Origin of the sequence: Citrobacter sp. Cpo065, from assembly GCF_030332805.1 — a bacterium.
Classification (GTDB): domain Bacteria; phylum Pseudomonadota; class Gammaproteobacteria; order Enterobacterales; family Enterobacteriaceae; genus Citrobacter; species Citrobacter portucalensis.
Genome location: NZ_JAOWHC010000031.1, coordinates 1,382 through 58,277, shown reverse-complemented (window position 1 = coordinate 58,277; position 56,896 = coordinate 1,382). Strand labels below are relative to the sequence as shown.

General features: G+C 51.8%; 59 protein-coding genes, 2 rRNA genes and 1 pseudogene (2 of these 62 cut by a window edge). 28 read left to right on the top strand and 34 right to left on the bottom strand.

Features of this window, described 5'->3' with window-relative positions; translation table 11 throughout:
- The 3 genes from OGY68_RS11420 to yiiM form a co-directional block, all read right to left on the bottom strand.
- On the bottom strand, positions 1-372 hold the 5' portion of the coding sequence (locus tag OGY68_RS11420; RefSeq protein WP_020996111.1) for a sugar phosphate isomerase/epimerase family protein. The gene continues 582 nt to the left of window position 1, outside the view; 372 of the gene's 954 nt are visible here — the first part of the coding sequence; it begins with the start codon at positions 370-372; the stop codon falls past the left edge of the window.
- A gap of 8 nt (positions 373-380) precedes the next feature.
- The gene (locus OGY68_RS11415; RefSeq protein WP_057066669.1) at positions 381-1,085 is read right to left on the bottom strand and encodes a GntR family transcriptional regulator; all 705 of its coding nucleotides are present in this window, start codon (positions 1,083-1,085) and stop codon (positions 381-383) included.
- Between the two features lie 227 nt (positions 1,086-1,312).
- Positions 1,313-1,987, bottom strand: a complete 675-nt coding sequence (yiiM, locus tag OGY68_RS11410; protein WP_057066667.1) for a 6-hydroxyaminopurine reductase — start codon at positions 1,985-1,987, stop codon at positions 1,313-1,315.
- A 152-nt stretch (positions 1,988-2,139) separates the two neighbouring features.
- Here yiiM and OGY68_RS11405 point away from each other — a divergent pair, with 152 nt between their 5' ends.
- A complete protein-coding gene (locus OGY68_RS11405) occupies positions 2,140-3,036 on the top strand; it encodes a dihydrodipicolinate synthase family protein (RefSeq protein ID WP_057066665.1) in 897 nt (298 codons plus the stop codon).
- A gap of 41 nt (positions 3,037-3,077) precedes the next feature.
- Here the strand turns inward: OGY68_RS11405 and kdgT are convergent, their stop codons facing one another.
- Together kdgT and sodA are read right to left on the bottom strand one after the other, a co-directional pair.
- On the bottom strand, positions 3,078-4,061 hold the full coding sequence (gene kdgT / locus OGY68_RS11400; protein ID WP_020996114.1) for a 2-keto-3-deoxygluconate transporter: 984 nt from the start codon (positions 4,059-4,061) through the stop codon (positions 3,078-3,080).
- A 233-nt stretch (positions 4,062-4,294) separates the two neighbouring features.
- Complete coding sequence (sodA, locus tag OGY68_RS11395) at positions 4,295-4,915, bottom strand: superoxide dismutase [Mn] (RefSeq protein ID WP_003825239.1); 621 nt, start codon at positions 4,913-4,915, stop codon at positions 4,295-4,297.
- Between the two features lie 289 nt (positions 4,916-5,204).
- Between sodA and rhaT the strand changes: the two genes are divergently transcribed.
- Positions 5,205-6,239: an L-rhamnose/proton symporter RhaT gene (gene rhaT, locus OGY68_RS11390; RefSeq protein WP_003825242.1), complete on the top strand. Its 1,035-nt coding sequence runs from the start codon at positions 5,205-5,207 to the stop codon at positions 6,237-6,239.
- Here the strand turns inward: rhaT and rhaR are convergent.
- Together rhaR and rhaS are read right to left on the bottom strand one after the other, a co-directional pair.
- The gene (rhaR, locus tag OGY68_RS11385; RefSeq protein WP_057066663.1) at positions 6,236-7,084 is read right to left on the bottom strand and encodes an HTH-type transcriptional activator RhaR; all 849 of its coding nucleotides are present in this window, start codon (positions 7,082-7,084) and stop codon (positions 6,236-6,238) included. The two genes, rhaT and rhaR, sit on opposite strands and share 4 nt — an antisense overlap.
- Before the next feature lie 147 nt (positions 7,085-7,231).
- A complete protein-coding gene (rhaS, locus tag OGY68_RS11380; protein WP_008787013.1) occupies positions 7,232-8,080 on the bottom strand; it encodes an HTH-type transcriptional activator RhaS in 849 nt (282 codons plus the stop codon).
- A 303-nt stretch (positions 8,081-8,383) separates the two neighbouring features.
- Between rhaS and rhaB the strand changes: the two genes are divergently transcribed.
- The 5 genes from rhaB (at position 8,384) to rhaM (ending at position 13,614) form a co-directional block, all read left to right on the top strand.
- Complete coding sequence (gene rhaB, locus OGY68_RS11375) at positions 8,384-9,853, top strand: rhamnulokinase (protein ID WP_048237087.1); 1,470 nt, start codon at positions 8,384-8,386, stop codon at positions 9,851-9,853.
- Positions 9,850-11,109, top strand: coding sequence for an L-rhamnose isomerase (rhaA, locus tag OGY68_RS11370; protein WP_048237088.1), 1,260 nt, complete (start codon positions 9,850-9,852; stop codon positions 11,107-11,109). The genes rhaB and rhaA overlap by 4 nt, the downstream gene beginning before the upstream one ends.
- Before the next feature lie 143 nt (positions 11,110-11,252).
- The gene (gene rhaD / locus OGY68_RS11365) at positions 11,253-12,080 is read left to right on the top strand and encodes a rhamnulose-1-phosphate aldolase (protein ID WP_057066661.1); all 828 of its coding nucleotides are present in this window, start codon (positions 11,253-11,255) and stop codon (positions 12,078-12,080) included.
- 74 nt (positions 12,081-12,154) lie between these two features.
- Positions 12,155-13,303 carry a lactaldehyde reductase gene (fucO, locus tag OGY68_RS11360; RefSeq protein WP_020996115.1) on the top strand — a complete coding sequence of 383 codons (1,149 nt, stop codon included), beginning with the start codon at positions 12,155-12,157 and terminating at the stop codon, positions 13,301-13,303.
- Complete coding sequence (gene rhaM, locus OGY68_RS11355; RefSeq protein WP_008787008.1) at positions 13,300-13,614, top strand: L-rhamnose mutarotase; 315 nt, start codon at positions 13,300-13,302, stop codon at positions 13,612-13,614. The genes fucO and rhaM overlap by 4 nt, the downstream gene beginning before the upstream one ends.
- A gap of 83 nt (positions 13,615-13,697) precedes the next feature.
- On the opposite strand, the gene OGY68_RS11350 is transcribed toward rhaM, so the two are convergent.
- Entirely contained in the window at positions 13,698-14,246 is a 549-nt protein-coding gene (locus OGY68_RS11350; protein WP_003825255.1) for a helix-turn-helix domain-containing protein, read from the bottom strand.
- 101 nt (positions 14,247-14,347) lie between these two features.
- Here OGY68_RS11350 and OGY68_RS11345 point away from each other — a divergent pair, with 101 nt between their 5' ends.
- Entirely contained in the window at positions 14,348-15,007 is a 660-nt protein-coding gene (locus OGY68_RS11345) for an AzlC family ABC transporter permease (RefSeq protein ID WP_003825259.1), read from the top strand.
- Positions 15,007-15,330, top strand: a complete 324-nt coding sequence (locus tag OGY68_RS11340; protein WP_003825260.1) for an AzlD domain-containing protein — start codon at positions 15,007-15,009, stop codon at positions 15,328-15,330. Before OGY68_RS11345 ends, OGY68_RS11340 begins: the two co-directional genes overlap by 1 nt.
- A gap of 42 nt (positions 15,331-15,372) precedes the next feature.
- On the opposite strand, the gene OGY68_RS11335 is transcribed toward OGY68_RS11340, so the two are convergent.
- On the bottom strand, positions 15,373-15,585 hold the full coding sequence (locus OGY68_RS11335; RefSeq protein ID WP_003825262.1) for a YdgH/BhsA/McbA family protein: 213 nt from the start codon (positions 15,583-15,585) through the stop codon (positions 15,373-15,375).
- A 129-nt stretch (positions 15,586-15,714) separates the two neighbouring features.
- On the opposite strand from OGY68_RS11335, the gene OGY68_RS11330 reads away from it, so the two are divergent.
- Positions 15,715-16,236 carry a Crp/Fnr family transcriptional regulator gene (locus OGY68_RS11330; RefSeq protein ID WP_057066659.1) on the top strand — a complete coding sequence of 174 codons (522 nt, stop codon included), beginning with the start codon at positions 15,715-15,717 and terminating at the stop codon, positions 16,234-16,236.
- A 58-nt stretch (positions 16,237-16,294) separates the two neighbouring features.
- Positions 16,295-16,801, top strand: coding sequence for a YgjV family protein (locus OGY68_RS11325; RefSeq protein ID WP_048237092.1), 507 nt, complete (start codon positions 16,295-16,297; stop codon positions 16,799-16,801).
- Here the strand turns inward: OGY68_RS11325 and fdhD are convergent.
- Positions 16,768-17,604, bottom strand: a complete 837-nt coding sequence (gene fdhD / locus OGY68_RS11320; protein WP_057066657.1) for a formate dehydrogenase accessory sulfurtransferase FdhD — start codon at positions 17,602-17,604, stop codon at positions 16,768-16,770. The genes OGY68_RS11325 and fdhD overlap by 34 nt on opposite strands.
- A 194-nt stretch (positions 17,605-17,798) precedes the next feature.
- On the opposite strand from fdhD, the gene fdnG reads away from it, so the two are divergent.
- Genes fdnG through fdhE form a run of 4 tightly spaced genes read left to right on the top strand, consistent with a single transcriptional unit; the run spans position 17,799 to position 23,322 of the window.
- Positions 17,799-20,849, top strand: coding sequence for a formate dehydrogenase-N subunit alpha (gene fdnG / locus OGY68_RS11315; RefSeq protein ID WP_100247862.1), 3,051 nt, complete (start codon positions 17,799-17,801; stop codon positions 20,847-20,849).
- A gap of 12 nt (positions 20,850-20,861) precedes the next feature.
- A complete protein-coding gene (gene fdoH, locus OGY68_RS11310) occupies positions 20,862-21,764 on the top strand; it encodes a formate dehydrogenase O subunit beta (RefSeq protein ID WP_003825273.1) in 903 nt (300 codons plus the stop codon).
- Positions 21,761-22,396 (top strand): formate dehydrogenase cytochrome b556 subunit, encoded by a 636-nt coding sequence (gene fdoI, locus OGY68_RS11305; RefSeq protein ID WP_003028686.1) that lies wholly within the window; start codon positions 21,761-21,763, stop codon positions 22,394-22,396. Before fdoH ends, fdoI begins: the two co-directional genes overlap by 4 nt.
- Positions 22,393-23,322 (top strand): formate dehydrogenase accessory protein FdhE, encoded by a 930-nt coding sequence (gene fdhE, locus OGY68_RS11300; RefSeq protein ID WP_003028685.1) that lies wholly within the window; start codon positions 22,393-22,395, stop codon positions 23,320-23,322. Before fdoI ends, fdhE begins: the two co-directional genes overlap by 4 nt.
- A 43-nt stretch (positions 23,323-23,365) precedes the next feature.
- Here fdhE and nadS read toward each other — a convergent pair whose 3' ends face one another.
- Both nadS and OGY68_RS11290 read right to left on the bottom strand, forming a co-directional pair.
- Positions 23,366-23,653, bottom strand: coding sequence for a NadS family protein (gene nadS / locus OGY68_RS11295; protein WP_038635893.1), 288 nt, complete (start codon positions 23,651-23,653; stop codon positions 23,366-23,368).
- On the bottom strand, positions 23,654-23,965 hold the full coding sequence (locus tag OGY68_RS11290) for a hypothetical protein (protein WP_057066653.1): 312 nt from the start codon (positions 23,963-23,965) through the stop codon (positions 23,654-23,656). It abuts the gene before it with no gap.
- Positions 23,966-24,185: 220 nt separating this feature from the next.
- Here OGY68_RS11290 and OGY68_RS11285 point away from each other — a divergent pair, with 220 nt between their 5' ends.
- The 3 genes from OGY68_RS11285 (at position 24,186) to OGY68_RS11275 (ending at position 25,954) form a co-directional block, all read left to right on the top strand.
- A complete protein-coding gene (locus OGY68_RS11285; protein WP_057066651.1) occupies positions 24,186-25,115 on the top strand; it encodes an alpha/beta hydrolase in 930 nt (309 codons plus the stop codon).
- 84 nt (positions 25,116-25,199) lie between these two features.
- The gene (locus OGY68_RS11280; protein WP_048215202.1) at positions 25,200-25,511 is read left to right on the top strand and encodes a type II toxin-antitoxin system HigB family toxin; all 312 of its coding nucleotides are present in this window, start codon (positions 25,200-25,202) and stop codon (positions 25,509-25,511) included.
- A complete protein-coding gene (locus OGY68_RS11275; RefSeq protein ID WP_235125977.1) occupies positions 25,508-25,954 on the top strand; it encodes a helix-turn-helix domain-containing protein in 447 nt (148 codons plus the stop codon). The genes OGY68_RS11280 and OGY68_RS11275 overlap by 4 nt, the downstream gene beginning before the upstream one ends.
- A gap of 17 nt (positions 25,955-25,971) precedes the next feature.
- Here OGY68_RS11275 and fabY read toward each other — a convergent pair whose 3' ends face one another.
- The 10 genes from fabY to yihU all read right to left on the bottom strand — a co-directional run bounded on the left by fabY (position 25,972) and on the right by yihU (position 35,647).
- Positions 25,972-26,913: a fatty acid biosynthesis protein FabY gene (gene fabY / locus OGY68_RS11270; protein WP_003825286.1), complete on the bottom strand. Its 942-nt coding sequence runs from the start codon at positions 26,911-26,913 to the stop codon at positions 25,972-25,974.
- A 44-nt stretch (positions 26,914-26,957) separates the two neighbouring features.
- A complete protein-coding gene (dtd, locus tag OGY68_RS11265) occupies positions 26,958-27,395 on the bottom strand; it encodes a D-aminoacyl-tRNA deacylase (RefSeq protein ID WP_003825289.1) in 438 nt (145 codons plus the stop codon).
- Positions 27,392-28,264: a virulence factor BrkB family protein gene (locus tag OGY68_RS11260; RefSeq protein ID WP_008786998.1), complete on the bottom strand. Its 873-nt coding sequence runs from the start codon at positions 28,262-28,264 to the stop codon at positions 27,392-27,394. Before OGY68_RS11260 ends, dtd begins: the two co-directional genes overlap by 4 nt.
- Positions 28,258-28,857, bottom strand: a complete 600-nt coding sequence (gene yihX / locus OGY68_RS11255; RefSeq protein ID WP_008786997.1) for a glucose-1-phosphatase — start codon at positions 28,855-28,857, stop codon at positions 28,258-28,260. The genes OGY68_RS11260 and yihX overlap by 7 nt, the downstream gene beginning before the upstream one ends.
- A 90-nt stretch (positions 28,858-28,947) precedes the next feature.
- Positions 28,948-29,838, bottom strand: coding sequence for an aldose epimerase family protein (locus OGY68_RS11250; protein WP_008786996.1), 891 nt, complete (start codon positions 29,836-29,838; stop codon positions 28,948-28,950).
- A 30-nt stretch (positions 29,839-29,868) separates the two neighbouring features.
- The gene (locus tag OGY68_RS11245) at positions 29,869-31,194 is read right to left on the bottom strand and encodes an MFS transporter (protein WP_020996120.1); all 1,326 of its coding nucleotides are present in this window, start codon (positions 31,192-31,194) and stop codon (positions 29,869-29,871) included.
- A gap of 104 nt (positions 31,195-31,298) precedes the next feature.
- Positions 31,299-32,732, bottom strand: coding sequence for an MFS transporter (locus OGY68_RS11240; RefSeq protein ID WP_008786994.1), 1,434 nt, complete (start codon positions 32,730-32,732; stop codon positions 31,299-31,301).
- 69 nt (positions 32,733-32,801) lie between these two features.
- Entirely contained in the window at positions 32,802-33,812 is a 1,011-nt protein-coding gene (locus OGY68_RS11235; RefSeq protein WP_008786993.1) for a zinc-dependent alcohol dehydrogenase, read from the bottom strand.
- 31 nt (positions 33,813-33,843) lie between these two features.
- Positions 33,844-34,731 carry an aldolase gene (locus OGY68_RS11230; RefSeq protein ID WP_008786992.1) on the bottom strand — a complete coding sequence of 296 codons (888 nt, stop codon included), beginning with the start codon at positions 34,729-34,731 and terminating at the stop codon, positions 33,844-33,846.
- A 25-nt stretch (positions 34,732-34,756) separates the two neighbouring features.
- On the bottom strand, positions 34,757-35,647 hold the full coding sequence (gene yihU, locus OGY68_RS11225) for a sulfolactaldehyde 3-reductase (RefSeq protein ID WP_008786991.1): 891 nt from the start codon (positions 35,645-35,647) through the stop codon (positions 34,757-34,759).
- 172 nt (positions 35,648-35,819) lie between these two features.
- Here yihU and OGY68_RS11220 point away from each other — a divergent pair, with 172 nt between their 5' ends.
- Positions 35,820-36,716: a sugar kinase gene (locus tag OGY68_RS11220; protein WP_008786990.1), complete on the top strand. Its 897-nt coding sequence runs from the start codon at positions 35,820-35,822 to the stop codon at positions 36,714-36,716.
- A gap of 39 nt (positions 36,717-36,755) precedes the next feature.
- Positions 36,756-37,544 (top strand): DeoR/GlpR family DNA-binding transcription regulator, encoded by a 789-nt coding sequence (locus OGY68_RS11215; RefSeq protein ID WP_008786989.1) that lies wholly within the window; start codon positions 36,756-36,758, stop codon positions 37,542-37,544.
- 67 nt (positions 37,545-37,611) lie between these two features.
- Here the strand turns inward: OGY68_RS11215 and typA are convergent, their stop codons facing one another.
- Positions 37,612-39,435 (bottom strand): ribosome-dependent GTPase TypA, encoded by a 1,824-nt coding sequence (typA, locus tag OGY68_RS11210; RefSeq protein ID WP_008786988.1) that lies wholly within the window; start codon positions 39,433-39,435, stop codon positions 37,612-37,614.
- A 379-nt stretch (positions 39,436-39,814) separates the two neighbouring features.
- Between typA and glnA the strand changes: the two genes are divergently transcribed.
- The 4 genes from glnA to OGY68_RS11190 all read left to right on the top strand — a co-directional run bounded on the left by glnA (position 39,815) and on the right by OGY68_RS11190 (position 44,199).
- A complete protein-coding gene (gene glnA / locus OGY68_RS11205) occupies positions 39,815-41,224 on the top strand; it encodes a glutamate--ammonia ligase (protein WP_008786987.1) in 1,410 nt (469 codons plus the stop codon).
- Between the two features lie 282 nt (positions 41,225-41,506).
- Entirely contained in the window at positions 41,507-42,556 is a 1,050-nt protein-coding gene (glnL, locus tag OGY68_RS11200; protein WP_008786986.1) for a nitrogen regulation protein NR(II), read from the top strand.
- 10 nt (positions 42,557-42,566) lie between these two features.
- Complete coding sequence (gene glnG, locus OGY68_RS11195) at positions 42,567-43,976, top strand: nitrogen regulation protein NR(I) (RefSeq protein ID WP_003825317.1); 1,410 nt, start codon at positions 42,567-42,569, stop codon at positions 43,974-43,976.
- A 112-nt stretch (positions 43,977-44,088) separates the two neighbouring features.
- Positions 44,089-44,199 carry a YshB family small membrane protein gene (locus OGY68_RS11190; RefSeq protein WP_020996121.1) on the top strand — a complete coding sequence of 37 codons (111 nt, stop codon included), beginning with the start codon at positions 44,089-44,091 and terminating at the stop codon, positions 44,197-44,199.
- Between the two features lie 87 nt (positions 44,200-44,286).
- Here the strand turns inward: OGY68_RS11190 and hemN are convergent, their stop codons facing one another.
- The 3 genes and pseudogenes from hemN to OGY68_RS11175 form a co-directional block, all read right to left on the bottom strand.
- Positions 44,287-45,660: an oxygen-independent coproporphyrinogen III oxidase gene (hemN, locus tag OGY68_RS11185; RefSeq protein ID WP_057066646.1), complete on the bottom strand. Its 1,374-nt coding sequence runs from the start codon at positions 45,658-45,660 to the stop codon at positions 44,287-44,289.
- Positions 45,661-45,848: 188 nt separating this feature from the next.
- The gene (gene yihI / locus OGY68_RS11180; RefSeq protein ID WP_003028627.1) at positions 45,849-46,358 is read right to left on the bottom strand and encodes a Der GTPase-activating protein YihI; all 510 of its coding nucleotides are present in this window, start codon (positions 46,356-46,358) and stop codon (positions 45,849-45,851) included.
- Between the two features lie 169 nt (positions 46,359-46,527).
- Positions 46,528-46,713 (bottom strand): annotated as a pseudogene (locus OGY68_RS11175) (hypothetical protein).
- A 209-nt stretch (positions 46,714-46,922) separates the two neighbouring features.
- On the opposite strand from OGY68_RS11175, the gene yihA reads away from it, so the two are divergent.
- A complete protein-coding gene (yihA, locus tag OGY68_RS11170; RefSeq protein WP_008786982.1) occupies positions 46,923-47,555 on the top strand; it encodes a ribosome biogenesis GTP-binding protein YihA/YsxC in 633 nt (210 codons plus the stop codon).
- A 119-nt stretch (positions 47,556-47,674) separates the two neighbouring features.
- Here the strand turns inward: yihA and spfP are convergent, their stop codons facing one another.
- The 3 genes from spfP to OGY68_RS11160 all read right to left on the bottom strand — a co-directional run bounded on the left by spfP (position 47,675) and on the right by OGY68_RS11160 (position 51,226).
- Positions 47,675-47,722 (bottom strand): small protein SpfP, encoded by a 48-nt coding sequence (gene spfP, locus OGY68_RS22955; protein ID WP_071892919.1) that lies wholly within the window; start codon positions 47,720-47,722, stop codon positions 47,675-47,677.
- A 166-nt stretch (positions 47,723-47,888) separates the two neighbouring features.
- Positions 47,889-50,675, bottom strand: a complete 2,787-nt coding sequence (gene polA, locus OGY68_RS11165; protein WP_057066644.1) for a DNA polymerase I — start codon at positions 50,673-50,675, stop codon at positions 47,889-47,891.
- A 215-nt stretch (positions 50,676-50,890) separates the two neighbouring features.
- Positions 50,891-51,226 (bottom strand): hypothetical protein, encoded by a 336-nt coding sequence (locus OGY68_RS11160; protein ID WP_231504644.1) that lies wholly within the window; start codon positions 51,224-51,226, stop codon positions 50,891-50,893.
- On the opposite strand from OGY68_RS11160, the gene yihG reads away from it, so the two are divergent.
- Positions 51,111-51,974, top strand: coding sequence for a 1-acylglycerol-3-phosphate O-acyltransferase, YihG family (gene yihG, locus OGY68_RS11155; RefSeq protein ID WP_225624899.1), 864 nt, complete (start codon positions 51,111-51,113; stop codon positions 51,972-51,974). The genes OGY68_RS11160 and yihG overlap by 116 nt on opposite strands.
- A gap of 13 nt (positions 51,975-51,987) precedes the next feature.
- Here yihG and dsbA read toward each other — a convergent pair whose 3' ends face one another.
- The 3 genes from dsbA to OGY68_RS11140 form a co-directional block, all read right to left on the bottom strand.
- Positions 51,988-52,611 carry a thiol:disulfide interchange protein DsbA gene (gene dsbA / locus OGY68_RS11150; protein ID WP_003028621.1) on the bottom strand — a complete coding sequence of 208 codons (624 nt, stop codon included), beginning with the start codon at positions 52,609-52,611 and terminating at the stop codon, positions 51,988-51,990.
- Positions 52,612-52,627: 16 nt separating this feature from the next.
- Positions 52,628-53,614, bottom strand: coding sequence for a serine/threonine protein kinase (locus tag OGY68_RS11145; RefSeq protein WP_057066642.1), 987 nt, complete (start codon positions 53,612-53,614; stop codon positions 52,628-52,630).
- Positions 53,615-53,690: 76 nt separating this feature from the next.
- Positions 53,691-53,960: a YihD family protein gene (locus OGY68_RS11140; protein WP_003028616.1), complete on the bottom strand. Its 270-nt coding sequence runs from the start codon at positions 53,958-53,960 to the stop codon at positions 53,691-53,693.
- Positions 53,961-54,029: 69 nt separating this feature from the next.
- Here OGY68_RS11140 and mobA point away from each other — a divergent pair, with 69 nt between their 5' ends.
- On the top strand, positions 54,030-54,614 hold the full coding sequence (gene mobA / locus OGY68_RS11135) for a molybdenum cofactor guanylyltransferase MobA (protein WP_003028614.1): 585 nt from the start codon (positions 54,030-54,032) through the stop codon (positions 54,612-54,614).
- Entirely contained in the window at positions 54,596-55,114 is a 519-nt protein-coding gene (gene mobB / locus OGY68_RS11130; RefSeq protein ID WP_100247285.1) for a molybdopterin-guanine dinucleotide biosynthesis protein MobB, read from the top strand. The genes mobA and mobB overlap by 19 nt, the downstream gene beginning before the upstream one ends.
- Before the next feature lie 171 nt (positions 55,115-55,285).
- Here the strand turns inward: mobB and rrf are convergent.
- Together rrf and OGY68_RS11120 are read right to left on the bottom strand one after the other, a co-directional pair.
- A 5S ribosomal RNA gene (gene rrf / locus OGY68_RS11125) occupies positions 55,286-55,401 on the bottom strand.
- Positions 55,402-55,495: 94 nt separating this feature from the next.
- Positions 55,496-56,896 (bottom strand): 23S ribosomal RNA (locus tag OGY68_RS11120); its annotated part runs 1,381 nt beyond the window's last position; the annotation flags it as partial.

Here is a 56,896-nt window from a genome sequence, read left to right as displayed (position 1 = left end):
ATCGTTGAGATGCCCTTCATAACGCGGGTAGAAACGCACTGAAGTTGCACCAGTAGCAACAGCAATACGGATGGCATCCGTCAATGTCGCCTTATCCGATGCGCTCGTTTCGATATGCACATCCAGATTATATTTTTTGGCCTTCTCTTTAAAATCGTGTAGCTGCTGATCGTTCAGTTTCTGCAGTGATTGGGACTCACCATCCTCAACATGTATTTTTACACCCTTCAATTTTTGCTGATGCGCAATATCCAGAAGATCCCCCGGCAGGACTCTCTCGTAGCGCATATTCAGATGAAAAGCATAAGCATGTAGGTACAGCGGTATATTTCTCGCGCGTTCCGCAAGAAGTTCTTGGTTACATTTTCCCATTATTTTTCTCATTCATCGCGAATAACAAGTTCCACTGATTCAAGTCTCCAGTATTCGAAATCAACCTGAACCACTTTTTTATCTCGGGTAGCCCGATGTTTTTCTACTAAAATTCCATACGTATTAGGCGCAACACCCAGCTCTTTGCAGGCCACTTCTGGCATATTGACCGGTTTAAAAACCATTTCTTTGATATTTAAAACATGGCCAAACGCATCTTCCCAGACGCTGGCAAAAGACTGATTGCCCAATTTATTAATGAATCCTGGCGCAACATCAGCATCAATATAGGATTCATGGTAAAACACTTTATGTGAATCAAGACCGCACCAGCCGGTAACTAAATAGCGGTCACCGGAGGAGAGAAAAACATCATCAACATGATGCGGAACTGTATCAATGGTTTCTTTGGTTAAATAATCCCAAAAAGGCTTACGTCCCTGAGCACAGGCTTCAGCATTGAAGCTGGAAAGTGATTTAGGGTTATAAATAAATCGCTTCGACGAAATAAACCAACCACTGCGGTTCTTACGGAAAATACGCGCATCGATCTCAAGCTCAATCAGAACCTGACGTAAGGTCATACGCTTTGCATCCAGCAGCTCACATAACTCCCTTTCCGAAGGCAATTTGGACCCCGCTGGTAAATTCTTCTCGTTTAACCAGCTTTCAAAGCGCTCCCTGAGCACATCAACATTGTTTTTCTTTTTCATTTCGCTCATCTGGTTTAAACCAATTTGAAGCTAAGATATTTGAGTGCAGGAAATACTCAAGTTTTTTTTCAACGCAGAGTTTCTTTTTGTGGACCAGGTATCAAGAATGGCTTTGAAGCAAACCGAGACCGTCAGGTTTTTGCCCGGTTTGGTACGCAGGGGATGAACCACGGGGGAGAGGTAAATCAGGTGTCGCCACCTGATTTAATTGCCAGATGAAGGTAGGTTTATTTTCCCCACAAACGGCGGGAATTGTCTTCGATCTTGCCGCTTAAACGGCGCTTTTGCATCGTTCTGGTCCAGCTTTTTGATAACCCGGCAGCCGACAGTAAACGATGATATTGCGAATCATCAAACGGCATATGCCAGGCGATAGCAATTGCCTCCTGTACGCTGACGTCGCTCACGCGTGACGCCAGGATCAACGGCGCGTCTGCTGACACCTGACCAGGCGCGATGACGCTGCACAGCCAGCCTGTCTTACCCGCATCCTGCATCTGGCTGGCCATATCGCTGATGCCAAAATGGAAATTCAGCTTAAAGCACGGCGAGCGCGGCTGCGTGACCTGAATCAGCGCCTCTCCCCACTGGAAAATGTCGCCAATATACACATTATCTTCAGTCAGCCCCTCAGTAGAGAGGTTCTCACCAAACGCGGGGGCGACAAATAGCTCCGCCTGCTCCGGAAACGCTTGTCTCCAGTGCTGATAGTGTTCACGCGGATAGTGACACAGCGCGCGATCCGGCCCGCCGTGAATTTTCGTTTCCGCCTGTTCATCCCCCGTCAGCCCCAGTTCGGTCAGCATCAGCTCACCGTCAATCTGGACTTTAGCAATCGCGCTAGGACGGCTTCCCGTGTAGTCCCGAACTTTGCCCGTAAAAACATCGACCGGATATCGCATCTGTTCCCTCTCCCGATAAATTTCCCCCATTACACCATATTTATTTTACCCCAGTCGCTCAAAATGAGAGCACGGTTCACATGAAACTTAGGGACACATGCTATCAATGTAATCTAGTTTTGAAACGTCATTTCAAATAAGGAGTCGACAACGTGACTGGTCAATCGCAATTTGCTGGCGTCTGGTGTCCTTCCATTACGCCAATGGACAATGATGGCAAGATCGATCTCAACGGTCTAAGCCTGCATCTCAAACGCCTTACCGAGGCCAAAATCGACGTGATTTTGCTGATGGGCAGCATCGGGGAATTTGCCTCCTTTACGCTCGAAGAAAGGCTGCTGCTGATCCGCGAGGCCCGCGCCATGAGCTCGCTAAAGATGGTCGCCAACGTCTCATCCACCTGCCAGAATGATGTTTTATTGATGGCGCAGGAAGCGTATCGCGCAGATTACGATGCCGTGATGATCCTGCCGCCCTACTACTACGGACAAACGGCGAAACAGCTGCTGAGCTACTTCCGTCAGTTGGGGCAGAAACTCAGCGGCAAATGGTTTGCTTATAACTTCCCGGCACGCACCGGCTGCGATTTAACCCCCGAACTGGTAGCCACCCTCGCCGCCGAGTTCCCGAATTTCGCTGGCATTAAAGACACCGTCGACTGCCAGTCCCATACCCGCAGTATGATTCAGACCACCCGCGCCGTGCGGGAGGATTTTGCCGTGCTGTCCGGCTATGACGAATACTACATTCCCAACCTGTTAGCAGGTGGCGCGGGGATAATTTCAGGGTTGAACAACGTCATGCCGGAACTGTTTGTCAGCGCGCGGGAAGCGTTTAAACAGGGCGACCTGGCAGCGCTTCGCGATATTCAGGACCAGATTGGCACCTACATGTCCATCTATGCTATCGGCGAAGATTTTGTCACCACCATCAAAACCGTGGTATCGCGTAAGTTTGGCTATTGTACCGGCGTGTCACGTAATGCCGGTGGAGAGTTGAACGAGAGTGAGTGTCGAACAATCGATGAGGTGTTTGTCGTCAAAGGGTAAATAATTAAGCCGGATGGTGCAGACCATCCGGCTTAAGAGACTTACTTCACGGTGCCACGAATATCAATTTCTGCCGCCCTTGCTTTGGCCCTTTTCGACCAGATAGACGTGATAATCGGCACCAGAATGGAGGTCACAATCACCGACGTGGCGACCAGGGAAGTTGCTGCCGGTGCCATCGGTTTAAATGCCGGAACCATTTCAGCAATCAGCACAGGCGTAGCAACCGCCGCCCCCGCAGAACTGGAAGCGGCAATCCCCGCCGTACCATCGCCACCACCAATCAGTTTATCGGCGATAATCAATGGAATACCAGTGATGATAATCACCGCCACGCCCAGCAGAATACCCAGCACGCCGGTCTGCGCAATCACGCTCAAATCAATGGTGTTACCTAATGCGAAGGCAAAGAACGGGATCAGCGTCTGCACCGCTTTGCTGAAGAACTCCCGCAGTTCAGGGTCCAGATTCCCCAGCGCAAAGCCAATCAGGAACGGCAATACCGCACCAACAAATACGTGTGGTTCAAACGACGCGATCCCGGCGGTTCCCAGAATCACCATGGTCATCAGCGGGCCAGACTCCAGCGACATCAGGACAAACGCCCCGGCCTCTTCTTTGGTGCCGTACTGCTGCATAATCGAGGCATACAGCCCGCCGTTGGTCATATCCATCGCGGCCACCAGCGCCAGCGTAGACAACCCAGCGAAGAATCCGACCTCTACACCATGTTCCGGCAGAATGCGTGAAGCAATCGCTGCAACCACCCACGCCACCAGAATCTTGGTGATGACTAACGTACCTGATTTACGCAGCACGGTGCCGGTGGCGCTTAGCTTGATCGACGCCCCCATGCAAAAGAACCAGACTGCCAGGATAGGCACCGTACCGGTGATCATACCGTTGGTAAAAGAGCCGAAATATTTGCCGGCGCCGGGGGAAAAGGTGTGACACAACGCGCCCAGGAAAAGCGGCACCAGCATCATACCGCCTGGGATTTTCTCTATCGTACGTTTGATCTGCATTTCCATCACCTGTAGACATAAAAATGGGGCAATTTTTATGGGCGATTGCATCTTGCTTTGAGATGCGCCCGTCTTGATGAAAAGAAGATAGACATTCATAGAGACTATAAAAGTGATCCCACTCGCATAATAAAACCTTGTTTCAATTTAAATGGATCATTGTTTTTATATTGAGTTTGATCACAAAAAAACCCCACAAGCATCGCTTGCAGGGCTTTGTTAAAGCGTAGAACTTATTTTTTTGCTGCGAAACGCGCGGCAGCTTCGTCCCAGTTCACGACGTTCCAGAACTCTTTGATGTAGTCCGGGCGACGGTTCTGGAATTTCAGGTAGTAAGCGTGTTCCCAAACGTCCAGGCCCACGATTGGGAAACCGGAAGCGCCAGAGATAGCTTCACCCATCAGCGGGGAATCCTGGTTGGCGGTGGAAACAACAGCCAGTTTGTCACCTTTCAGAACCAGCCACGCCCAGCCGGAGCCAAAGCGGGTTGCCGCTGCTTTTTCAAATTCAGCTTTGAAGTTGTCAACGGAGCCGAAGTCACGTTCGATAGCCGCTTTCAGGTCGCCCTGCAGCGTAGTACCGGTTTTCAGGCCTTTCCAGAACAGGCTGTGGTTAGCGTGACCGCCCGCGTTGTTACGCAGTACGGTTTTCTTGTCTGCTGGCAGTTGATCCAGTTTGGTGATCAACTCTTCAACGGACAGGCTGGCGAATTCAGGCAGGCTTTCCAGCGCAGCGTTGGCGTTATTTACGTAAGCCTGGTGGTGTTTGGTGTGGTGGATTTCCATCGTCTGCTTATCGAAGTGCGGTTCAAGGGCATCATAAGCGTACGGCAGGGATGGCAGTGTATAACTCATAATCATCTCCAGTATTGTCGGGCGGCCAGTGTTAACGCCGCGTAAGCAGTTGGGTCATTATAGTTAATTAAATGATATTGAAAATGATTATCAATGCCGTACTTTTTACAGGGTCTTAATGAATCAAACCCATTGTTAAAGATGTGAGCCGAATCACCCACTTAACGTGATGATTGCCAACATGCGCAAAAGGACGGCAATCGTTAAAAGGTTAACCACCTGCGTAATTTTTAAACTCGTTAGGTCGGAGGGGTCATTACCGACGATAAAAAATAACGAGGATTAAGTCATGAGTAACGCGATTACGATGGGTATCTTTTGGCATTTGATAGGGGCAGCCAGTGCCGCCTGTTTCTATGCCCCGTTCAAGCAAGTCAAACATTGGTCATGGGAAACGATGTGGTCGGTTGGCGGGATCGTCTCCTGGATAATCCTGCCGTGGACCATCAGCGCCATGTTACTTCCCGATTTCTGGGCCTACTTCAGCTCCTTCAGCCTCTCCACGCTGGCGCCGGTATTTCTGTTTGGTGCAATGTGGGGGATTGGCAATATCAACTATGGCCTGACCATGCGCTATCTCGGTATGTCGATGGGTATCGGGATTGCAATAGGTATTACGCTGATTGTCGGCACGCTGATGACCCCGATTATCAACGGCAATTTTGATGTACTGATCAATACCTCTGGTGGCCGCATGACGCTGCTTGGCGTACTGGTCGCGCTGATTGGAGTGGGCATTGTTACCCGTGCCGGTCAGTTAAAAGAACGAAAAATGGGCATCAAAGCGGAAGATTTCAACCTGAAAAAAGGTCTGGTTCTGGCCGTCATGTGCGGTATTTTCTCCGCCGGGATGTCCTTTGCGATGAACGCGGCGAAACCGATGCACGATGCCGCCGCCGCGTTGGGCGTCGATCCGCTGTATGTCGCCCTGCCTAGCTATGTGGTCATTATGGGCGGTGGCGCGCTTGTTAACCTGGGCTTCTGCTTCATTCGTCTGGCAAAAGTGAAGAACTTGTCGATAAAAGCCGACTTCTCGTTAGCCAAACCGCTGATTATCACCAACGTGCTGCTCTCTGCGCTTGGTGGCTTGATGTGGTATCTACAATTCTTCTTCTACGCCTGGGGCCACGCACGTATTCCGGCGCAGTATGACTATGTAAGCTGGATGCTGCACATGAGCTTCTATGTTTTGTGCGGCGGGATTGTCGGTCTGGTATTGAAAGAGTGGAAAAACGCGGGTCGTCGTCCGGTCAGCGTGTTAAGCCTCGGCTGCGTAGTGATCATTGTCGCGGCAAACATTGTCGGTCTGGGAATGGCCAGCTAAGCATGCTGAGTACTGAGATGACGCCACTGGCTCGGCGTCATCCCGGTTTCCCGCATAAATACCACCGAAAAGTAGTTACTGTCCTCAAAGCCGCAGCGCATGGAAATCTCGCTAATCATCAACCGACTATGTTTGAGCAGATACTGCGCATGGCAAACCCGCACCTGGCGGAGATACTGGTTGATGGTCATCCCGGTCTGGCTGCGAAACTGCTGGCGCAAAACGCGCTCGCTGCATTGTTCGCGCTCGCAAAACGTATCCAGTTCAAACGCATGCTCATGGCTACCGGCTAATGCGGTGATCAGTTTATCCAGCAGCGTTTCACTGGAGGTCGCCGGTAGCGTATCCGTGGCATAACGATGCCGCTTAAGGTGTGTCACCAGTTGCCCGAACAGCAGCTCAGCCATGGTAAAAGCCTGTGCATCACGTTGATTGCTTTCATGCTCAAGCTGGCTTATCACCTGTCGGACCTGGGTCATGCCAACGCTACCGAGTCGCCAGTGCGGCTGCCTCGGCGTACCGTCAAATCCGGGGATCGCCCCTTGCCAGTCAACATTCAGCGTCAACCGCTCCGGGCAGTAGATGATATTTTGCAACACCAGGTCGTTCACGGAGGTGTAGGAGTGTTTATCTTCGGCGCGAATGTAAAACAGATCGCCACGGGTTATCCGGTACGGGCGATCGTTAAGGACATGCAGACCATTACCGCGCCAGACCATGACCAGCTCGCAAAACTCGTGGGTATGCTCAGCAAAGACATCCTGCGGATAACGGTCAGCCACGGCCACAGCCTGCTGCTCATGCGCAAAGAAGTCTGATTTCAGAAGGACCAGATGATTCGCCATCACAATATTCCCTGTCGGATGGCGGCTACGCCTTATCCGACCTACAGATTACGTGACACGTAGGCCGGATAAGGCGTAGCCACCATCCGGCGTTAAGGGACATGATTATCTGAGATTCGGCGGTAAAAAACGTTGATAGCTTTCGCGTTACTGGAGGCGGCTTGCCACAACGAGATCGCGCCCCTGACGAATATCGCGTGGTGACCACTTGAACTCACGACGAAAAAGCGTCGAAAAGTGGTTACTGTCGCCGAATCCGCAGAGATAAGCGATGTCTGTCACGCTGTCATCACTGTGGCGAAGCAGATGCCGGGCCTTGATCAGCCGCAAGCGGTTAAGGTAGCGCTGCGGCGTCAATCCGGTTTGCTGTTTGAGCTGGCGATGCAGAGTGCGCAAAGAGAGGGAAAACTTCTCGGCCAGCGCCTCCCAACACACCTCGTCGGCAAAGTTATCTTCCAGCCACGCCATCAGGAGGTTAAGCCGCGCGTCGTTATCGGTCGCTGCTTCCATCAGGCTGCTTTTACGCAGCAGTACCAGCAACTGCATAAACAGGATCTCGCGATTTGCCGCCGTTGGTGTATCCATCCCCTCACCGAGCGCTTCCATCTGCCCCACCAGTTGTCGAACCTGCTGCAATACCCCCTGATTCACCCGCCAGTGGGAGGGATACTGCCCATTCTGTTCCTGAGGTAAAAGCTGATTCAGCCCAGCCAGAAATTGAAACGCATCCGGGGAGCGATACAACACATTGGTCAGGCACAGATTGTCAGTATGTTCATATAAATGCCGGTCATGATCGCGAACGAAACACACCGTACCGCCGCTGATTGTGTAAGGCTGCCCGTTGAACACATGGATCCCCGTTCCATGTTCGACCACCACAATTTCATGAAAATCATGATGATGCTCTGGAAACGCAGGTTGAGGAAGCCGCGGTTCAATAGCCACTGGCGCTTTACCTGTCGGAAAAAAATCCACGCAATGCAATACCGTCATGATGACATCCTTCCCGATCAAATGAACATGGCTGAATAGTAATTAAGGGTTATCACCCTCACCTTAAATTTTTGACGCCAAAGTGCGTAAACACGGTTAATTCTTCAAGAAATGGCGGGAAAGATCGGGAATTGCGGAAGGCGTCACATCCGCTAAAACAGGTCCTATTAATAGAAATTGTGAACAGCGTCACGTTCACCTTTGCCATGTTGCCAGCCGCTAATTGTGGCTGTCACTGTCAAGAAGGTACGCGTTATCTGGGGTTCTTAGACTGAGTGCAATAAAACTCAGAAGGACCTCGCTATGACTTTTCGCCATTGTGTCGCAGTCGATCTCGGCGCATCCAGTGGGCGCGTAATGCTGGCGCGTTACGACAGTGAACACCGCTCCCTGACGCTACGTGAAATCCACCGCTTCATGAACTGCCTGCAAAAAACAGACGGTTTTGACACCTGGGACATCGACAGCCTGGAAAACGATATTCGTCTTGGCCTGAAAAAAGTCTGCGATGAAGGCATTCGGATAGACAGCATCGGCATTGATACCTGGGGCGTGGATTACGTTCTGATCGATAACATCGGTCAACGTGTCGGTCTGCCGGTCTCTTACCGTGACAGCCGCACGACCGGCATTATGGCGCAGGCGATGGAGCAGCCGGGTAAAGGTGAAATTTACCGCCGTAGCGGCATTCAGTTTCTGCCCTTTAACACCCTGTATCAACTGCGTGCGCTGGTTGAACAGCAGCCAGAACTGCTCCCGCAGGTGGCCCACGCCCTGCTGATCCCCGACTACTTCAGCTTTCGCCTGACCGGCAAAATGAACTGGGAATACACCAACGCCACCACCACCCAGCTAGTCAATATCAATACCGACGACTGGGATGACACACTGCTGGCGTGGACCGGGGCAGACAAAGCCTGGTTTGGTCGCCCGACGCATCCAGGGAACGTGATCGGCCACTGGATTTGCCCACAGAAAAACCAAATTCCGGTTGTCGCCGTCGCCAGTCACGACACGGCCAGCGCGGTCATTGCTTCTCCGCTGGCCGACAAAAACAGCGCCTATCTCTCTTCCGGGACCTGGTCGCTGATGGGCTTTGAGAGCAGAACACCGTATACCAACGATGCGGCGCTGGCGGCAAATATCACCAATGAAGGCGGCGCGGAAGGACGCTACCGTGTCCTGAAAAATATTATGGGGCTGTGGCTGCTCCAGCGCGTATTAAAAGAGCGCCAGATTACCGACCTGCCAACGCTTATCAGCCAAACGCAAGCGCTGCCGGCCTGCCAGTTCCTGATAAACCCGAACGACGATCGCTTTATCAACCCCGACGATATGAGTGCAGAAATTCAGGCAGCATGCCGTGAATCAGGCCAACCCGTTCCCCTGCAAAACGCCGAACTGGCGCGCTGTATCTTCGACAGCCTGGCGTTGCTGTACGCCGACATCCTGCAAGAACTGGCACAACTGCGTGGTGCAGCATTTAGCCAACTGCACATTGTCGGTGGCGGCTGCCAGAACACCTTACTGAACCAGCTATGTGCGGATGCCTGCGGTATTCGCGTGATGTCCGGGCCGATTGAGGCTTCCACGCTCGGCAATATTGGCATCCAGCTGATGACGCTGGACGAGCTGAACAACGTCGATGATTTCCGTCAGGTGGTGCGCGCCAACTACGAACTGACCACCTTCATTCCCAATCCTGAAAGTGAAATTGCCCGCTACCAGGCGCAGTTTCAATCACTACGACAGACAAAGGAGCTTTGCGCATGACCACTCAACTTGAACAAGCCTGGGAACTGGCAAAACTGCGTTTCGCCGCGGTAGGCATTGATGTCGAGGCGGCCTTACGCCAGCTCGATCGTCTGCCGGTCTCCATGCACTGCTGGCAGGGCGATGATGTCGCCGGTTTCGAAAATCCGGAAGGCTCGCTCACTGGCGGTATTCAGGCTACCGGTAACTATCCGGGTAAAGCGCGTAACGCCACCGAACTGCGGGCCGATCTGGAGCAGGCGCTGAGCCTGATTCCTGGTCCAAAACGTCTGAATTTGCACGCGATCTATCTGGAATCTGATACGCCGGTTGCCCGCGACCAAATCAAACCTGAGCACTTTAAAAACTGGGTGGAGTGGGCGAAAGCGAACCAGTTAGGGCTGGATTTCAACCCATCCTGCTTCTCACACCCGCTGAGCGCCGACGGTTTCACGCTGGCGCACGCCGACGACACCATTCGCCAGTTTTGGATCGATCACTGCAAAGCCAGCCGTCGCGTCTCGGCGTATTTTGGCGAGCAGTTGGGTACACCATCGGTGATGAACATCTGGATCCCGGATGGCATGAAAGACATCACCGTTGACCGTTTAGCTCCGCGCCAGCGTCTGCTGGACGCACTGGACGAAGTGATCAGCGAGAAACTCGACCCGGCGCACCATATCGATGCCGTCGAAAGCAAGCTGTTTGGCATCGGTGCGGAAAGCTACACCGTGGGCTCTAACGAGTTCTACATGGGTTACGCCACCAGCCGCCAGACCGCACTGTGTCTGGATGCGGGCCACTTCCATCCGACTGAAGTGATCTCCGACAAAATTTCCGCCACCATGCTGTATGTACCACGCCTGCTGCTGCACGTCAGCCGTCCGGTGCGCTGGGACAGCGATCACGTGGTGCTGCTGGATGATGAAACTCAGGCGATTGCCAGCGAGATCGTTCGCCACAACCTGTTCGACCGCGTACACATTGGCCTCGACTTCTTCGACGCCTCCATTAACCGCATCGCCGCGTGGGTGATCGGCACCCGCAATATGAAAAAAGCCCTGCTGCGCGCGCTGTTAGAACCCACCGAGCAACTGCGTCAGCTCGAAGCCAGCGGCGACTACACCGCACGTCTGGCCCTGCTGGAAGAGCAAAAATCGCTGCCGTGGCAGGCCGTCTGGGAGATGTATTGCCAGCGCCACGACACGCCTGCGGGCAGCCAGTGGCTGGACAGCGTGCGCGCTTATGAAAAAGAGATTTTGAGCAAACGTAGCTAACCGTGACGCCAGGCTTGTAGGCCGGATAAGACGCCCCACGTCGCCATCCGGCAATAAATGAAACACGATTGCCGGATGGCGCTTCGCTTATCCGGCCTACGTAAGACCCGATAACGTTCGGGCAATAAACAGGAACACCGAACATGCAAAAAATTACGACTTCCTGGTTCGTCCAGGGGATGATCAAAGCCACTTCTGATGCGTGGCTGAAAGGCTGGGACGAGCGTAATGGCGGCAACCTGACGCTGCGTCTTGATGAAGCAGATATCGCGCCGTTTAGCGCCGATTTCCACGAAAAACCACGCTATATTGCGCTAAGTCAGCCGATGCCGCTGCTGGCAAACACACCGTTTATCGTCACCGGTTCCGGTAAGTTTTTCCGTAACGTCCAGCTCGATCCCGCGGCAAACTTGGGCGTGGTACAAGTAGACAGCGACGGTGCGGGCTACCACATCCTCTGGGGCCTGACCCACGAGGCCGTGCCGACCTCTGAACTGCCGGCTCACTTCCTCTCTCACTGCGAACGCATTAAAGCGACGAACGGTAAAGACCGCGTGATCATGCACTGCCATGCCACCAACCTGATCGCTCTGACCTACGTACTGGAAAACAACACAGCGCTGATTACCCGCAAGCTGTGGGAAGGCAGCACCGAGTGCCTGGTGGTGTTCCCGGATGGCGTTGGCATTCTGCCGTGGATGGTGCCGGGTACAGATGAAATTGGTCAGGCTACCGCCGAGGAAATGCAGAAACACTCGCTGGTACTTTGGCCGTTCCACGGCGTGTTCGGAAGCGGACCTACCCTCGACGAAGCGTTCGGTTTGATAGATACCGCAGAGAAATCCGCCGAAGTTCTGGTCAAAATCTTTTCGATGGGCGGTATGAAGCAGACCATCTCACGTGAAGAGCTGGTCGCTCTTGGCAAACGCTTTGGTGTTACGCCGCTGGCAAGCGCCATAGAGCTGTACTGATACCTCCCAACTCAACGCCGGATGCGGCTTCGCCTTATCCGGCCTACAGGATTTTATTATTAAGGAGAATAGTGATGAGCTTTATGTTGGCACTGCCAAAAATTAGCCTGCATGGCGCCGGCGCGATTGCCGATATGGTGAATCTCGTGGCGAATAAACAATGGGGCAAAGCGCTGATCGTCACCGATGGTCAACTGGTAAAACTGGGCCTGCTGGATAGCCTGTTTGCCGCGCTGGATAAACATCAAATGTCTTACCACCTGTTTGATGAAGTATTCCCGAACCCGACAGAAGAGCTGGTACAGAAAGGTTTTGCAGCCTATCAGAACGCAGAATGTGACTACATCATCGCCTTCGGTGGCGGCAGCCCGATCGATACCGCCAAAGCAGTAAAAATCCTGACAGCCAACCCTGGCCCTTCTACCGCTTACTCCGGCGTGGGCAAAGTGAAAAATGCTGGCGTCCCGCTGGTCGCCATCAACACTACCGCCGGTACGGCAGCAGAGATGACCAGCAACGCGGTCATTATCGACTCTGCCCGTAAGGTTAAAGAGGTGATCATCGACCCGAATATCATCCCGGATATCGCTGTGGATGATGCCAGCGTAATGCTGGAAATCCCGGCCTCCGTCACCGCCGCAACCGGTATGGACGCCCTGACCCACGCGGTGGAAGCCTATGTTTCCGTTGGTGCACATCCGCTCACCGACGCTAACGCACTGGAAGCGATTCGCCTGATCAACCTGTGGCTACCAAAAGCGGTCGACGACGGTCATAACCTCGAAGCTCGTGAGCAAATGGCGTTTGGTCAGTATCTGGCGGGGATGGCATTTAACAGCGCTGGTCTGGGTCTGGTGCATGCGCTGGCGCACCAGCCGGGCGCAACCCATAATCTGCCACACGGCGTCTGCAACGCCATCCTGCTGCCGGTAATCGAAAACTTTAACCGTCCGAACGCCGTGGCGCGCTTTGCCCGCGTGGCGCAGGCGATGGGCGTCGATACCCGTGACATGAGCGATGAAGCGGCAAGTATGGAGGCCATCAACGCGATTCGTGCACTCAGCAAGCGTGTCGGTATTCCTGCGGGCTTTAGTTCCCTTGGCGTGACGAAAGAGGATATTGAAGGCTGGCTGGATAAAGCGTTGGCCGATCCGTGTGCGCCATGCAACCCGCGCACCGCCAGCCGCGACGAGGTCCGTGAGCTGTATCTGGAGGCGTTATGATCCGCAAGGCCTTTGTGATGCAGGTGAATGCCGACGCGCACGTTGAATATCAACGTCGGCACAATCCCATCTGGCCAGAGCTGGAAGCGGTGCTGAAAGAGCACGGCGCCCATCACTACGCGATTTATCTCGATCAGGTGCGCAATCTGCTGTTCGCCACCGTTGAGATTGAGTCCGAAGAACGCTGGAATGCCGTTGCCAGCACCGACGTTTGCCAACGTTGGTGGAAGCATATGCGTGACGTAATGCCAGCAAACCCGGACAACAGCCCGGTTAGCGCAGAGCTAAAAGAAGTGTTTTATTTGCAGTAAGTTATATGCCCGGTGGCGCAAGCTTACCGGGCCTACGGTTTTATTTTTTGTAGGTCGGATAAGCGATAGCGCCATCCGGCAATTCAATTTTGCTCAGAAACCAGAATCGCCTGAGTGTCAGGCTCCAGCGCTTTAAAAATATGCGCCCGATCGGCGGGGTAACAAATATAGTCCCCCTCACCTAACTCCTCCGGCGCTTCCGTCAATCCTACCATCGCCTTACCCTGCGTCACGATGATGTGTTCAACCGATCCAGGTGGATGCGGCTGTGAAATACGATCCGCGCCCGGCTGTGTCAGCAGCAGATAGATATCCCGCCGCGCCCCCGGCGGGCAGGCGGCCAGTAAAATGGCCTGGTAGTGGGCCTGCTCAGCCACCACCTTTGTTCCTTCGCCGCGGCGAATCACCTGCGTTTTTTGTTCCTGCGGCTCCAGCAGGCGAGCAAAGGGAATATCCAACGCCACACACAGCGACCAGAGCGTTTCCAGGCTAGGATTGCCATTGCCCGCTTCCAATTGCGAGAGTGTCGATTTTGCAATCCCTGCGCGACGGGCAATCTCTGCCAATGACAAACCGGTGCGCTGACGTTCACGCACAAGGCTTTTCGCGATCATACTGATGGGCTGGGTCATTCACGACTCCATGTTCTTTATATCGAACGAATCGTTCGACTTGTAATATTGACTGGTCGCGTTCATTATAATGGAAATTCGTTCGATATGGCTAAAACGGTATGAAACATTATTTTTCCAGTCTCAAAGGCGACACGATAAAAGCAATTTTTTTAGTCTGTCTGGCCGTCGGCGTAGTCGGCATGTCATACGGCTCGCTGGCGATGGCCTACGGCTTCCCGCTGTGGGTACCGTTTGTGCTTTCGATTACGGTACTGGCGGGTGCGTCCGAGTTTATGTTTATCGGTATCGTCGCCAGCGGCGGTAACCCACTGGCGGCAGCGGCTGCCGGTTTACTGGTCAACGCCCGACACGTGCCGTTTGGCGTCACGGTGCGCGATCTGGTGGGCTCCCGGGCTGCGAGTTTCCTCGGCTGTCATATCATGAACGACGAAAGCGTAGTCTTTGGCCTGTCGCAAAAAACGCCCGAACAACGTAAAGCCGCCTTCTGGCTGTGCGGTCTGGGCGTCGCGATTTTCTGGCCTGTTGGCACACTGATCGGCGCGGGCGTAGGCAAACTGCTCCCCGCCCCGGAAACCATCGGTCTGGATGCCGTCTTCCCTGCAATTTTATTAGCCTTAGTGGTCCCGGCCTTTAAAAACCGCACCACGCTGATTCGCGCCTGTAGCGGTGCCGGGTTGTCGCTTGCCGCCATCCCCTTTGCGCCGGTCGGTTTACCTGTTTTGCTCTCACTGTTTGGCTTACTGACGAGGAAAAAATAATGGGCAACATGACGCTGTTTATCGTCGGTATCGCCATGTTATCTCTGGGAACGTATTTAATGCGTTTAGGAGGAGCGAAGCTTGGGAGTCGATTAGCGTTCTCGGAACGCTCGCAGGCGCTGCTTTCCGACGCCGCAACGGTATTACTGTTCTCCGTTGCGCTGGCGACCACCTTTTACGAAGGTGAACACTTCGCTGGCATGGCGCGCGTGCTGGGCGTGGCTTTTGCGGTATTTCTCGCCTGGCGCAAGATGCCGCTAATCGTGGTGATCGTCGCTGCCGCAGTGGTGACCGCATTGCTGCGAATGGCGGGTATAAACTAAAAAAGCGCCTCAAGGGCGCTCTTTCGACAGTACTAAGGTATCTTATTTCAGCAGTTCGGCGGTCATGTGCACGCGGTTACCGGTGTATGCCTGAGTGATTTTGTAATCGCTGGCGCCCGCACGTTCAGCCTGAGCGGCGATTTTTGCTTCAGCGCTTTCCAGCGTAGAACCGGTTGCGGTCACTGTCTGAGCAGCGAAAGAACCGAAAGAAGTAGCCAGAGCGATAACTGCGACAAAAGTTTTGATGCTTTTCATGATATAAACCCTTTAACTTAGTTGTTTGTTTAAGGCACCGTGCCTTGATGTGATAAATAATAGGCTGATATCCGAACAACTGAAAGCGGAAGGATTTGCCAGTCTTATTCAAATTATTTGAGAGATAAGATGTTACGTAATCAGGAATCACAATGGCTTGCTGGCAGCCGTAGAAAAACGCAACTGGCGGGTAATTGGTTACTTCGTCAGGGTGAACCACAAAGTAAAATTCATCTTTTACATCATGGTGTGGCTCGTGCGGTTTATCACGCGGACAACGGCGTTGAAAGGGTTAAAGAGTTCTACTTTGCCGGGGAATACTGCTTTCTGTACCTGAACTGGCTAACTAACACACCTGCCGATTACAGCCTGCAAATGATAACCGCGGGAGAAACCACTGAAATACCCTTGGCTTTGCTTGATGCGCCGGAAAATCAGGATATTAAGACTCAGCTACTGGTCCAGCAATTGATCTACAAAGAGAAAAAAGAGCAAATGCTGCTGCTCAATACCCCAGAGCAACGCTATCAGTACGTACAAACACACTTCCCGGACTGGGAGTCACAGCTCACCCAGCGCGATCTTGCCAGCTATATCGGCATTACCCCCGTTAGCCTGTCCCGTATTCGCCAGCGTCTTAACAAAGGTTAACGCCTTACGGTGATGCGTCGATTATTGTCCCGTCACTCTTTAATAGATGGCGACCACAATGAACGCATTTCTTCTTTCTCAGATGCTGGCTGGCATCAGCTTCTTACTGGATATTTCCGCTTTTCATTTTCAACGCCGGGCTATCACTTTAACGCTGCTCACCAGCTCTACTTCTCTGTTAGCTATCCATTTCTATCTTTTGGATCAACACGCTGCGGCTGGGTTAATGATCATTGCCGCATGCCGCTACGCGACAGCCATCGTCACGTTTCACCGCTGGGTGATGTGGGGATTTATGCTGGGGTCGCTGCTGTGTAGCATTTATCTTTGGCAAAATCTGTCGAGTATTTTGCCGCTGATGGGAAGCCTGCTGATGACCTTTGCGTCATTTCAAAAACGCAGCGGAAAATTACGGGGATACACCTTGTGTGGCAGCCTGTGTTGGCTGCTGAACAATGTGATTGTTGGCTCGCCAGTTGCCGTAATCATGGAACTGGCATTTTCCGGCAGTATTCTGGCCGCCTGGTGGCGTCACTGCGCGACCAGACGTTGCGGATGCGTATAGATCGTCGCCCTGCCCGGTTTGCAAAAACCCACCAGCGTCAGGTTACAACGTTCTGCAACTTCCACGGCGAGCGTTGTCGCCGCAGAAACAGCAAACAGGACCTCCACACCGCACATCGCCGACTTCTGCACCATCTCATAACTGGCGCGGCTGGAGACTAATACCGCGCCCTGTTGCCAGGTTTCCCCTTCGATTGCACGTCGTCCCAGCAGTTTATCCAACGCAACATGACGTCCAACATCTTCATGCCCGCCCGCCAGATGACCTGACGGCTGTATCCAGGCAGCCGCGTGCGTGCAGCCTGTCAGTTGCCCCACGGGTTGAAAATCGTTGAGATGTCGTAAAGCGTTATCAAGATTCGCCAGATCGAATGTCTGGGTAAACGGCAGCGGCTGGACCGGCTTGCCAATGTCATTGAGCTGCTCCACGCCACAAACGCCGCAACCGGTGCGACCGGCCAGCGCGCGACGACGCTCCTTCAGCCCCATAAAGCGACGGCTGGACAGTTCAACCTGCACTTCCAATCCGTTGCAGGAAGGCACTACGTCCATTCCGTAGATATCCTGCGGGGACTCAATAATGCCTTCAGAAAGTGAAAAACCCACCGCGAAGTGCTCAAGATCTTTCGGTGATGCCATCATCACCACGTGCGAAATCCCGTTGTATACCAGCGCAACAGGCACTTCTTCAGCTACCTCATCAGGCTGAGGATGTTGCAAATCCTCGCGCTTCCAGAGGGTCAACTGGCGCGATCCTGTCGAAGATGTCACATTCTTGATGTTTTCTTGAATAATCTTATTCACTTTCTTTTAACCATATTGGAACACGCATACCAACATTGTGGTATTCTTTACAAATCCCTCCTGGACGGAGGGAAATTCACCCAATTCTGGACCTTTGCGGTCCCGTCCGCAAAGAAAAATAACAACCACTTCCCTCGCGTTCGCGTTACAGAAAAGCGAAGGGAACGTGACAATGTCGAAACAAGGAGCGAACCATGCAGGTCAGCAGAAGGCAGTTCTTTAAGATCTGCGCTGGCGGTATGGCAGGCACCACGGCAGCGGCACTGGGCTTTGCACCCGGCGTAGCGCTCGCGGAAACACGGCAATATAAACTGCTGCGCACCCGCGAAACCCGTAACACCTGCACTTACTGTTCCGTTGGCTGTGGACTGTTAATGTACAGCCTCGGTGACGGCGCAAAAAACGCCAAAGCATCCATCTTCCATATCGAAGGGGACCCGGATCACCCGGTGAACCGTGGCGCGCTGTGCCCGAAAGGGGCAGGACTTGTGGACTTCATCCACTCCGAAAGCCGCCTGAAATTCCCGGAATATCGCGCACCAGGCTCAGATAAGTGGCAACAGATTAGCTGGGATGAGGCATTTGACCGCATCGCTAAGCTGATGAAAGAAGACCGCGACGCTAACTACGTTGCACAAAACGCTGAAGGCGTAACCGTTAACCGCTGGCTTTCCACCGGAATGCTGTGTGCTTCCGCTTCCAGTAACGAAACCGGCTATTTAACGCAAAAATTCTCCCGCGCGCTCGGTATGCTCGCGGTCGACAACCAGGCACGCGTCTGACACGGACCAACGGTAGCAAGTCTTGCTCCAACATTTGGTCGCGGTGCGATGACCAACCACTGGGTCGACATTAAAAACGCCAACCTCGTCGTGGTGATGGGCGGTAACGCCGCTGAAGCTCACCCGGTCGGATTCCGCTGGGCGATGGAAGCCAAAATTCACAACGGCGCGAAGCTGATTGTTATCGATCCACGCTTTACGCGAACCGCTGCGGTGGCTGATTTCTATGCGCCAATTCGTTCCGGTACTGACATTGCTTTCCTGTCAGGCGTTTTGCTGTACCTGCTGAACAACGAAAAATTCAACCGCGAATACACTGAGGCCTATACCAACGCCAGCCTGATCGTGCGTGAGGATTACGGTTTCGAAGATGGCCTGTTCACCGGCTACGACGCGGACAAACGCAAGTATGACAAAACCAGTTGGAACTACGAGCTGGATGAAAAAGGCTTCGCCAAACGCGACGTCACACTGCAACATCCGCGCTGCGTGTGGAACCTGCTGAAACAGCACGTCTCCCGCTACACGCCGGACGTCGTAGAAAACATCTGCGGTACGCCAAAGGCCGACTTCCTGAAGGTCTGTGAGTACATCGCAGAAACCAGCGCCAAAGATAAAACCGCGTCGTTCCTGTACGCCCTGGGCTGGACGCAACACTCCGTGGGTGCACAGAACATCCGTACCATGGCGATGATCCAGTTGCTGCTTGGCAACATGGGGATGGCTGGCGGCGGTGTTAACGCCCTGCGCGGTCACTCCAACATTCAGGGCCTGACCGACTTAGGCCTGCTGTCACAAAGCCTGCCAGGCTATATGACGCTGCCAAGCGAGAAACAGACTGACCTGCAAACCTACCTTGCCGCCAACACGCCAAAACCGTTGCTGGAAGGTCAGGTGAACTACTGGGGCAACTACCCGAAATTCTTCGTTTCGATGATGAAAGCCTTCTTTGGCGATAAAGCGACAGCGGAAAACAGCTGGGGCTTCGACTGGCTGCCGAAGTGGGATAAAGGGTACGACGTCCTGCAGTACTTCGAGATGATGAATCAGGGCAAAGTGAATGGCTATATCTGCCAGGGCTTTAACCCGGTCGCGTCATTCCCGAACAAAAACAAAGTTGTGGCTTCACTGTCCAAACTGAAGTTCCTGGTCACTATCGACCCGCTCAACACCGAGACCTCCACCTTCTGGCAGAACCACGGTGAGTCAAACGATGTTGATCCGTCGAAAATCCAGACCGAGGTATTCCGTCTGCCGTCCACCTGCTTCGCTGAAGAGAACGGTTCTATCGTTAACTCCGGTCGCTGGCTGCAGTGGCACTGGAAAGGCGCGGATGCCCCGGGGATTGCCGTTACCGATGGCGAAATCCTCGCCGGTATCTTCCTGCGTCTGCGCAAGATGTATGCCGAGCAAGGTGGCGCGAACCCGGAACAGGTGCTGAGCATGACCTGGAACTACTCCACCCCGCACGAACCAGCTTCGGAAGAAGTGGCGATGGAGAGCAACGGTAAAGCGCTGGCCGACATTACCGACCCGGCAACCGGTGCGGTTATCGTCAAGAAAGGCCAACAGCTTAGCTCGTTCGCCCAACTGCGTGACGATGGCACGACCTCCAGCGGCTGCTGGATTTTTGCCGGTAGCTGGACGCCGGAAGGCAACCAGATGGCACGTCGCGATAACGCCGACCCGTCAGGCCTTGGTAATACGCTGGGCTGGGCCTGGGCATGGCCGCTTAACCGACGCATTCTGTATAACCGCGCCTCCGCTGATCCGCAGGGGAATCCGTGGGATCCAAAACGTCAGATCCTGAAATGGGATGGGGCGAAGTGGAGCGGGATGGATATTCCGGACTACAGTGCCGCCGCACCTGGCAGCAACGTAGGGCCGTTCATCATGCAGCCGGAAGGGATGGGACGCCTGTTTGCTATCGATAAGATGGCGGAAGGTCCGTTCCCGGAACACTACGAGCCGTTTGAAACACCGCTGGGGACTAACCCGCTGCACCCGAACGTTATCTCTAACCCTGCCGCACGCATCTTTAAAGGTGACGAAGAAGCACTGGGTAAAGCAGATAAGTTCCCGTACGTCGGTACAACCTACCGTCTGACCGAGCACTTCCACTACTGGACCAAGCATGCGCTGCTGAATGCCATCGCTCAGCCGGAACAGTTTGTGGAAATTGGCGAGAAGCTGGCGAATAAGCTCGGTATCTCCCACGGCGATACCGTCAAAGTCTCCTCTAATCGCGGCTACATTAAGGCCAAGGCTGTGGTGACCAAACGTATTCGCACGCTGAAGGCTAACGGTAAGGATATCGACACAATCGGTATTCCGATTCACTGGGGCTACGAAGGTGTGGCGAAAAAAGGCTTTATCGCTAACACGTTAACGCCATTCGTCGGTGATGCGAACACGCAGACGCCGGAATTTAAGTCCTTCCTCGTGAACGTGGAAAAGGTGTAACGGAGACGACCTATGGCTTATCAATCGCAAGACATCATTCGTCGTTCCGCCACTAACGGTTTCACCCCCGCGCCTCAGGCGCGGGACCATCAGGAAGAAGTGGCGAAGCTTATCGACGTCACCACCTGTATCGGCTGTAAAGCGTGTCAGGTGGCGTGTTCTGAATGGAACGACATCCGTGATGAAGTGGGCAACAACGTTGGGGTGTACGACAACCCGGCCGATTTGACCGCCAAATCCTGGACGGTGATGCGCTTCTCGGAAGTGGAACAAAACGACAAACTGGAATGGCTTATCCGCAAGGATGGCTGTATGCACTGCGCCGATCCGGGCTGCCTGAAGGCGTGTCCGGCTGAAGGCGCAATCATTCAGTATGCCAACGGTATCGTCGACTTCCAGTCTGAGCAGTGCATCGGCTGTGGCTACTGCATCGCGGGCTGCCCGTTCGACGTGCCGCGCCTCAATCCGGAAGACAACCGCGTCTACAAATGTACGCTGTGCGTTGACCGTGTTGTAGTCGGGCAAGAACCGGCCTGCGTGAAAACCTGCCCAACCGGTGCCATTCATTTCGGCACCAAAGAGTCGATGAAAACCCTGGCAGGCGAACGCGTGGCGGAGCTGAAAACGCGTGGTTACGAAAACGCGGGTCTGTACGATCCGGCGGGTGTTGGCGGTACGCACGTAATGTACGTATTGCACCATGCGGACAAGCCAAATCTGTATCACGGCCTGCCGGAGAACCCGGAGATCAGCGCTACCGTTAAGTTCTGGAAAGGCATCTGGAAACCCCTCGCAGCCGTCGGCTTTGCAGCGACATTTGCGGCCAGCATCTTCCACTACGTCGGCGTAGGCCCGAACCGTGCGGAAGAGGAAGAAGACAATCTGCATGAAAAAGACGACGAGGTGCGCAAATGAAACGACGTGACACCATCGTGCGCTACACGGCGCCGGAACGCATCAACCACTGGATCACCGCCTTCTGCTTCATTCTGGCGGCGGTGAGCGGGATGGGCTTTCTCTTCCCGTCTTTTAACTGGCTGATGCACATCATGGGCACTCCACAACTGGCGCGAATTGTGCACCCGTTTGTCGGCGTGATCATGTTTGCCTCGTTTATCATCATGTTTTTCCGTTACTGGCACCACAATCTAATCAATCGGGATGATATCTTTTGGGCGAAGAATATTCGTAAGATTGTCGTCAACGAGGAAGTAGGTGACACGGGACGTTATAACTTCGGCCAGAAATGCGTATTCTGGGCGGCGATTATCTTCCTGGTCCTGTTGCTGGTGAGCGGAGTGGTCATCTGGCGTCCGTATTTTGCGCCTGCTTTCTCAATCCCGGTGATCCGATTCGCGTTAATGCTGCATTCATTTGCCGCAGTAGCGTTAATTGTGGTTATCATGGTGCACATTTACGCCGCCCTTTGGGTGAAAGGCACCATTACCGCGATGGTGGAAGGATGGGTTACCAGTTCATGGGCGAAGAAACATCACCCACGCTGGTACCGTGAAGTCCGCCAGAAACAGGAAAAGTCATCTGAATGAGTATTCGCATAATCCCGCAAGATGAGCTGGAGAAGAGCGAGAAACGCACGGCGGATATGATTCCGCCGTTATTATTCCCCAGACTCAAAAATTTGTATAACCGCCGCGCTGAGCGCCTGCGCGAGCTGGCCGAGAACAACCCGCTGGGCGACTACCTGCGCTTTGCCGCACTGATCGCCCACGCGCAGGAAGTGGTGTTGTACGACCATCCGCTGCAGATGGATCTGACCGCTCGTATCAAAGAAGCGAACGATCAGGGCAAACCGCCGCTGGATATCCACGTTCTGCCACGCGACAAGCACTGGCAAAAACTGCTGCAGTCGTTAATTGCTGAGCTGAAACCAGAAATGAGCGGTCCTGCGCTTGCCGTGATCGAAAATCTGGAAAAAGCCTCAGAGCAGGAACTGGAGCTGATGGCCAGCGCGCTGTTTGCCTCTGATTTCGCCTCCGTAAGCAGCGATAAAGCACCGTTTATTTGGGCTGCCCTGTCGCTCTACTGGGCGCAGATGGCAAGCCTGATCCCCGGAAAAGCCCGTGCGGAATACGGTGAACAGCGTCAGTACTGCCCGGTGTGTGGTTCAATGCCGGTCTCCAGCATGGTGCAAATCGGTACCACTCAGGGGCTGCGTTATCTGCACTGCAACCTGTGTGAAACCGAGTGGCACGTGGTGCGCGTGAAATGCAGCAACTGCGAGCAAAGCCGTGATTTGAACTACTGGTCGCTGGATAACGAACAGGCGGCAATTAAAGCTGAAAGCTGCGGCGACTGTGGGACTTACCTGAAGATTCTCTATCAGGAAAAAGACCCTAAAGTTGAAGCCGTGGCTGACGATCTCGCTTCACTGATGCTGGACGCGCACATGGAGCAAGAGGGCTTTGCCCGCAGCTCCATCAACCCGTTCCTGTTCCCGGGTGAAGGGGAGTAAGTTTTAAGATCTTCCCCCGGCAATTGAACCAAACTGCCGGGGATTATCTTAGTGCCTGAATGACATGTTTTGGATCATTGGCAATAGCACGTAACAACGCTTTTGCTGGACCGGTCGGTGAACGACGCCCTTGCTCCCAATTTCGCAACGTATCCACGCTTACCGATATCAAATCTGCGAAACGAGTCTGTGATAATCCTGAAGACTGGCGAATTTCCTTTATTTTCATGGCGTCAATATGAAAGGTACGGGAAGGTTGTCGCGTTCCTTCAGCGATCTCATTCATCTGAACCATACTTTGAGTTAATCGCTCAAATAGTGCCTTATCCATTTACCACCTCTCATTCAACATACGCAGCAGCACTTTTTCTTGTGGAGTCAGATCATCCTTGATCCCTTTCTGATAAATCAGCAACAATCGAATTTGTGATTTTCTGATTTGATGAAAGTAAATAATCCTCACACCGCTACGTTTGCCTTTCCCTCGCTCTCTCCAGCGAACCTTTCTCAGTCCGCCCGTTTCTTGTATCAGATCGCCACAATCAGGCTGAATCGCAAGGAATATCTGTAATCTACGGTATTCATCATCATCCAGTAATTTTTTGACGTCTTCAGTGAAGACTTCCGTTTCTATGAATAGCATTTTGAGTACGCCATTGGACTATATTAATAGAAATTAACTATACGTCAATGGCGTATAGTACATTTTCCTCACAATACAGAATTCAAACAGCAGAAACCAATGACGGTATTTAATCTGCGAGCAGCTTTCCAGAATCATAACCACCCCCATTTTTCCCATTTTCATTCTTAGTTATCCAGGTTATAAACCTGTATATCCATACAGATAAGGGGATGTGAAAATGGCACTGGAAAGCGGGATTGCACAGCTGGTTGAGGCATTTATCGCGGCGGGACGTCCTTCTTCGCGCGGGCAGAATATTGATGACCGGAGAGCAGGCTACATCGCCAGCACGGTACTGGCCGGAGACACTGAAACCCGCGTACAGGTTGAAGATATTGAACTCGATGCCATGATGTTTCGCGTAGTTTCGCCGCGGGGCTGCACGGGAAATCTCCCCTGCGTTATCTATTATCACGGCGGCTGCTTTGTCAGCGGCGGATTTACCACTCATGATAACCAGCTAAGGCAACTCGCCTGGTACAGCGGCTGTCGGGTCATTGCGGTGCAGTATCGCCTCGCACCAGAGCACATCTTCCCGGCAGCACATAACGATGCTGAATCGGGGGCCAATATTATCTGGAAGTATGCCAAGAAACTGGGAGTAGACCGGGACAACATTACGCTGGCTGGCGACAGCGCTGGCGGGCATCTGGCGCTGGTCACCGCACTACGCCTGAAAGCTACCAGGCAATGGCAACCTGCGCAGCTTATGCTGATCTACCCGATGCTGGATGCAACCGCCAGCTTTGCGAGCTATGACCATAATGGACAGGATTACATTATCACCCGCGACACACTGCTGTCGGGCTACGAGATGTATATGCCGCAAACCGATCCATTGCATCCCGAAGTCAGCCCGCTCTGGCGCGAAGACTTCAACGGTTTACCGCCCACGCACATCATTACAGCTGAATTCGACCCTCTGCGAGATGAAGGTGAGGCCCTGTATCAACGGTTCCAGGAGCAGGGCGTGGATTGCACCTGCCAACGCTATCTCGGTGTTATCCACGGATTTTTCCAGCTAGCAGGGGTGAGTCAGGCGGCACGAAGCGCAATGCGGGATGTTGCCTGGCGCGCCATAAATTCTACAGCAGTAAGACATGCTTAATTAATATAGTGTTTTCATCTTGTAAACTTAATTGCGTTGCGTTATTTTGTTTACAGGTTGAAAACCTTGTAATGGAACTACACCGTGCATGTTATCAGCCGAAAACCTTTTAACGAGGCAATGCTCATGTATCCAAATCATCAGCTTGCTCTCGCTGATTTACTGAATGTTTTGGAGAAAAAAACATTCATTCAGCCTGAAGAGATGAAGCAGTATATTCCTTCACTGGATAATTTTAAGTACAGAGATAAATGGTGGGTGATTGATGTTTCTGGTAACAGCCTAAGACTCATCTCCTACATAGATTTCAGGTCACATAAGATATTTGTCAAACATATCGTTTCCCATGCCGAATATGACAAACTGACAGCATATTATCGGGGTAATAAAGAATGAGAACGCATCGTCATATGGATGCAGCCAGCGCAAAAAAGATTGTTGATACCTTCAGCGATGCGGTAAAAACCATCCCACTGTTGGGGGAAGACCGAAATGACACTGAGTATCGCAGGGCACTTGCGCTAGTGGAGTATCTGGTCGACCACGACGATCTTGAAAACCCACTATTTGAATTGCTCTGTGCCCGAATCAGTAAATATGAAAAACATGCGCCGGAATTCAAAGTACTCAACCAACACCTGGAGAAAACACCCTCTGGCGTTTCAGTATTGCGTACGCTCATGGACCAATACAGTCTCAAAGCAGCAGACCTTGCCAACGAACTCGGTTCAAAATCGAACGTCAGCAACATCTTAAATGGTCGCAGAGCACTGACTGTAAGCCATATTAAAGCGCTTGCAGAACGCTTTAATCTTCCGGCAGACGCATTCATCGAGTAGAGAAGATACCCTCTGACTTACTCTTCCTCGTTCCCGCCTTCTTCATATGCGCCAAACGGTTTTGCGGGTAGCACAATGTAAGTGCCTTCAAACACCACACCCGGCGTATCGTCGCCAAATACCCCGACCTGCATCTGAACGCGCGCCTTACGACCTCTTGCCAGACGGTCCAGGTCTCCGCTCAGCGAGCCCAGATCGGCGATGGCTGTAGGTTTCCCGGTGATCGGCCTGCTGTACCGTATATGCGCGTCAGCAAGGATTATCGTCCCGCCGAGATGACGCTCGCGCAGCATCAGCCAGATAAGCCCCCAGCCCGTTAGCGTCGCCAGGGAAAACAGGCTCCCGGCAAACAGCGTATGGTGCGGGTTCTGATTGCCCGTCTCGGGCATCGTGGTGATAAATTTCTGCCCGGTATATTGCTGAATGCGCACACCCATTTTCTCACTCAATGGAATATGTTCGTACCAGGCTTGCTGTAGTTGTCCGCACCAGTCCCCGCGATGGAGAATGTCGTCCAGCGTCGCGATGGGTTTAATCATCAAAAAGTGACGCACCGGCGTGGTTTGCGGCGTGGTGATTTCTCCCTGGCTCACAAACCCCAGTTTGGCAAAAAATTCGACCGCATCTTCACGGGCGCTACAGGTTACGCGCTTTACCCCTTCCTGACGCGCCACAGACTCCAGGGTCATCGCCATCAGCGTGCCCAACCCTTTCTCCTGCACGGAGGGGTCAACGGCCATAAAGCGTATGGAGGCTTCGTTATCCGCATTGATATACAGACGTCCTACTGCGACCAGATTCCCCTCTTCGTCCACCACCATCTGGTGATGCGCCATCGCATCCCAGGCATCCCGTTCGGAGCCTTTAGGCTGGTGCAACGGTTTACGCAGCATCTCCCAGCGAAACTGGTAGTAACGCTCCAATTCTTCTTCTGTTTGCGGTACTCGAAGGTGATACATCGTCGTATTCTCTCTTGTTGTCCGCGGCCACACCGGTAGCTGGTTCATACTTGTAACCAGAACGTCACGGGGCCATCATTAACCAGTGAAACCTGCATATCCGCAGCGAATCGACCGGTTTGCGTATTCATTTCCTGTTGGCGGCAACGCTCAACAAAGTACTCATACAGCGCCTCTGCACGATCGGGTGCAGCCCCTTTTGAAAATCCTGGGCGCATGCCGCGTTCGGTATCTGCCGCCAGCGTGAACTGTGAAACCACCAGCACGCTGCCCCCTGACTGCTGCACGTTAAGGTTCATTTTGCCTTCGGCATCGCTAAAGATTCGATAGCCGAGTACGCGCTCGCACAGGCGGTTCGCTTTCTGTTCGTCATCATCCCTTTCGACACCTAACAGAACCAAAAGTCCTGGGCCAATTTCACCCGTCACCTCGCCCTCCACGGTGACGCTGGCACGGGTTACGCGCTGAATTAATGCAATCATGGTTGCTCTGCTTCTTCTTGTTCTGCGGCTTGTTTAAGTTTGCGGTATTCCCCGAGAGTGACAGTTATTTCCGCGCCTAGCAAGACGATACACCAGGTCCAGTATACCCAGACGAATAAAATGGGGATCACAGCCAGGACACCGTAAATGAGCTGATAAGACGGGAACATCGTGATATAGAGCGCAAATCCTTTCTTTCCGGTTTCGAACAACACAGCGGCCACAAAGGCGCCAATAACCGCATCACGGTTAGGTACACGTGTAGTCGGTACGATGCTGTAAAGCAGCCAGAAAGAGAGCCAGGAAAGCACCAGCGGGAAAATACGCAGGACGTTATCGATCACCGTGTTGAGATCGCTGGCCCAGCGCAATGACAACAGATAAGAGCTGATCGCCAGACTGGCCCCCGCCAGCAGTGGCCCCAGCGTTAAAATCATCCAGTAAACGGCGAAAGAGTAAACTTTAGGCCGAGTACGCTTGCTGCGCCAGATAGTATTCAGCGCGTTATCAATGGAATACATCAGTAATAGCGCTGTCACAATCAGCCCACACGCCCCAACGGCGGTCATTTTGTTCGAGTTGGCAACGAACTGTTCGATATAACGCTGAATGACATCTCCCGTCGCCGGGATAAAGTTTGCGAAAATGAAATGACGTAGCTGGACGCTGACGTCAGAAAACATCGGAAATGCGGCGAAAAGCGCAAAAACTACGGCAATAAGCGGCACTAATGAGAGCAATGAGACATAGGCAAGATTCCCTGCCAGCGTCGTCATGTTGTCCTCATCAATCCGCTGCCATAGTAGCTTCAGCCAGGCCCGAACAGGACGTGTATGGTGCCTGGCTTGTTGCTGAACATTTTTTAGCATAGCAACTTCGCGAAATAGTCCGGAATGGTCGTTTTATCGACAACCTGGATGCTGGTAATCCCTAACCGATTAGCCCCTTCAATATTATCGGCGTTGTCGTCGAAAAATACCGCCTCATGCGCAGAAAAACCTTCAGACTGCAGGACATGCTGGTAAATCCGCGCTTCCGGTTTACGCATGCCCAGATCCTGGGAAAGGTAAATATGGTCAGCAGCCTGACGGATTTCGGGGTATTCGTCCGGCCAAAACGTCGTGTGCAGACGGTTAGTATTCGACAAGACGACCACCCGATGCCCCTGCTCACGCAGCTTTTGCATGATGTCGATGACTTCAGGACGCAAGGCAACAAAAACGGCCTGCCAGCCGTGGGAGAACTGCTCATAGCTTAGCGGTAGCGCCATGTCATGACATAGCGCCTCGGCAAAGGCTTCATCCGTTATTTCACCTCGCTCGTGCTGGTGAAAAGCCTCTCCCATGGTGAAACTTTGCTTTAACGAAGCCAGCGGTACACGGCTCAGATCGCTCCAAGTACCTAACACGCGATTGAAGTCGATATCGACAATCACATTACCCAAATCAAAGATATAGAGCATGCCCTTCTCCTTATTCGCCGTGGATGAATAACTGTAGCGGGAAAGGAGAAGTTTGACTATGAGTCCCTGTCGGGATTATTGGCTAAGCCATCAGAATTCCTGTGTAAATTGCCAGCGCGACTCAATCACCAACGGAAGACCTGCACTGACAAACTGCGGTGTCCTATTTATCGCATTTGGCGCCTGAGTAAGCGGATTGACACATGTTGCGTCGGGCTGTTTGTCAAAAACGACCAGGCTTTGCGCACTCGATGTCATCGTCATACTCAGCTTACCTGGCCACTGTAATCTGACATTGAGACCATCATTAAAACCAAAGCAGTCATCCCACGGGCCTGATTGTGGGGGGATTTTATTACCTGTTGGTAACTCATTATTCCCGGCTTCTTCCTGCCAGTCGGCCTTAAAACGTACCAGTAATTCATCTTCTTCATTCTGCTGGCCCAGTTGTTTTGCAAACCAGGGGTGCCATCCAGCAGATGCCGGAAAAGTTTCAGACATGGTGTGAATTTCAAGTCGCAGAATTAACGCATCGTCTTCAAGAGTCAGCGTCTGCAGGACCTCTCCTTGCCAGGGCCAGGGAGCGCCCAGTGGCATGCGCAGTTTCAAGGTATCCGCTTTATGTTCGACAATTTCCCATGATGAATAACAGGCCATACCATGTAGAGCATGAGGCGGTTTGTTAGCAGGTAATACGTACTGTTTCTCCCCCACGGTCAATGTTGCATCGCCAAGGCGGCCTGCCCAAGGAACCATAGGAAAGCAGCCATACTGAAATGCTTTACGCTGTGGCTCCCATTGACGTAACACTTCAAAACCAAACGCCTGAACCGAGGTGATTCTGGCACCATCGCGCGGAAAAATTTGCAGACGTAGATGTCCTTTTTCCAGAAAAATAGGTTGGCCGATCGGTCCCGGCCAGGCGGTATCAAAAGCACGTTGTAATGCTTGATAATGCTCAGTATTCAATTCATTGTTCATGTTATTGCTCTCTGATATTTCGGTAAGAAGTTAAATGTTATTAGCGTCATTTTTATTGTCTGAATGTGGCTCGATAAGCCAGACGCAACTGAATGAAAGTATTGAGATAACAAACAGAAACAGTGCTACATACCACGGTTTCCCGCCTCCCAGCGCCAACAAGCTGGAGGCAATGAGCGGGCTTAACCCACCCAGAATTGCTGAAAACTGATAGGCAAAGGAAAGACCCGTATAGCGCACTCGTGTTCCGAACATACGAGTAAATAAGGTGGGTTGTACTGCAAACATCATCGTTGGCCCCAGGTTATAGCCAAGGATCATGCAGCACCAGATGATAAGTGTGCTTTTCGTATCCAGCAGCAGGAAGAATGGGAATGCAAAAAGGATGCAAAAACCAGCGCCAAATAAATACATCTTCCGTTGCCCAACGCGGTCAGAGATCCAACCAATTAATGGACAACACACAATGCCAATTGCTGAGGCGATTAGCATGCCGTTGAGTGGAATATCCCTTGATAATGCCAACTGGCTGGAAATATAGACAATACCAAAGGCATTAATGATGTTCGACGAAACGCTCTCCGCCAGCCTGGCCCCTAGCGCTAACAGAATATTCCGTGGATGCTTACGGAAAAGTTCAATCAACGGTGGTGCTGATTGTTCCTGTGAGACAGCCGTTTTTTGTTTTTTAAAATCCAGTGTTTCTTCAGTATGTAACCGTATGAACATCCCAACAATTAACATGATGGCAGATAGCCAAAAAGGGATACGCCATCCCCAGGCCAGAAACTCTTCCTGGGTCAGGAAGTGATTGCATAATGCAAACACCCCTGTCGCCAGCATAATCCCAACTGAGGCTGCCGTTTGTGGGAGCGAACCTAAAAACCCGCGCTTCGCCTCAGGCGCAGATTCAATAGTCATCAATGCAGCCCCGCCATATTCCCCACCCAGACCGAACCCCTGAACCAGGCGCAGAACCATCAATATAATCGGGGCCCAGATCCCAATATCCTGGTATGTTGGAATGAAACCGATTAAAAACGTTGAGGAACCAACTATCGCTAACGTCCAAATCAACGTTATTTTGCGACCGACTTTATCGCCAAAGTGGCCAAAAACAATGCCTCCAAGCGGACGTGACAGAAAACCCACACCAAAGGTGGCGAATGCGGCGATTAAACCAATAAAAGGATCGCTATCAGGGAAAAACAGGGGAGCAAAGACTAGCCCTGCCGCCGTTCCGAAAATAAAAAAATCGTACCATTCCATCAACGCGCCAGCGAAACTGCCCATGACAACGCGTCTCATGGCTTTGCCGGATAGTTCTTTCCCTGGTACATGTTCTATTTCAGCCATAATTTTCCTCTCCGGGTCGGCGAGAAATCTGCGCAATAAAATCACTAAAAAAGCGGCGGATTTATACGAAAAAGCGCGTCGACATGTTGCGACGCGCTTGCTTGTTATTTATCCAGCTCAGCCAGTACCTCAGCGTCTTCAGCGTCAACGTTTGCACCAAGTGGTTCCCACTTAATCAACACGCATGTCAGGAAGCCGAGAAAAGGAACAATTGCCAGCCAATAGAACGCTTCTGTCTTTAATGCACCCCACAACATAGGCCAGAAAATAAGTCCGGCAATCGCCCCAGTACGCATAATTGCACGAGCAAATCCTACGCCTGTCGGGCGAATAGATGGCGGATAAGAAAGTGTGGCAATGGTCATTCCCAGGCCGCCCGGACCCGCTGAATGGAAGAAAATGATTGCGCCCAACAAACCTAAAGAAAGCCATGGGTTGGTGGTTGCTAATGCACCTAAAGCCAGTAATGCAACTGTTACGACGGCGAAACCATACATCGACTGAAGGCGAGTTCCCAAACGCTGGAGGATAAGAGAACCAATCAATCCACCTGTAATGCCACACAGGGCATTCACTACCGCAGAACCGCTAAGAGCCCCGGTTAATCCGCCACTTAGGATTCCCGCCAAAGTCAGCGGTAAATAAACACCCACGGCGTTATATTGCCAGGCTTGCATCGTCGCCACAACGCAGCCGAGAATAGTACGTTTGCGATAACGTGAGTTAAATAAAATCCCATAGCCGCCATGAAACTTACTTTCTGTTTTTTCAGCAGAAAAATCATCGTTTTTTGGTTTGGCAGCAACGCGAGCATGAACACCATAGCGTTTAGCCAGAATATCGCAGGCTTTATCATAACGTCCGACTCGTGCGGCCCACATTGCAGACTCACCGATGAAGAAATAACGCAGAATCATGATAATGACGGCAAAAATAGCACCAATGAAAATACCATAGCGCCATAATTGCTCTTCCGCGATACCCGACAACAACAGTGGAAGCAGCACAAGATAGACAACCGTAGTTGATACATACCAGGCCATTTGCCAGAGATTAACTGACGAACCGGTTTTCTTAGATGTTGAGCCGCGTAGTTCTGCCACCGCATTTGTTGCCAGCGGGAAATCAATACCCAAGCCAAATCCCATGATTACGCGACACACCAGCACCCACCAGATGTTCGGGGCTATCGCGACAGCTGCGGCACCTATTGTGCACAGGCCCATTCCGATGATAAATGCACGCTTTTGACCAAAGCGGTTAATCACACGGTTCGCCAGTAATCCACCAATCAGGGCGGCGACTAAAACAGAGGCGTTAACCGTCGCCGCCAGCCCCGGTGAAATACCAAATTGCAATGCGATATATTTATTACCAAAACCCACCATCGCCGCCTGATAGGCATCAATTAGAATGCCACCAAGAGCGATAAAAATGACGCCGACACTGGTGTTTACTGCTGAATGTTTATTAACAATATCAATCACGTCCTGGGGACGACCGATCGAGTAAGGTGTAGGACTGGTGATGTGACTCATCGCAGCATCCTTTTTCATTGTTGTAGGATGGCGCTACCCTTAAGCAGCGCCAGACAGAGGGTTACAGCATCAAACCTCAGCAAATTGCAGCATGACTTTTATAGAGTCATTTTGCTGCGCACGTTCAAACGCCTTATCCGCATCTTCGACAGGGAAGAGATCGGTCACCAGTTCGCTGGTGTCAAACCGCCCATCCGCAAGCCATTCAATCACGGCATCGAAGTCTTCCGGGATGTACATGCCGGAATTCAACAAATCGCGTTCGAAGCGCTGCATCATCGGAAGAGGAATTTCACGTGGGCCACTCGGTACCCCCATGCACACTACCGTTCCGCCAGCATAAACATGGGTAAATGCATCATTCAGCGTGGCCTGGGCGGCAACAACATCAATTGCCCCCGTAAAACGGACCTGTGCATCCAATTCCCCCGGAGCCCAGACTTCCGTGGCACCTAGTTTTAACGACAACGCGCGCTTGGCGGCATCAGGCTCGATGACGGTGATCTTTCCTGCACCCATGATGCGCAATGCTTGAACGATGGATAAACCAATTGTCCCTGCACCAATCACTAATACACTTTCCAATGACGCTTTCGGCATACGGCTCACGCAATGACGCGCACAGGCTGCGGGCTCAGCGAAAGCCAGTGCTTTTAGTGGTAACGAAGCAGGTGCAACATGGCAGTTTCGTGCAGGTACAATGTGCTGCGAGCGGGCAAAACCCGGCGCCCGGAAGCCAGCAACCTGTGGCGGCTCACACAGATTAAAGCGACCCGCTTTACAAGCACGACACTCCATGCAGGCCATAATTGGGTCGACTACGACATGATCGCCCGGCTTAACATTCGTTACTTCACTGCCCACTTCAGTTACGCGTGCCGCAATTTCATGTCCAGGCACAACCGGAGGTTTTGCAAATGGGTGTCCTCCTTTCAGTACATGCAGATCAGAGCCACATATTCCGTAAAACACCGGAGCAATGCGGACTTCTTGCGGTTTAAGTTCCTGGTGCGGCAGCTCAACATATTGGGTGGTCACCTTCCCAATATCAGAAAATAGAACTTGGGTAATCTTATCCATGGTTCTTCTCCAGATTCGTTAAAATGGGTGATTAACGCTGAGAAATCCCTTCATCGACGATTTCTGCCAGGCGTTGTAAGCGTGGAACCGACACATCACGCAACATTGTTTGCGGATCTTGAGCACCAACAACCGATGCCCAAACGGCACGCCCTGCCAGGAATCCGGAAGCTCCACCCTTCATGGCGATACGGACCGCGCGGCCAAAAATGTCCGCATCAACACCAGAAGAGAGAATGACCCACGGCATTTTCATTTGTTCATGCAACTTTTGACACGCAGCAAGTAGGGTCTGTTCATCACCTTTGCCGCCTAATGGCATTTCAGCTTTATAGAGGTCAGCATCGGTGCAGCCGAGTTCAGCCGCTGCGGCAACGATGGCGCTTTCCCGGTCAAATTCCCAGCCACGACGAGGAGGACGAACGACCGGCTCAATGATGCTGACCAGCCCTGCGCTACGACAGCGTTGAACAAACTCAGCCACCATAGCCAAACGTTCTTCTGCGGGTTCATCTTCACGCCACAGCACTAACAACTTCATGGCTTTCGCACCCATTTCGCGGGCTTTATGCGGATCAATTGCTCTGTCAATTTCGACACTATCAACCGGAATACCATTACCCGGAACAAAATGGTCAGCCGCCACAATCAGTCCACATGAATCAGCGACTGCACCTTGAGAGACAATCTGATCGAGACAAAATTGTTTATCTGCCAGAACCGCTGAAGCGTAGGGAGACAGAATTTGTGTTGCTGCAACTTTAAAATCAGTCAATACGCTGTCGGCAACAGGTTTAGGATGTCCAGAGGCTGCAAACATCAGACGCATTGCTTCACGCTGATCAACGGCCAGCATGGCAAATCCACCGCCAGGGCGAGAAATATCTTTCAGCGTGTATGGGGTATTGTGGGAAGACATAATAACTCCTGTAACTGTTTAAAATTTAGAGTGAATCTGGTCGGCCAGCCTGCTGACGAACCTGAGATAACAGCGCACTCCAGTCCTGACGGCCTCGACCGTTCTCGCTGGCACGGGTGTAATAGGTTTCTGCTGCAATGCCCATATTGAGCGGCGCACCGGTCTGACTAGCGACATCGACGGCAATACGCAGGTCTTTCAACGCGAGGTCCACCATGAATGCCGGAGAAAGGTCTCCTTTAAGTACCTTGCCAGGCCAGGTTGTCGTAAAGTGCCCCTTGCCTGCGGCAGTACCGCTCATGACCTTAATGGCCACATCAAGGCTCAAACCCAATGACTCGCAAAGAACAGCGGCTTCCGCTGACAAGGCGTTCAGCGCAATACTCATATAGTTATTGATGAGCTTTACGCGGATCCCCATACCGGGACCGCCAGCTTCCACCAGCTCATTCCCCATACACATCAGCACAGGGCGAGCACGTTCAACCTGTTCAGGCGTTCCGCCAGCAAGAATCAGCAGCGTGCCGTCAATCGCGTTAACTGACGTCCTGCCCACAGGAGCATCCATCATGCTGATGCCTTTCTCTTTCATCTCATGAATCAACTCATCGGTCTGCAATGGATGAATCGTGGACATGTCAATAACCAGGGCATTGGGGGACAGGCCTTCGCTGACGCCATCTTTACCCAGCAGAACTTGCCGAACGATGTCGCCATTTGGCAGCATAGTGATTATGAATTCGGCTCCTTTAGCGGCTTCAGCGGGTGTTTGAGCAGCAGTCGCACCTTTTTGTACTAATTCATTGACTGCCTGTTGGTTTACGTCGAACACACGCAAAGCATGTCCCTTTTGCAACAGATTATTAGCCATTGGGCTGCCCATCTGGCCCAAGCCCAAAAATGCAACGGTTGTCATGAATGCTCTCCTGTGTCAGGTTGACAAAATAATTACAATTAAAAACTCGTTTTCGTCTGTTTTTGAGCATATTTGTAATTTATGACTAAAAACAAGACACGCGTCACTAATTTGATCATTTATGTCATTAAAATGAACAAAAGAAGACAAGATCACACAGGACTAACCAAATATGACCAGAATTGCATGTGTTGGAATCACCGTTCAGGACCGTATTTATTCTCTGAACAACCTGCCCGATGGCGGGGGAAAATATCAGTCAAATCAATATCTGGAGACAGGTGGCGGCCCGGCGGCAACAGCAGCTGTCGCCATTGCCCGGCTTGGTATTGACGTTGATTTTATAGGCCGTGTAGGCGATGACAGTTGTGGGAATACCTTGCTTAACGAGCTTCAGAGCTGGGGGGTCAATACGGCGTTCTGCCGGCAATACCCGAACTCCCGTTCATCCCAGTCCGCAATTTTGGTCGACCAGCATGGCGAACGCATTATCGTGAACTATCCAAGCCCGGATCTCGATACGGATGCAAGGTGGCTGGAGTCGATTGATTTTTCCCGTTATGACATCGTTCTGGCCGATGTACGTTGGCATGAAGGGACGTTGAAATCCTTCGAACTGGCACGTGCCGCCGGAGTTCCAACGCTGTTGGATGCCGATATGACACCACAAGATATAACCCCATTGGTGGCGCTTGCCGATCATGCCGTTTTTTCAACTCCAGGTCTGAAGAGAATGACCGGGCAAGATGATGCACAACAGGCACTTAAACTGGCCGCTGAGCAAACCAATGGTAAAGTGTACGTTACGCTTGGTGGCGAAGGGTCACTATGGATCGAAAATGGTCATATGTGTCAACAGACTGCATTTTCTGTCAATGTTGTGGATACAACCGGTGCAGGCGATGTTTTCCATGGTGCAATGGCAGCAGCTCTTGCAGAGCAAATGCCGACTGACCAGGCGATTCGCTTCGCAAGTGCGGTGGCGGCGATGAAATGCACTCAGGCGGGCGGACGAGCCGGAATTCCTAATCGTGCGCAAACCGAATCATTTTTGTCACTTTATGCGTAAAATAGCCAACAATTACGGGGAAGAAGTCCAGGAGTATTCATGAGCATCATTGAAGTCACCGGTAATCCGCGACACGATCAACTTGTTCATTACATTACAGAACGCGGCTATATGAATATCGAAGAGCTCGCACAATTGCTGGACGTGTCCACGCAAACCGTGCGCCGGGATATTCGTAAGTTAAGCGAACAGGGCTTGATCACCAGACATCATGGTGGAGCCGGACGTGTATCCAGCGTCATGAATACCGCCTTTGAACAGCGAGAGTTGTCCCTTACCCAGGAAAAAGAAGCGATAGCGGAAGCGGTTGCTGATTATCTTCCTGAACGCTGTACGGTATTTATTACCATTGGTACAACGGTGGAAGCCGTCGCACGAGCTTTGCTGAACCGTCGGGATCTTCGCATCATTACTAACAGTCTTCGTGTTGCGCAGATCTTATATAAGAATCAAGATCTTGAGGTTATGGTTCCCGGTGGAACGTTACGTGCTCATAATGGCGGTATTGTTGGCCCAGGAGCAGTGAACTTTATTGAAGGATTTAGAGCCGACTATTTGATTACCAGTATTGGTGCCATCGAGGAAGACGGCACACTATTAGAATTTGACGTTAACGAAGCGCTTGTCGCCAAAACGATGATTAAGCATGCACGTAATACGCTGTTAGTTGCTGATCATACTAAGTTTACCGCCTCAGCCGCTGTATCCATCGGTAATATGCGTAAAATTCGGGCATTTTTTACCGATTCCCAGCCACCAAATTCATTCAAGCAATTGCTTGATTTAGAAAATATTGAGCTAGTCATTGCAGAGCAGGAAACGACCTGATCTTTTAGATAAAAAAAGCCGCTGATAATCAGCGGCTTTTTTGTGCTTACCTGAAAAAGAGTGTTAATTACTCTTCTTTCGCGCCACGCATTGCACGGCGACGATCGTTTTCAGTCAGGTGACGCTTACGGATACGGATAGAGGTTGGTGTTACTTCTACCAGTTCGTCGTCATCGATGAATTCCAGAGCCTGCTCCAGAGTCATCTTAACCGGCGGAACCAGAACCGTTGCTTCGTCAGTACCAGACGCACGCATGTTGGTCAGTTTCTTACCGGTCAGGCAGTTTACAGTCAGGTCGTTAGAACGGCTGTGAATACCGATGATCTGGCCTTCGTAAACTTCAGCACCGTGACCCAGGAACAGCTTACCGCGGTCCTGCAGGCTGAACAGTGCGAACGCAACTGCTTTACCCTGGCCGTTGGAGATCAGTACGCCGTTCTGACGCTGACCCACATCACCCGCACGAACGTCGTCGTAGTGGCTGAAGGTGGAGTACAGCAGACCGGTACCAGAAGTCATGGTCATGAATTCTGAACGGAAGCCGATCAGACCACGGCTTGGGATCACGTAGTCAAGACGTACGCGGCCTTTGCCATCTGGATTCATGTTTTTCAGGTCGCCTTTACGCTCACCCAGAGCCTGCATCACAGAACCCTGGTGCTGCTCTTCAACGTCCAGCGTTACGTTTTCGAACGGCTCTTGTTTACGGCCGTCGATTTCGCGGAAGATTACTTTCGGACGGGAAACCGCCATTTCGAAACCTTCACGACGCATGTTTTCGATCAGAACAGACAGGTGCAGCTCACCACGACCGGATACACGGAACGCATCCGCATCTTCGGTTTCTTCAACGCGCAGCGCAACGTTGTGCACCAGCTCTTTGTTCAGGCGGTCAAGGATCTGACGAGAGGTAACATATTTACCTTCTTTACCGCAGAACGGAGAGGTGTTTACGCAGAAGAACATGGTAACGGTCGGTTCATCAACGGACAGAGCTGGCAGCGCTTCAACATTCTGCGGGTCGCAGATGGTGTCGGAGATGTTCAGTTCGCCCAGACCGGTGATCGCGATGATATCGCCTGCTTCGGCAATATCACTCTCGATACGTTCCAGACCCAGATGGGTCAGAACTTTACCGACTTTACCGTTACGGGTTTTGCCTTCGCTATCAATGATAGTGATCTGCTGGTTCGGTTTAACTTTACCGCGTTTGATGCGGCCGATACCGATTACGCCAACGTAGTTGTTGTAGTCCAGCTGAGAGATTTGCATCTGCAGCGGGCCATCAAGATCTACGCTCGGAGCCGGTACACGATCAACGATAGTCTGATACAGCGGAGTCATGTCTTCAGCCATGTCTTCGTGATCCAGACCCGCGATACCGTTCAGCGCAGAAGCGTAAACGATCGGGAAGTCCAGCTGCTCGTCGGTAGCATCGAGGTTAACGAACAGGTCAAATACCTGATCAACAACCCAGTCAGGACGCGCGCCAGGACGGTCAACTTTGTTGATAACAACAATTGGCTTCAGGCCATGGGCAAAGGCTTTTTTGGTCACGAAGCGCGTCTGCGGCATCGGACCGTCCATTGCATCCACCACCAGCAGCACAGAGTCGACCATGGACATTACACGTTCAACTTCACCACCGAAGTCGGCGTGCCCCGGGGTATCAACGATGTTGATACGGTAGTCATTCCATTTGATAGCGGTGTTTTTAGCGAGGATGGTAATCCCACGCTCTTTCTCCAAATCGTTGGAGTCCATCACGCGCTCTTGGGTTTCAGCACGTGCATCGAACGTACCGGATTGTTGGAGCAGCTTGTCTACCAGGGTCGTTTTACCATGGTCTACGTGCGCGATGATGGCGATGTTACGCAAATTTTCGATCACAACTTTGCCTCAGGCATTTTAGAAATAGCGCGTTATTGTACACGGATTAATCGCAGTACAAAACAGGATCACAAACATCCTCCGCAAACAAGTATTGCAGAGTTTCTTTGTGATCACATTCACGGAGCGTTAAAAGGGGTAATCTGACATGCTTTGCACCAATATGGTGCTTAATGTTCACATTAAAGCACTATAATGGTGCAATACAACCTTCATGGTGCAGCCCCTTTGCACGATGGTGCGCATGATAACGCCTTTTAGGGGCAATTTAAAAGTTGGCACAGATTTCGCTTTATATTTTTTATGGCGACACGGCCAATTTTTGCAGAATTGAAGACTTCGTTACCACGACGACAATGACCAATCCGGGAGAGTAAGTATGTCCGCTGAACACGTTTTGACGATGCTGAACGAACACGAAGTGAAGTTTGTTGATTTACGCTTCACTGATACCAAAGGTAAAGAACAGCACGTCACTATTCCTGCTCATCAGGTAAATGCCGAATTCTTTGAAGAAGGCAAAATGTTTGACGGCTCCTCAATCGGTGGCTGGAAAGGCATTAACGAATCAGACATGGTTCTGATGCCAGATGCGTCTACTGCTCTCATCGACCCGTTCTTTGAAGAGTCTACCCTGATCATCCGTTGCGATATCCTGGAACCAGGTACGCTGCAGGGCTACGACCGTGACCCGCGTTCCATTGCTAAACGTGCTGAAGAGTATCTGCGTTCTACCGGCATCGCAGACACCGTTCTGTTCGGACCAGAGCCAGAATTCTTCCTGTTTGACGACATCCGTTTCGGCGCAACTATTTCCGGTTCCCACGTGGCTATCGATGACATCGAAGGCGCATGGAACTCTTCCACCAAATACGAAGGTGGTAACAAAGGTCACCGTCCAGGCGTGAAAGGCGGTTACTTCCCGGTTCCTCCGGTAGATTCTTCTCAGGATATCCGTTCTACCATGTGTCTGATCATGGAAGAAATGGGCCTGGTTGTTGAAGCGCATCACCACGAAGTGGCGACTGCTGGTCAGAACGAAATCGCGACCCGCTTTAACACCATGACCAAAAAAGCGGACGAAATTCAGATCTACAAATATGTCGTTCACAACGTCGCTCACCGTTTCGGTAAAACCGCGACCTTTATGCCAAAACCAATGTTTGGCGATAACGGTTCCGGCATGCACTGCCACATGTCCCTGTCCAAGAACGGCGTAAACCTGTTCTCCGGTGACAAATATGCGGGTCTGTCTGAGCAGGCGCTGTACTACATCGGTGGCGTAATCAAGCACGCTAAAGCGATCAACGCCCTGGCTAACCCGACCACCAACTCCTACAAGCGTCTGGTCCCGGGTTACGAAGCACCGGTAATGTTGGCTTACTCTGCCCGTAACCGTTCTGCGTCTATCCGTATCCCGGTAGTTGCTTCTCCGAAAGCGCGTCGTATCGAAGTGCGTTTCCCGGACCCGGCTGCTAACCCATACCTGTGCTTCGCAGCGCTGCTGATGGCTGGTCTTGACGGTATTAAGAACAAGATCCACCCGGGCGAAGCAATGGACAAAAACCTGTACGACCTGCCGCCGGAAGAAGCGAAAGAGATCCCACAGGTTGCTGGTTCTCTGGAAGAAGCACTGAAAGAACTGGATCTGGACCGCGAGTTCCTGACCGCAGGCGGCGTGTTCACCAATGAAGCGATCGATGCGTACATTGCGCTGCGTCGCGAAGAAGATGACCGCGTGCGTATGACTCCGCACCCGGTAGAGTTTGAGCTGTACTACAGCGTTTAATCGTTTGAGTTGCCGTGGAACTTTTAGCCTGCTCAGGCAGGCTTGAGATCGATGGTGAATGATAGGACGCCTGATGGCGCAAACTTATCAGGCCTGGAGGGTAACATTACCTTGTAGGCCGGATAAGGCAAAGCCGCCATCCGGCATCTATGTTTGCCAGTCATCTGTAGCCCATCCCCGGATGGGCTTTTTTCTCCACTAACAACCTGCTTTTTCGCGCTTTTTTGATGTAAAAAGCTATAATGCACTAAATTGGTGCAACACTTTTCAGGAGACTGCTGAATGGCAACCGGCACGCTGCCCGATGCTGGGCAGATCCTAAATTCTTTAATCAACAGCATCTTACTCGTCGACGATGAGCTGGCTGTACATTACGCCAACCCGGCGGCACAGCAGTTGCTCGCCCAAAGCTCCCGCAAACTGTTTGGTACACCGCTTCCCGATCTGTTGAGTTATTTCTCCTTAAACATCGGACTGATGCGAGAGAGCCTGGAAGCAGGCCAGGGCTTTACGGATAACGAAGTGACGCTGGTGATAGACAGCCACTCACATATCCTCTCTGTGACCGCTCAGAGGCTGCCTGATGGCCTTATCTTGCTGGAGATGGCCCCTATGGATAACCAGCGCCGTCTGAGTCAGGAACAGCTCCAGCACGCCCAGCAGATTGCTGCCCGCGATCTGGTGCGTGGTCTGGCACATGAAATTAAAAACCCGCTGGGCGGATTACGCGGTGCGGCGCAACTTCTCAGTAAAGCGCTTCCGGACCCGGCGCTGACCGAATATACCAAAGTCATTATTGAACAGGCGGACCGCCTGCGTAATCTGGTCGACCGTCTGCTGGGGCCACAACAGCCCGGCATGCACATCACGGAAAGTATTCACAAAGTGGCGGAACGCGTGGTGGCGCTAGTCTCGATGGAGCTGCCGGAAAACGTCACGCTAATCCGGGATTACGACCCAAGTCTGCCCGAATTACTGCACGACCCGGACCAGATCGAGCAGGTTTTGCTGAACATCGTACGCAATGCTTTGCAGGCGCTGGGACCGGAAGGCGGCGAGATCATTCTGCGCACCCGCACCGCGTTTCAGCTCACGCTACACGGCATGCGTTACCGTCTGGCGGCACGAATTGATGTAGAGGATAACGGTCCAGGTATTCCCTCGCATTTGCAGGATACGCTGTTCTACCCAATGGTTAGCGGTCGCGAAGGCGGTACCGGCCTTGGATTATCTATCGCCCGTAATTTGATTGATCAACATTCCGGCAAAATTGAATTTACCAGTTGGCCGGGTCATACCGAGTTCTCGGTTTACCTGCCTATCAGGAAATAAGGTGACGTTTATGCAACGAGGAATAGTCTGGGTCGTTGATGACGATAGTTCCATCCGTTGGGTGCTTGAACGTGCGCTCGCAGGGGCAGGGCTAAGCTGTACCACATTTGAAAGTGGTAAAGAGGTACTGGACGCGCTGGCCAGCAAAACGCCGGACGTGCTGTTGTCGGATATCCGCATGCCGGGTATGGACGGCCTGACGCTGTTAAAACAGATTAAACAGCGGCATCCGATGCTTCCGGTCATCATAATGACCGCGCACTCCGATCTGGATGCCGCCGTCAGCGCCTATCAGCAAGGGGCGTTTGATTATCTGCCCAAACCTTTTGATATTGATGAAGCCGTGGCGTTGGTCGAGCGCGCCATCAGTCATTATCAGGAACAGCAGCAGCCGCGTAATGTTCAGATCAATGGCCCCACAACCGACATCATCGGCGAAGCGCCAGCAATGCAGGACGTCTTTCGCATTATTGGTCGCCTGTCCCGATCTTCAATCAGCGTATTGATTAATGGGGAGTCAGGAACCGGTAAAGAGCTGGTCGCCCATGCGTTGCACCGTCACAGCCCGCGCGTCAAAGCGCCGTTTATCGCGCTGAACATGGCGGCAATCCCGAAAGATTTGATCGAATCTGAGCTGTTTGGCCACGAGAAAGGCGCGTTTACCGGGGCGAATACCATTCGTCAGGGGCGCTTTGAACAGGCAGACGGCGGTACGCTGTTCCTCGATGAAATTGGCGATATGCCGCTGGACGTGCAAACGCGTTTATTGCGCGTATTAGCCGACGGACAGTTTTACCGCGTTGGCGGTTACGCGCCCGTAAAGGTAGATGTACGCATTATCGCCGCCACGCACCAGAATCTTGAACTGCGCGTGCAGGAAGGCAAATTCCGTGAGGACTTATTCCATCGCCTGAACGTCATTCGGGTACATCTGCCGCCACTGCGCGAACGTCGGGAAGATATCCCCCGCCTGGCGCGTCATTTCCTGCAGGAGGCCGCCCGCGAACTGGGGGTGGAAGCCAAACAATTACACCCGGAAACCGAGGCTGCGCTCACCCGTCTGGCCTGGCCAGGTAACGTGCGTCAGCTTGAGAATACCTGCCGCTGGTTAACCGTAATGGCCGCCGGGCAGGAAGTACTGATTCAGGACTTACCAACCGAGCTGTTTGAAACCTCTGTGCCAGATGCACCGTCCCATATGCAGCCGGATAGTTGGGCAACGCTATTGGCACAGTGGGCGGATCGGGCATTACGCTCCGGTCATCAAAACTTGCTTTCTGAGGCCCAACCAGAGATGGAGCGCACGCTGTTGACTACCGCGCTACGTCATACCCAGGGGCATAAACAGGAAGCGGCACGCTTGCTCGGTTGGGGTCGTAATACCTTGACGCGTAAGCTAAAAGAACTCGGAATGGAGTGACATATCGTCACTGTGTAAAGATTAATAATTGAGCGCAAATAGCTGCTATTTTGCGCTTTACTGTTCCGATGAGTTAAGTATGATCGTGCCCGACTAACGGGGGGAAGTCATCATGCTGGAATCAATCATTAATCTGCTGTCGAGCGGTGCAGTCGAAAGCCATACGCCACAAACTGCGGTCGCCGCAGTATTGTGCGCAGCGCTGGTTGGACTGTTCAGCTAGCGGGTTCGCCGGGTGGCGCTTCGCTTACCCGACCTACGTATTGAGATTTTCGTAGGCACGATAAGCGAAGCGCCACCCGGAAAAGCGTTAAATCACCCGCGAGAATTGCTGCATCCGTGCTTTCTGGCGCAGATACGCATCGAAGCACATGCAAATATTACGGATCAGCAGACGGCCCTTCGGCGTGACCTGAATCCCCTTCTCATCGACATCCACCAGCCCATCCTTCGCCAGCGGTGCCAGCAGTTTCAGGTCTTCGGCAAAATAGTCAGCGAAGTTCAGATCCCATTGCTGTTCCACAGCGGCATAGTCGAGGCGGAAGTTGCAGATCAGGAGCTTAATAACATCCCGACGAATGCAGTCGTCGCGGGTCAGGGCGATTCCGCGCCACAGCGCGTTCCCCTGCTCGTCTACCTGCTGATAATAGCGCTTCAGCTCTTTCTGGTTCTGCGCGTAGTTGTCACCAATCATACTAATGGCTGACACGCCCATTCCCAGCAGATCGGTATCACCCTGGGTGGTATAGCCCTGGAAATTGCGATGCAGAACACCCTCGCGTTGTGCAATGGCCAATTCGTCATCTGGGCGGGCAAAATGATCCATACCAATAAACTGATAACCGGTTTCGGTCAGTGACGAGATGGTTTCCTGCAGGATATCCAGCTTCTGCTGCGCGCTGGGCAGGTCGGCATCTTTAATCTTACGCTGAGCGGCAAACAGCGTTGGCAGGTGCGCGTAGTTAAAGACGCTCAGTCGGTCTGGATTCAGCTCAGCAACGCGTTTCAGGGTGAAGGCGAAACTTTCCGGCGTCTGTTTTGGCAAACCATAAATCAGATCGATATTCGTCGAGGTAAAGCCAATCTCACGCGCATGATTCAGCAGTGCAAAGATGAATTCCTCATCCTGCTCACGGTTCACCAGGCGCTGAACTTCTTTATTGAAGTCCTGCACCCCCATGCTCAGGCGGTTAAAACCTTCAGCGCGTAAATGATCAAGCACATCCAGCTCAATTTCACGCGGATCCACTTCGATCGAAATTTCGGCGTCGTCGTTAAAGTTAAAGTTGCTACGCAGCAGCGACATCAAACGACTGATTTGCGCTTTATTCAGGTACGTAGGCGTGCCGCCGCCCCAGTGCAGCTGACTGACATGGCGTCCGGAGAACAGCGGTGCGCGATGAATAATTTCTTGTTCTAAGACATCGAGGTATTGATCGGCTTTGTGCTGCTGGCGAGTCACGACCTTGTTACAGCCGCAGAAGTAGCACAGCTTGTGGCAGAACGGGATGTGAACGTACAGCGAGAGAGGACGCTCAGGATAACGCGCCACGGCCTTTAGAAATGCCTCAGTGCCGTAGTCTTCAGAAAACTCCAGCGCGGTCGGGTACGAGGTATATCGTGGCCCGGAATAGTTATATTTCTGGATCAGGGCCAGGTCCCAGTCTATTAACTGCTCTGACATGCTCACTCCTTCCGATGGCGTCTCTGGCGGGTACGGCGTACCGACTTAACCCCAGTACGGGTGATAAGTCGGTTGCGCAGCCACTTCTGTCGCCGCGACAACCGCTGTAGTTTAACGAATAACCACACCAGATAACATATAACCGGAAGGGTTATAAGCAGGACGGGAAGACCCACGGTGTAAAACCGTTAGTTGCCGCCTTTCAGCAGGCGCATCATGTCTTCCTGCTTTTCTTCTTCTTCCTCTTCTTCCTCGTCATCGTAGGAAAGACCCAGCTTTTGCATCAGCTCATCGATGCGGTCCAGCTTGGCATCAACCCAGGACTGATCTTCCGCGCTCAGGGTTTCTCCTGCTTCAAGACGCTCCAGCAGCGCATCCAGGCGCTCATCCGTTTCCAGTAAATCCAACTCAGCCTGCGGTGAAAGCATAGGTTTCTCACTCTTCGGTTTGTGCTGTTTGGTGACTTTTTCGGTCACGCCCAATGGAATGGGGGTTTTGCTGCCAATACGAGGATCTTTTTGCTTATTTTGGTTTCCGCCACCAGATGCGCCTTCGCTACCGGACGCACGGCTACCTGCCGCATGACCACGGTGTTTTTTCTGGCGCTTACGGTCGCGAGCTTCCTGGTTAATTTCTTCGCGTGTTTTACGACGCGCTTTTGCAGGACCTTTACCGCGTGGTGTAGAAGTTGGTTTCATCATGATTCGTCTTTGGCTGTTTTTATTCAGTATATAATTGCGCCGGAATCTAGCAGAAATAAAGAAAAAAGGCGACAGAGTAATCTGTCGCCTTTTTTCCTGACTCTCAACCCTTACGGGCTCTACAATCCCTGTTGGCTATCAACACACCCTGTTTTTCCCTTAGCCTCTAACATTCCGTGTTGTTTCCATTTCCTTTTACTAACGTCTCCGGACGTTTGTCTTCCTGACAATCCTGTGTCTTCGCCTCCTGGCGCTCCTGACCCTCATCCTGAGTCGTCTATCCTGTCAGCTTCCTCGCTATGGACGCTACTTTACCGTTTTGGTTTAAACGTACAAGTAACCTGGGTAACAATTTCTGATTTTAAGAATAGCGCCCAAATGTAACCATATGATTTATTTTAGTTCTGTCATTTTTTACTCTGTCATCTCGTATAGAAACTGTCGGCAATGTCTCACAAAGCGCGAGGTTTTTACTTACACAGCTCACTCGTCGAAAAACCAGCCTTTTGCTGGGGTTCAGGTATAATCGCTGCAAAGCCCTGATTGATGGAGAGGACTGCTTTGACTAACTTGAATTATCAACAGACGCACTTTGTGATGAGTGCGCCTGATATTCGCCACTTACCTTCCGATACCGGTATCGAAGTGGCTTTTGCTGGCCGTTCCAACGCAGGCAAATCCAGTGCGCTAAATACCCTGACGAATCAAAAAGGTCTGGCGCGTACATCTAAAACGCCGGGTCGTACTCAGCTCATCAACCTGTTTGAAGTCGTTGACGGCAAACGCCTGGTCGATTTGCCAGGATACGGTTATGCCGAAGTTCCAGAAGAAATGAAGCGTAAATGGCAGCGCGCGCTGGCTGAATATCTGGAAAAACGTCAGAGCCTGCAAGGTCTGGTGGTACTGATGGATATTCGTCACCCGTTAAAAGATCTCGATCAACAGATGATCCTGTGGGCAGTTGAGAGCAACGTTCAGGTTCTGGTACTGCTGACTAAAGCAGATAAGCTGGCCAGCGGTGCACGCAAAGCGCAGCTGAATATGGTACGTGAAGCCGTACTAGCATTTAACGGTGATGTGCAGGTAGAAGCATTTTCATCGCTGAAAAAACTGGGTGTGGACAAACTGCGGCAAAAACTGGATAGCTGGTTTAGTGAACTGGCACCGGTTGAAGAGGTGCAGGAAGGGGAATAACCCACCGATATGCCGGATGACGCCGCTGCGCGTCTTATCCGGCCTACAGCATGTGCAAAACTTTTCTTTCGCACAATAAAAAACGCCCCAGTCATTACTGACTGGGGCGGCTAAAATATTCAGCCAAATCCGATTACGTGAAGTAAAAGGTCTGAAAGATAGAACATCTTACCTCTGTACCCTACGAGAATAACTTTACTCTTTTTTGAGCAGCTCAGAAAGCACTTTTTGTAATTTTTTTTCATTCCTTACATAGGGAATTCTAATGGACATCACAAAAAGCTCTCTCTTATGTTGCTTAGTTACGAAAAAGGAGCGTTATTAAGTAAACCCTTAGTGCGCCTGATCCCAGTTTTCACCACTCCCGACTTCCACCAGCAACGGCACGTCAATCTGAGTCTCGTTTTCCATCAGTTGGTGGATCTTTTTGGAGACGCTTTCCAGATCATCTTTGTGCACTTCAAACACCAGTTCATCGTGTACCTGCATGATCATGCGCACGCGCGGTTGCTCGGTTTGCAGCCATCCATCCACGGCAATCATGGCTCGTTTGATAATGTCTGCAGCAGTTCCCTGCATCGGGGCGTTAATGGCCGCACGTTCAGCACCAGCGCGACGAGCACCATTACTGGATTTAATATCCGGTAAATAGAGACGGCGACCTTCCAGCGTTTCTACATAGCCTTGCTCTTTCGCCTGCGCTCGGGTGCGTTCCATGTATTCCAACACACCAGGGTAGCGTTCAAAGTAGAGATCCATGTACTTCTGTGCTTCTTTGCGCGGAATATTCAACTGGCGCGCCAAACCAAAGGCGCTCATCCCGTAGATCAAACCGAAGTTAATGGCTTTAGCGCTGCGGCGTTGCTCGCTGGTCACAGAATCAAGCGGTAAACCAAAGACTTCTGCCGCCGTTGCGCGGTGAATGTCTTTCCCTTCGGCAAACGCGGTAAGCAGACCTTTATCACGTGAAAGGTGCGCCATGATACGCAGTTCAATCTGTGAGTAGTCCGCAGAGACAATCAGGTAGTCTTCTGGCGCAATGAACGCCTGACGAATACGACGACCTTCATCATTACGTACCGGGATGTTTTGCAGGTTTGGATCCGTTGAAGACAAGCGCCCGGTGGCAGTAACCGCCTGATGGTATGAGGTGTGCACGCGCCCGGTTTTCTTGTTAATCATCAACGGAAGCTTATCCGTATAGGTCGACTTCAGTTTTGCTAAACCACGATATTCCAGGATCACTTTCGGCAATGGGTAATCCAGCGCGAGCTCTTCCAGTACCTCTTCCGACGTTGATGGCGCGCCGCCAGGGGTTTTCTTCAACGGCTTAATACCCTGCTTTTCAAACAGGATAGTTTGCAGTTGCTTAGTGGAAGAGAGGTTAAACGCTTCTCCGGCGATCTCGTGCGCTTTTTGCTCCAGCTCATTCAAACGCAGCGTCAGCTCTTCTGAATGCTTGTGCAGAACAGCCGGATCGATTTTCACACCGTTGCGCTCAACGCGAGACAAAACCGGCACCAGCGGCATATCGATATTTTCAAAGACGTTCAACGGCCCTTTATGCTGCTGCAATTCTGGCCACATCTTCAGATGCAGCTGTAGCGTAACGTCGGCGTCTTCCGCAGCGTAACGGCCAGCCTCTTCCAGTGCTATCTGGTTAAAGGTCAGCTGGTTTTTGCCTTTTCCGGCGATCTCTTCAAAGGTGATGGTTTTATGTTTCAGCCAGCGGTCCGACAGGCTGTCCATATCGTGTCGTCCAGCGACGCTGTTAAGAATGTAGGATTCGAGCATGGTGTCAAAGGTGATGCCGCGCAGCTCGATGCCATAGTTCGCCAGGATGCCGCGATCGTACTTCAGGTTTTGCCCGACTTTGTGCGCGTTCTCATCTTCCAGCAGCGGCTTTAGCAGCTCCAGCGCGCGGTCGCGCGCGATCTGGTCAGGGGCATCCAGGTAATCGTGGGCAACAGGAACATACGCCGCCACACCCGGTTCAATGGCAAAAGACAGGCCAACCAGATTCGCGGAAATATTGTCCAGGCTGTCAGTTTCAGTATCGAAGGCAAAGACTGGTGCTTTTTTCAGCTTAGCGATCCACTCTTCCAGCGTCGCTTCGTCCAGAATCGTCACATAGTTTTCATACGAAAGAACCGTGGCCGGCTCCTCAGGCGTTTCATCGACGACAATAGTTTCTTGCGGTTTTGCCGCCGGCTTCGTCCCTTTCGCCTGTAGCCATTTACCCGCTTCAACGTCGGTAACCCAACGTTTAAATTCATACTGTTTAAACAGGCCAAGCAGTTCTTCTGCAGCGGGCTGACGCACTTCAAGCTGCTCACAGGTCAATTCCAGCTCAACATCCGTTTTGATGGTAGCCAATTGATAAGAGAGGTACGCCACCTCTTTGTTCTGCTCAAGTTTGCCTGCCATGGTTTTCGCACCACGGAAGGTCAGCCCCGCTATTTTGTCTGATTCGGCATAGAGGGTATCCAGCCCACCCAGCCCCTGCAGTAGTGCCTGAGCGGTTTTTTCGCCTACGCCTGGAACGCCAGGAATGTTATCTGAGGAATCCCCCATCAGCGCCAGGAAATCGATGATCAGTTCCGGCGGGACGCCGTACTTATTCACCACTTCCTCCGGGCCGAGGATCGTATTGGTCATGGTGTTGATTAGGGTGATATTCGGCGTCACCAACTGAGCCATATCTTTATCACCGGTGCTAATCAGCACCGGGCGACCGATCTTCTCTGCTTCCCGCGCCAGCGTACCGATAACATCGTCCGCCTCCACGCCAGAAACAGCCAACAGTGGCAGCCCCATCGCCTTTACCATCGCATGCAGAGGTTCAATCTGCGCACGCAGATCGTCCGGCATCGGTGGGCGGTGAGACTTATAATGTTCGAATAATTCATCACGGAAGGTTTTACCCTTGGCGTCGAATACCACCGCTGCATGGGTTGGTTGATATTGCAGAATCAAGCTACGCAGCATGTTGAGGACACCGTACATCGCGCCCGTAGGTTCTCCTGCGCTGTTAGTCAGCGGTGGGAACGCGTGGTATGCGCGATACAGGTAAGATGAGCCATCTACAAGGATAAGTGGGTTTTCTGGGATCTGAACCATAATGTCCGTGCCTGTTTATCAGATTATGGGTAAAGGATGCCACAGACAGGATGAAAACATGAGTTTTTCGCCGCATTTGTCGAAAAACTTTTGCAGATCTTCTGCTTTGCTCGCAAAGACAGCTGTGGATAACTTTGTGAATAAATAATTTTCAGCTCTTTAAATATAGCAAGGCAATTAATTCTCCATTGTATTTATACAATAATTTCAATTAGTTAAATAAACGCACGGCATTTTATTCCATTTTTACAGCTTATATCCTGATGTGGATAGATATTCTCTTTTTTTCTATTCAGGGAAGATCCATCATTTGGTTCGTTTTCTGATAAAATCAGCCCCTTGCGCCTCTTTCGCGCACTGTCTATGGCTAACCTTTTGAATAATTTAATTATGACGAGAATACTCGCTGCGATAACGCTGTTGCTGAGTATCGTATTGACCATATTGGTCACAATTTTTTGTTCTGTGCCGATCATCCTTGCCGGGGTTGTGAAACTCCTTTTGCCCATTCCTGTCGTCTGGCGCAAGGTTTCTGTCTTCTGTAATTTCATGATGTACTGCTGGTGTGAAGGTCTGGCGCTACTGCTGCACCTTAATCCACGGCTGAAGTGGGATGTTGAAGGACTGGAAGGTCTTAGCAAGAAAAACTGGTATCTGCTCATTTGTAATCATTACAGCTGGGCCGATATCGTTGTGCTTTGCGTTCTGTTACGTAAGCACATCCCGATGAATAAATATTTCCTCAAGCAGCAGTTGGCCTGGGTGCCCTTTATTGGCCTGGCTTGCTGGGCTCTGGATATGCCGTTTATGAAACGCTATTCACGTGGCTATCTGCTTCGCCATCCGGAACGCCGTGGTAAAGATGTCGAAACGACGCGTCGTTCCTGCGAGAAATTTCGTGCGCACCCGACAACCATTGTGAATTTTGTCGAAGGTTCGCGGTTTACTCATGAGAAGCGTGAGCAAACCCGTTCTCCTTATCAAAACCTGCTCCCACCCAAGGCGGCCGGTATTGCGATGGCATTAAATGTGCTGGGGTCACAGTTCGATAAAATGCTGGATGTCACGTTATGCTATCCGGAAAACAGTAGCCGACCGTTCTACGATATGCTGAGCGGTAAGCTAACGAGGATTGTCGTGCGGGTGAATCTGGAGCCAATCCATGAAGAGTTACACGGTGATTACGTGAACGATAAGGCATTCAAGCGCCGCTTTCAGCTGTGGTTGAATACGCTGTGGAGTGAGAAAGACGCGCAGCTCGACGCGATTAAAGCTGCAAATAAAAAAGCCGGTCAGTGACCGGCTTTTGCTTTTACTTCTGACCGACCAGGTATTTCACGGTATCCGCATACTGTTGTACAAAGATATCCATGCTGCTGGTATCCATGCCCTGCGGGTTGACCTGATATTTGCCATTCACGAACATCGCCGGAACGCCCTGCAGCTGTAAATCAGCCGCTGCTTTTTCCTGCTGTGCCACGAGAGATTTCACTACGAAGCTGTTCCATGCCGCATCATAGTCTTCGCCTTTAATACCCGCATCGACAAACACTTTACGGATATCAGCAACAGACTGAACGGTCTGGGTTTTCTGAACCCCTTCAAACAGCGGAACAGTGACCTGATCTTCAACGCCCAGCGCCATTGCAACCGCCCATGCCTGCGTCAGATCTTTGCCCAAAGGCCCGAGAAACTCGACGTGGTATTTGGTCATCTTAGTACCTTCCGGCAGTTTTTTCTTCACGTTATCAGATACATGAAGCACTTCTTCAAACTGATAGCAGTGCGGGCAGTAGAAGGAGAAGAACTCCAACACTTGCGGTTCACCCGCAACAGGCTTCTCCAGGGTGATGTATTGTTTACCATCCTGGAACTGCGCTGCAGATGCGCTAAAAGCTAAGACCATACCAGCCAGCGCCAGCCATATTTTTTTCATGTTCAAGTTTCTCCGATTAATACATTGGCGTTAATTGTAAGGGGGGCTCTTGCAGAATTTTTGCCTGCTCAATAAAGGTCGCGGTCTGACGATGCCAGTAATCTTCCCCGGTTAACCACGGGAAGTTTTTTGGGAACGCAGGGTCAGCCCAACGTCGAATCAGCCAAGCAAGATAATAAACTAAACGCATAGCGCGTAAAGGTTCTATCAGTCCGATTTCAGAGATATCGAACTCACTAAACTCTTCATAAGCCTCGATAATGGTTTCTAGCTGCATGCGTTGTTCAGCTTTATCACCATTGAGGAGCATCCATAAATCCTGAATAGCCGGACCATTGCGGGCATCATCTAAATCGACAAACATCGGGCCATCGCGCCACAGAATATTACCGGCATGACAATCACCGTGCAGGCGTAACGTAGTAAAACGCGTATGCCAGCGATCGGTAACCACCGCGATAAGCGCATCCGTTGCCTTCAGGAAAGCCGCTTTTTGCCCTGATGGGATAAGCTGTGCGTGTTCAAAAACTTTACGCGGTTCAGTCAGGTATTCTTCAAGGCCAATCGTCGGTCGGAAGGTAAAAGTACGCTTGCATCCGGTCTGGTGCATACGCCCGAGATAGCGCCCCACCGCCTCCATCTGATCGATGTTGTCGGCTTCAAACTGTCGTCCACCGACGCTGGGGAAGATCGCAAAATGGAAACCCTGATGGCTTAACAGCGTTTGGCCGTTCAGTACCAACGGCGCAGCTACCGGGACTTCATCGCTTACCAGTTCCAGAGCAAACTGGTGCTCTTCCTGGATCTGATCGACAGACCAGCGTTCAGGGCGATAAAACTTAACAACAAAGCGTCGACGGTCTTCGTCCTGGAATTGATAGACACGGTTTTCATAGCTGTTAAGCGGGGTAAGCCCGGAGTCCACCCGGATCCCCTGCTCAAACAGTGCATCCATGATGGTATCCGGGTGTAGCGTCTGGAAATTAAAAGCGTTGTCGTTCATCCCATCATCCGGAAAATACTACGAATGATTCAGGATATCATTTCGCAGCGCTTTCGGTGGCGGCGATTACAAGCTTTTACTCTTTAATTACGCCACGAGCGCGGAGTAGTGCGGTTTTAAAATCTTCTTCATAATCTTTCTGAATACCTGGGATGACAGCATCCTTCGCTGAGTCTCGCATTTTCAGGTGATAGATCAGAATGTCATCAGTTAAATCCGCCAGTTCGCCGTCAAAACCTGACTCTTGCGCCAGTTTCTGCAAAAATTGCATCAGGTTAAGATCGGGTTCCTTCTGCCAGGCTGGCTGGAGGAGTTCAATAACTTCATTCAGACGTTTACATTTCATGGTTGTGCTCCTTAGGCTCAATACAGATACGTTAGCAGGGTCAATCCCACATTAAAAGAGGCGATATCAGTGATTCTGGATAGTGCAATAACAGGGGTTGTGCTGGCCGGCGGTAAGGCCAGACGGATGGGTGGAACCGATAAAGGTCTGCTTGAACTGGACGGTAAACCTCTTTGGCGGCATGTGGCCGACATTCTCGCTTTGCAGGTCGAAACCGTGGTGGTTAATGCCAATCGCCACCGGGATATATACCAGCAAAGCGGCCTGAAAGTTATTCCCGATTCCTTGGCCGATTTCCCTGGCCCACTGGCCGGGATGCTATCGGTATTCCTGCAGCAAACGGGGGAGTGGTTTCTGTTTTGCCCGTGCGATATGCCCTATATTCCTCACGATCTGGTCGCTCGTTTAAAAGAGCAACGTAAAGCTGCACCCGTTGTCTGGGTGCATGATGGGGAAAGAGATCACCCAACCATTGCGCTGATGCACCGCTCTATGCAGCCTTTGCTGCAGGATTATCTTCAGTCCGGTGAACGACGCGTTATGGTCTTTATGCGTCTGGCTGGCGGTCATGCTGTCGATTTCAGCGATCATAAAGATGCGTTCGTAAACGTGAACACCCCCGAAGAGCTCGCAAAATGGCAGGAAAAATCATGATCCCATTACTCGCCATTGCGGCATGGAGCGGCACGGGAAAAACCACGCTGCTCAAAAAGTTGATCCCGGAACTACGTGCCAGAGGTATACGTCCCGGATTGATTAAACATACTCATCACAATATGGATGTCGACAAGCCCGGTAAAGATAGCTATGAACTGCGCAAAGCCGGTGCAGCACAAACGCTGGTCGCCAGCCAGCAACGTTGGGCATTAATGGTAGAAACACCGGAAGAGCCCGAACTGGATTTAGCGTATCTGGTAAGCCGGATGGATGCAGCGACGTTGGATCTAGTGCTGGTTGAAGGGTTTAAGCATGAACCTGTCGCTAAGATCGTGCTTTTTCGCGACGGTTGCGGGCATCGTCCTGAAGAATTGGCGATAGACGAATATGTTATCGCGGTTGCCAGTGATGTTCCGCTGGCGGTGGATGTTCCATTGTTAGACATCAACGACATACAGCAAATTGCTGATTTTGTTACGCAATGGATAAGATGGTAACCGTGGTGTTGTGATGTGCCTGATGCGCTGCGCTTATCAGGTCTACTGAAACGCATTCACTGACGGGCTTTTGTAGGCCGGATAAGGCGGCACGCCGCATCCGGCGGTTTTCATCCCGCACAGACGCAAAAAAGCCCATCCGTCAGGATGGGCTTCTTCACTTTAATTGATGCCTGGCAGTTCCCTACTCTCGCATGGGGAGACCCCACACTACCATCGGCGCTACGGCGTTTCACTTCTGAGTTCGGCATGGGGTCAGGTGGGACCACCGCGCTACAGCCGCCAGGCAAATTCTGTTTATCAACACGCTTTTGCATGTCAATCTAATCTGTAATCAAGCTGAATTTCGATGTCTCTTCGCCAAAACATCTTCGGCGTTGTAAGGTTAAGCCTCACGGTTCATTAGTATCGGTTAGCTCAATGTATCGCTACACTTACACACCCGACCTATCAACGTCGTCGTCTTCAACGTTCCTTCAGGACCCTTAAAGGGTCAGGGAGAACTCATCTCGGGGCAAGTTTCGTGCTTAGATGCTTTCAGCACTTATCTCTTCCGCATTTAGCTACCGGGCAATGCCATTGGCATGACAACCCGAACACCAGTGATGCGTCCACTCCGGTCCTCTCGTACTAGGAGCAGCCCCCCTCAATTCTCCAGCGCCCACGGCAGATAGGGACCGAACTGTCTCACGACGTTCTAAACCCAGCTCGCGTACCACTTTAAATGGCGAACAGCCATACCCTTGGGACCTACTTCAGCCCCAGGATGTGATGAGCCGACATCGAGGTGCCAAACACCGCCGTCGATATGAACTCTTGGGCGGTATCAGCCTGTTATCCCCGGAGTACCTTTTATCCGTTGAGCGATGGCCCTTCCATTCAGAACCACCGGATCACTAAGACCTGCTTTCGCACCTGCTCGAGCCGTCACTCTCGCAGTCAAGCTAGCTTATGCCTTTGCACTAACCTCCTGATGTCCGACCAGGATTAGCTAACCTTCGTGCTCCTCCGTTACTCTTTAGGAGGAGACCGCCCCAGTCAAACTACCCACCAGACACTGTCCGCAACCCGGATTACGGGTCTACGTTAGAACACCAGCCATTAAAGGGTGGTATTTCAAGGATGGCTCCATGCAGACTGGCGTCCACACTTCAAAGCCTCCCACCTATCCTACACATCAAGGACCAGTGTTCAGTGTCAAGCTATAGTAAAGGTTCACGGGGTCTTTCCGTCTTGCCGCGGGTACACTGCATCTTCACAGCGAGTTCAATTTCACTGAGTCTCGGGTGGAGACAGCCTGGCCATCATTACGCCATTCGTGCAGGTCGGAACTTACCCGACAAGGAATTTCGCTACCTTAGGACCGTTATAGTTACGGCCGCCGTTTACCGGGGCTTCGATCAAGAGCTTCTCCTTACGGATAACCCCATCAATTAACCTTCCGGCACCGGGCAGGCGTCACACCGTATACGTCCACTTTCGTGTTTGCACAGTGCTGTGTTTTTAATAAACAGTTGCAGCCAGCTGGTATCTTCGACTGATTTCAGCTCCATGGGTAAACCACTTCACCTACATATCAGCGTGCCTTCTCCCGAAGTTACGGCACCATTTTGCCTAGTTCCTTCACCCGAGTTCTCTCAAGCGCCTTGGTATTCTCTACCTGACCACCTGTGTCGGTTTGGGGTACGATTTCGTGTTACCTGATGCTTAGAGGCTTTTCCTGGAAGCAGGGCATTTGTTACTTCAGCACCGTAGTGCCTCGTCATCACACCTCAGCGTTAA

Coding starts and splice junctions, on each gene's coding strand:
- OGY68_RS11415 (WP_057066669.1), bottom strand. CDS start 1,085: ATGAAAAAGAAAAACAATGTTGATGTGCTCAGGGAGCGCTTTGAAAGC.
- yiiM (WP_057066667.1), bottom strand. CDS start 1,987: ATGCGATATCCGGTCGATGTTTTTACGGGCAAAGTTCGGGACTACACG.
- kdgT (WP_020996114.1), bottom strand. CDS start 4,061: ATGCAGATCAAACGTACGATAGAGAAAATCCCAGGCGGTATGATGCTG.
- sodA (WP_003825239.1), bottom strand. CDS start 4,915: ATGAGTTATACACTGCCATCCCTGCCGTACGCTTATGATGCCCTTGAA.
- rhaT (WP_003825242.1), top strand. CDS start 5,205: ATGAGTAACGCGATTACGATGGGTATCTTTTGGCATTTGATAGGGGCA.
- rhaR (WP_057066663.1), bottom strand. CDS start 7,084: ATGGCGAATCATCTGGTCCTTCTGAAATCAGACTTCTTTGCGCATGAG.
- rhaS (WP_008787013.1), bottom strand. CDS start 8,080: ATGACGGTATTGCATTGCGTGGATTTTTTTCCGACAGGTAAAGCGCCA.
- rhaB (WP_048237087.1), top strand. CDS start 8,384: ATGACTTTTCGCCATTGTGTCGCAGTCGATCTCGGCGCATCCAGTGGG.
- rhaA (WP_048237088.1), top strand. CDS start 9,850: ATGACCACTCAACTTGAACAAGCCTGGGAACTGGCAAAACTGCGTTTC.
- rhaD (WP_057066661.1), top strand. CDS start 11,253: ATGCAAAAAATTACGACTTCCTGGTTCGTCCAGGGGATGATCAAAGCC.
- fucO (WP_020996115.1), top strand. CDS start 12,155: ATGAGCTTTATGTTGGCACTGCCAAAAATTAGCCTGCATGGCGCCGGC.
- rhaM (WP_008787008.1), top strand. CDS start 13,300: ATGATCCGCAAGGCCTTTGTGATGCAGGTGAATGCCGACGCGCACGTT.
- OGY68_RS11350 (WP_003825255.1), bottom strand. CDS start 14,246: ATGACCCAGCCCATCAGTATGATCGCGAAAAGCCTTGTGCGTGAACGT.
- OGY68_RS11345 (WP_003825259.1), top strand. CDS start 14,348: ATGAAACATTATTTTTCCAGTCTCAAAGGCGACACGATAAAAGCAATT.
- OGY68_RS11340 (WP_003825260.1), top strand. CDS start 15,007: ATGGGCAACATGACGCTGTTTATCGTCGGTATCGCCATGTTATCTCTG.
- OGY68_RS11335 (WP_003825262.1), bottom strand. CDS start 15,585: ATGAAAAGCATCAAAACTTTTGTCGCAGTTATCGCTCTGGCTACTTCT.
- OGY68_RS11330 (WP_057066659.1), top strand. CDS start 15,715: ATGTTACGTAATCAGGAATCACAATGGCTTGCTGGCAGCCGTAGAAAA.
- OGY68_RS11325 (WP_048237092.1), top strand. CDS start 16,295: ATGAACGCATTTCTTCTTTCTCAGATGCTGGCTGGCATCAGCTTCTTA.
- fdoH (WP_003825273.1), top strand. CDS start 20,862: ATGGCTTATCAATCGCAAGACATCATTCGTCGTTCCGCCACTAACGGT.
- fdoI (WP_003028686.1), top strand. CDS start 21,761: ATGAAACGACGTGACACCATCGTGCGCTACACGGCGCCGGAACGCATC.
- fdhE (WP_003028685.1), top strand. CDS start 22,393: ATGAGTATTCGCATAATCCCGCAAGATGAGCTGGAGAAGAGCGAGAAA.
- nadS (WP_038635893.1), bottom strand. CDS start 23,653: ATGGATAAGGCACTATTTGAGCGATTAACTCAAAGTATGGTTCAGATG.
- OGY68_RS11290 (WP_057066653.1), bottom strand. CDS start 23,965: ATGCTATTCATAGAAACGGAAGTCTTCACTGAAGACGTCAAAAAATTA.
- OGY68_RS11285 (WP_057066651.1), top strand. CDS start 24,186: ATGGCACTGGAAAGCGGGATTGCACAGCTGGTTGAGGCATTTATCGCG.
- OGY68_RS11275 (WP_235125977.1), top strand. CDS start 25,508: ATGAGAACGCATCGTCATATGGATGCAGCCAGCGCAAAAAAGATTGTT.
- fabY (WP_003825286.1), bottom strand. CDS start 26,913: ATGTATCACCTTCGAGTACCGCAAACAGAAGAAGAATTGGAGCGTTAC.
- dtd (WP_003825289.1), bottom strand. CDS start 27,395: ATGATTGCATTAATTCAGCGCGTAACCCGTGCCAGCGTCACCGTGGAG.
- OGY68_RS11260 (WP_008786998.1), bottom strand. CDS start 28,264: ATGCTAAAAAATGTTCAGCAACAAGCCAGGCACCATACACGTCCTGTT.
- yihX (WP_008786997.1), bottom strand. CDS start 28,857: ATGCTCTATATCTTTGATTTGGGTAATGTGATTGTCGATATCGACTTC.
- OGY68_RS11250 (WP_008786996.1), bottom strand. CDS start 29,838: ATGAACAATGAATTGAATACTGAGCATTATCAAGCATTACAACGTGCT.
- OGY68_RS11245 (WP_020996120.1), bottom strand. CDS start 31,194: ATGGCTGAAATAGAACATGTACCAGGGAAAGAACTATCCGGCAAAGCC.
- OGY68_RS11240 (WP_008786994.1), bottom strand. CDS start 32,732: ATGAGTCACATCACCAGTCCTACACCTTACTCGATCGGTCGTCCCCAG.
- OGY68_RS11235 (WP_008786993.1), bottom strand. CDS start 33,812: ATGGATAAGATTACCCAAGTTCTATTTTCTGATATTGGGAAGGTGACC.
- OGY68_RS11230 (WP_008786992.1), bottom strand. CDS start 34,731: ATGTCTTCCCACAATACCCCATACACGCTGAAAGATATTTCTCGCCCT.
- yihU (WP_008786991.1), bottom strand. CDS start 35,647: ATGACAACCGTTGCATTTTTGGGCTTGGGCCAGATGGGCAGCCCAATG.
- OGY68_RS11220 (WP_008786990.1), top strand. CDS start 35,820: ATGACCAGAATTGCATGTGTTGGAATCACCGTTCAGGACCGTATTTAT.
- OGY68_RS11215 (WP_008786989.1), top strand. CDS start 36,756: ATGAGCATCATTGAAGTCACCGGTAATCCGCGACACGATCAACTTGTT.
- glnA (WP_008786987.1), top strand. CDS start 39,815: ATGTCCGCTGAACACGTTTTGACGATGCTGAACGAACACGAAGTGAAG.
- glnL (WP_008786986.1), top strand. CDS start 41,507: ATGGCAACCGGCACGCTGCCCGATGCTGGGCAGATCCTAAATTCTTTA.
- glnG (WP_003825317.1), top strand. CDS start 42,567: ATGCAACGAGGAATAGTCTGGGTCGTTGATGACGATAGTTCCATCCGT.
- OGY68_RS11190 (WP_020996121.1), top strand. CDS start 44,089: ATGCTGGAATCAATCATTAATCTGCTGTCGAGCGGTGCAGTCGAAAGC.
- hemN (WP_057066646.1), bottom strand. CDS start 45,660: ATGTCAGAGCAGTTAATAGACTGGGACCTGGCCCTGATCCAGAAATAT.
- yihI (WP_003028627.1), bottom strand. CDS start 46,358: ATGAAACCAACTTCTACACCACGCGGTAAAGGTCCTGCAAAAGCGCGT.
- polA (WP_057066644.1), bottom strand. CDS start 50,675: ATGGTTCAGATCCCAGAAAACCCACTTATCCTTGTAGATGGCTCATCT.
- OGY68_RS11160 (WP_231504644.1), bottom strand. CDS start 51,226: ATGAAATTACAGAAGACAGAAACCTTGCGCCAGACGACAGGAATGGGC.
- dsbA (WP_003028621.1), bottom strand. CDS start 52,611: ATGAAAAAAATATGGCTGGCGCTGGCTGGTATGGTCTTAGCTTTTAGC.
- OGY68_RS11145 (WP_057066642.1), bottom strand. CDS start 53,614: ATGAACGACAACGCTTTTAATTTCCAGACGCTACACCCGGATACCATC.
- OGY68_RS11140 (WP_003028616.1), bottom strand. CDS start 53,960: ATGAAATGTAAACGTCTGAATGAAGTTATTGAACTCCTCCAGCCAGCC.
- mobB (WP_100247285.1), top strand. CDS start 54,596: ATGGCAGGAAAAATCATGATCCCATTACTCGCCATTGCGGCATGGAGC.